We start from the raw sequence: 57,671 nt of genomic DNA on the forward strand, positions 1-57,671 counted from the left end.
GATTTTAGATTTTAGATTTTAGATTTTAGATTTTAGATTTTAGATTTTAGATTTTAGATTTTAGATTTTAGATTTTAGATTTTAGATTTTAGATTTTAGATTTTAGATTTTTCCAAAAAAAAATCGCTGCGCTCTTTTTTTTTGGAATTTGGGATTTCAAAAATTGGAATTTAATTAATAATTATACCATAAAATGCACATTCAACCTATACAAAACAAGTACGAAAATGAAATCGTAGATTTGATTTTAAACATTCAGCAAAAAGAATTTAATGTGCCCGTTACTTTAGAAGATCAGCCGGATTTATTGGACATTGAGAACTTTTACTATAAGCCGGGCGGCATTTTTCTTGGCGCTTTTATAGACGATAAATTGGTTGGTACAATTGCTTTGGTGAAATTTAATGCCGAAGCTGGAGCCATCAGAAAAATGTTTGTCAAGAAAGAATTTAGAGGAAAAGAATTTCAAATTGCCCAACAATTATTAGAGCAATTAATTGCCTACAGCAAAGAAAAAGGAATAAAAGACTTATATTTAGGAACGGTTACGCTGTTGCAGGCGGCTCTGCGTTTTTATGAAAAAAATGATTTTGTAACGATTCCAAAAGAAGCACTTCCAATCGATTTTCCGTTAATGAGACCCGATAATGTTTTCTGCCATTTAAAACTAAATCAATAGAGATGAATATAATTGACGAAATCGGCATATTAGCCATATCAACGCGATTGCAGCGTCTGAGCGAGCAATTGCGCAAAGACGGCGCTTTAATCTATAAGTCTTTCGACATTGATTTTGAACCGAAATGGTTTCCTGTAATCTATACGCTGCACATCAAAGAGATGCTAAGCGTTGTCGAAATTGCAAGTGAAATTGGCTACAGCCATCCGTCAACGATCAGTTTATTGAAGGAATTGGAAAAACAGAAATTAATCAGTTCTAAAAAAGACAAACTAGACGAACGCAAAAGGCTGATTGTTCTGACAGCAAAGGGAAAAGAGCTTGTTGTAAAAATGCAGCCTGTTTGGACAGTTATGAAAAAAACACTTAACGAAATCACCGATAACCAGAACAACCTTTTGAAAGCCATTGAAGAAACAGAACAAAAATTGGCAACTCAAGGATTTTTTCAGCGGGCTGCAGAGCTTAAAATTTAGATTTTGCCCTTTGGCTCAAGTAACAAGTTTGGAATTTGGAATTTAATTTTTGTTTTTTTAAGTTCATTTATTCTTTTCCTGTAATTTTCTTTCTGTGGTTATGCCCCCACTTTGCTAGAGAATCTATTACTTCTTTTAAAGTATGGCCGTATTCTGTTAATTGATATTCAACTGTTATCGGCTGTGTTTTTAGAACAGTTCGCGTAACTAATTGGTTTTCTTCAAGGTTTTTCAATTCTCTGCTCAGCATTTTTCCTGAAATGCCTTCGACTTCACGCAACAAATCAGAAAATCGCAAAGTATTAAAACAAAGTGATGCAATTATAGAGATTTTCCATCTTCCGTTTAAAATATACATCGCATCATGCACCGCCATAATTCGCTGATTGCATTGTTGAGGATCGTGTTTAGGTTCTTTTATCATGTCGTGTTAGTAGGTTACCTCGATGTTACAGTTACTTTTGGTAATCTGATGACAAAAATACACTTAAACTTTTTACCTTTGAATACAATTTTAATCAATTAGAAAAAAAATGGCCTTAATAGATGCACTAAAGTGGCGTTACGCTACAAAAAAAATGAACGGACAAGCTGTTCCGCAAGAAAAAGTAGATTATATTCTTGAAGCGGCAAAATTGGCTCCTTCATCTTCAGGATTACAGCCTTACAAGGTTTTTGTAATCACAAACAAAGAATTAAAAGAAAAACTTAGAGCAGTAAGTTTTGACCAAAGTCAAGTTACAGATGCTTCTCACGTTTTGGTTTGGGCTGCTTGGGACGGTTACAGTTTAGAAAAAATTTCTGCTGTATTTGACCGAACAATTGCAGAAAGAGGAATTCCTGCTGATGCAATGGACGAGTACAAACAGAGACTTTGGGGAATGTACGAGCCTCTTGGACAAGAATGGCATGCTAACCATGCTGCAAAACAAGCGTATATTTCGTTTGGTGTAGCAATCGCTGCGGCTGCAGAACAGCAAGTAGATGCAACTCCGATGGAAGGTTTTATTCCTGCTGAAGTGGACAAACTTTTAGGATTGGAAGAACTTGGACTTAAAAGTGTTTTAGTTTTACCTTTAGGATACAGAGATGATTCTGGCGACTGGCTGGTAAACTTGAAAAAAGTGAGAACTCCGCACGATGAATTTATAACAGAAATCAAGTAATTTTTTTTTTTGCTTTAATGAAAATGCTTTTGAAATAGTGCAACAACACTTTTTCAGAAGCATTTTCAGTTTAAATATTTCATTTTCAAACCAATTCAAAAGAACAGAAAAAACTGATTTTTTCAGACTTATGTTATTTTTTAATATTGCTTAAAAATAGGTACGTAATGCGGATAATTAAATAATATCGTATAACTAATTTTGCTTTATCCAAAACAATTCATTCTTATTCACAACAAATTAAATTCTAAGAACTATGTCTGATTTCTTAACGCAATTTGGGGAAGACCTAAAAAAGAACGTCCCAGGTTTCATCGCAGTTTCTGTAGCTGAAATCGCTAGCGGTATGTCATACTATTCACAGTCTGCTGCTGCAGATTTTGACCCAGAATTGGCATCTGCCTACAACCTTGAAGTAGTTAAAGCAAAAATGAACGCTATTAAAGCGCTGAATTTAAATGGTCAGGTTATTGACAATATCATGATTACATTAAGTTCTCAAATTCACATTATTGATGTTTCTGACAATCAGGATTACTTTATTTACCTGGCTGTAGATTCTACAAAAGCTAATTTAGGTATGACCAAATCGATTCTAAATAAGTACAAAAAAGAAATAGTAGCTAAATTATAACACAATTTTGCCCCTTTTAAAAAGGAATATTCGCTTTTGAGTATTCCTTTTTATTTTTCTAGAAATTGCTATTCGTTTCTTTTAAAATATTTTTATATTTCGAAAAGTAAATTAAGGAATTGCACCAATGGAATTACGCGCTTATTTTGAAAAATACTCTGATGAAGCCACTTGTATTGAAGAGCTCAAAAACAAACGTTTAGAAAACGGGCTTTTGTGCAGGAAATGCGGACATAATGAGCATTCTTTCCGTCAGAATGATTTGAAATTCCAATGCCGTAAGTGCGGCAGCCGTATGAGTCTCCGTTCTGGAACTGTAATGGAAAATTCCAATCTCCCTATTCGCTACTGGATGATTTGCATCGAATTGATGACGCTTTCGCACAGAAGAATATCCATACTCAAAATTCAATATTTATTAGGTCATAAACGATACGAACCAATCTGGCTGATGGCGCAGAAAATTCGTCTGGTAATGAAAATTAGAGACGAAAAATACCGCTTAAGAGCGTATTCTGAATTTGATCCTGAATTTCTACAGAAAATCGACAAGCTGACTTTGGAAAAGAAAACCAAAACTAAACATGAAAGCTGATTTAAGAGCACATATCGAGAAAAATATCCCTTTAACTGACGACGAATTTGCTTTTGTCATCTCACATTTCAGCACCAAAAAATTCAAAAAACATCAATTTCTTATACAGAAAGACGAAGCCGTACCGTATTCTTATTTTATAATTAGCGGTCTCGTAAAATTAGTTTTTACTGATGAATCGGGAAAAGAACATATTGTTTCTTTTGCTATGGAAGACTGGTGGGAAAGTGATTTTTATGCTTATTACACGCAAACAAAGGCCACTATGTCTCTTGAATGTCTTGAAGATACCGAAGTACTTTGCTGCACACTCGAAGATTATAAAAAGCTATGCGATGGTTTGCAAAAAATGGAACGTTTTTTTCTAGAGAAAGCTACTTTTGGTTTTTTAGGTTCGCAGCGCCGTATTATTTCCTGGCTCACTTCAAACTCAAAAGAACGATACGAACAGCTTCTAAAACAATATCCGACACTTTTTCAGCGGGTATCCAAAAGTCAAATTGCCTCTTATTTAGGAGTATCGCGCGAAACACTGAGCCGGCTTTCTTCTTGATGTGATATAGATCACTTTTTATTTGTGAGGAATGTCAACGGCTTAAATCGGCGATAAGTCTGAATTTTGTCTTTATAATTTTAAACAATATAAAGATGGAAAAAAGAGTGATAAATCCGTGGAAATGGCAAGACGAACGCAGTTACGCACAGGCAGTTGAAGTAAAAAATCCAGAAGGAACCTTATATGTATCTGGACAAACGGCTATAAGCGCTGATGGAATTTCGAGCAATGAGAACATGGAATCTCAAATTATTCAAACCCTAAAAAATTTAGAACAAGTTATTACAGAAGCAGGATATGAGTGCAACGGAATCGTGCGTTTAAATATTTACACCACTTCTACAGCAGAACTCTGGCCTCATTTTAACATTCTACAAGACTGGATCAACAAACATAATATTGCTCAGGCTACGACATTGCTGGAAGTAAAAAGCCTTTTCGAAACCTTAAAAGTAGAATTGGAAGCAACCGTTGTAAAATAATTTGGGTTAAAATAAAAAATGCTGTACGGCTATCCTTTTGTACAGCATTTTTTATAAAATTTTCAATTTTGAAATTCCAAATTCCAAATCTGAAATTCCAAATTCCAAATTTTTAATCTCCCCTATTTTAAGGACTTAAGAGTAAAACTTAGGACTTAGAACTAACTACTTCTTCTTATTCTTTTTAGCTTTAGATCTTTTTGCTTTCTTTTTTGCGATTTTTTTCGCTTTCGCTTTATCTTTCGCTTTTTTCGCTTTTGCTTTCTTTTTTGCTTGCGCTTTTTGTTTTGCTTTTTTCGCTTTCTCTTTCTTTTTATCTTTTGCTTTTGCTTTTTTCTTAGCTACTTTTTTCTTTTTCTCTTCTTTTTCTTTTTCTTTCATTTTTTTATTCTTTTTAGATTTCGATTTTTCTTGGTTCTCCTCAGCTGTTTGTTCTTCAGTTTCAGATACTGTCTCCTCTCCTGCTTCAGTTTCTACAGTCTCTTCAGCGATTTCTTCTGTTGCCACTTCTTTTACTGTTGCTTTTCTTGGAGCTCTTTTAGGTTTTGATTTAGATTCTGAATTTTCAGTTTCAGCCGATTCTGTTTCAGAAGCTGGAACGTCTTGCTGTACGTTTTCTTCGTTAGAAATAACTGGAACAGCCTCTACCTCCTGATCGATTTCATTAGTAAGCACTTCTTTTGCCATTATTCTGTTAATTTTAAGAAATTGATTAAATTTATTTTGGATTAAACTAATTTTTAATGTTATTAAATCATTAAATTAACATCAAAAAATAATAAACAAATATAGACCTAAAAAGCTATTCGCCAATGTTAAGTTTTTCATTGTTAACAAAAACAGCTTTTATTTAGCTAAAAATCAAACACTTATCCAATGTTAAGTTTTTCGTTGCGATTTTTTTGATTTTTGAAACGTCTTTACAGCCATTTTAAAGCAGCACAGATTTTACATAAACGACTAACTAATTGCATAATTTCGCTTTAAATTTGATAAAATGATCAACGATTTAGAATATCAGACCATAAAGCCCAGCAAAAACCTTTCGGATTTTGTAGATAGTTTTTGGTGTATGGAGAATAAATCGGATCAAACATTAGAAACAATCGGTCTTCCCGACGGGCGAATCGATCTGTCGCTGATAAAAACTGCCGAAACTTCTTTTCAAATCAGACTTTTGGGGCTAGGAACACAGCAATACGAAAAAGGAACAATTCCGGCTAATAGTAAAACCTTTACCATTAGCTTTAAACTTCCTGCTGTAGAATATATTTTTCATGAAAGCATTGCCGAAATTTTAAATTCTGGGAAATTATTAGAAAATGACTTTGGGAATTTTAATGAAACCGATTTGAAAGATTTCGAATTGTTTAGCGAAAAAGCTGCTGCAAAAATTCATTCCTTATTACTAAAGGAAGTCGATAATCGGAAACAAAAACTCTTTCGACTTATTTACGAAAGCAATGGCGCAATGTCCGTAAAAGAATTATCGGAGCAATCGAATTGGAGCAGCCGCCAGATCAATCGCTATTTCAATCAGTATTTTGGACTTTCGCTGAAGGCGTATTGTTCTATTCTTCGTTTCCGAACTTCTTTGGAACATATTGCAAAAGGCAAACTTTTTCCAGAAGAGAATTTTTCAGATCAAACGCATTTCATTAAAGAAATCAAGAAAATATCAGGTTCGGTTCCTAAAACGCTTTTTCAAAATAAAAACGACCGATTTATACTATTATCTGCTCTTTCGTCTCAATAATTTTGCAACATAGATTTTAAACACAAAACTATGTTACTAGAAAATAAACACGTTGCCATTGTTGGCGGCGGAATGGGCGGTTTACTATTAGCCCGCCTTTTGCAACTTCAAAATATAAAGGTAAAAGTATACGAAAGAGACCTCAACGCAGACGTTCGCGTACAAGGTTCGCCTTTAGATTTACACGAAGATTCGGGTTTACTTGCTATCAGTAAAGCCGATTTATTAGATGAATTCTATAAAAATGTCCGTCCGAATGCCAGTAAAGCTCGAATTGTAGATCAAAATTTTGAATTGAAATTTGATGAGCATGCTATTCTTGTAACTTCTTCTCAAGAAATTTCAAATCCAAATTCTGATTTCCTTCAAGACATTTCAAAACCTCGTCCAGAGATAGACCGTTTTAATCTTCGAGCTGTTTTACTGAATTCGCTTTTGCCCGAAACCATCGTTTGGGACAGCCATTTTCTTTCTATGGAAAAAGAAAATGAAGGCTGGCGGTTATTCTTTAACAATGAAAAAAGCGTTTATGCCGATTTGGTTATTGGTGCAGACGGGGCAAATTCTAAAATTCGTCCTTATATAAGTAATCAAAAACCAGTTTATTCTGGTATTACTATGATTGAAGGCACCATTTATAATGCCAAAGAAAATGCTCCAAAACTTTTTGAATTTTCGAAAGGCGGAAAAGTTTTGGCTTTTGGAAACGAACAAACTATTATGTACGGCACCAAAGGAGACGGTTCGCTCCTATTTCTGCTCAGCAGTAAAATACCCGAAAACTGGATTTCAGAAAACAATCTGGATTTTAAAGACAATGCTCAAATTTTCGACTGGTTTAAAAAAGTGTATCAAGATTGGAGTCCAGAATGGCATGAACTTTTTGTGAGCAATGAACTGTTTTTTATACCGCGTCCGCAATATTATTTTCCCCAAAACCAAACTTGGGAAACACAGGAAAACATAACTATCATTGGAGATGCCGCACACCGCATGCCTCCTTTTGCTGGAAAAGGCGCTAATTTGGCTATGCTTGACGCTCTTGAACTTTCAGACTTTTTGACCAACAATGAATTTTTGGATTTGAAAACAGCTCTTTCTCATTTTGAAAAGCGCATGCTGAAACGAGCTGCAGTGGCATTAGAAAACACCTTAAAAAATGGCGAACAGCTTCATACCGACAATGCTTTGGAAAAACTGCTTTCTATCTTTGATAAAACAGCCAAATCTTAATCTTTTTTATTTCAATTACTTACATAATTTATTTAAATTTACAAGAACCCGAAAAATGTTATTTAGTAATTATACACCACGGTAAGTTTCACTAAACCATTCCAACCATGAGGCATTTTCTATTCTTATTATTGTTTACAGGTTTTGTTTATTCTTCTTTCGGACAAAAAATAGCTGATTCTACTTCGAAAAAAACAAAAGACAAGAAAATTGAACTGAGAGTAATGCCTTATCTGAGTTACAACAGAAATCTCGATTTTATGTTTGGCGCCATACCAATGATGATGTATAGGGTTAATGAAGCAGATACTCTTTCGCCAAAATCATTATCAGGAATGTCGGCCATTTATACCACAAATAAATCGTATGCTTTGGCGCTTTTTAATAAATGGTATTTGAATGAAGACAAATGGCGTTTGAAGTTTTTCTTTTTTACCGGAAATCAGAATTCGCAGTTTTATGTCGATGATATCGATCAGCCTGATTTTTATGATTACGGAACCAAAACTACTGTATTGGGAATTGGAGGCCAGCGAAAAATCGTAGGAAAGTTCTATGGCGGACTTTCTTATACTTATGCGCATTATAATACAGTTTATGAAGATAATATTTCACCTTCTTCAATTTCGCACAGCAATGCATTAGTTTTCAATTTATTGTACGACACTAGAGATGCTGTTTATTATCCTACTAAAGGTTACAAAATTAGATTGGACTGGTCTACGTATCCGAAATTTCTAGATAATCAACTGGCATCGAATAGAATTTCTTTCCAAGCGAATAAATACATCCAAAATCGCGAAGGCAAAGATGTAATTGCGGTCCGTTTTTATGGCAAGTTTGGTCTTGGAAATGTCGCTTTTGAACAGCAAAGCACCATTGGCGGAACAGATATTCGCGGTTATTCAGAAGGAAAATACCGTGGTTCGGGATTAATGGACATTCAGGGTGAGTACCGCTACAATTTCGCCAAAAAAATGGGCTTGGTTGGATTTTTTGGAATTGCAACCATTTACGGTTCTGATACTCCAAGCTTTGACTGGAAAATGTATCCCGGCGGAGGTGTTGGGTATCGGTACAATCCTTTTAAAAAATCAAAATTTAATGTTGGCCTAGACGGTGCAGTCGGTAAAGGAGATTGGGGAATTTATTTCAGAATCGGCGAAGCATTTTAAATTTCAGAAAGCATAAAAAAGCTCTAAATCAAAAATTTAGAGCTTTTTTGTTTTAAAAATCTCTTTTCGAATGTTGCATATACGTCTTTTTTGTTTCATTTTATAATATGCAACATCGAAAAAAATATTCCATAGCCATCTTTCTTTAAATTTGAGTATCCCCAAACTTTGACTAAAACCTTTAATTGCAAAATGCTTAAAACAATTTATTAATTTAAGGTGGTTAGAAATTTCCTGTGCTGCCTTTTCATTCCCAATTGCTTATGGCACATTTTTACTTTTCCTGGAGAATTTATACTTTATCTAAAAAACTGGCTTTTACTGCATTATTCATTTTTCTTGCTGCTTTTCAAGCAAATGCACAAAACTGTACAGTAAATGCTGGAGTTCTGAATGTAACCCTTTGCGAAACAGACGCTTTGGTTTTAACAGGAAACACACCTTCTCCGATAATTGGAACGGTTTTATGGACACAGATTTCTGGACCAGCGGTGGTTATCAACTCACCAAATAGTCCTTCTACAACCGTATCAGGCTACACCGGCGGAAATACTTATATATTTAGATATAGCGCGACTTGTGGAGATGGCATTGTATCGTATCAGGATAAAGTGGTAAATGTAAAGCCTATAACGATGGCTAATGCTGGAGTAAATATTGCCAGTTGCCCAAACAGTTCGGGGACTTTAACCATATCTGCAAATGCGCCTCAAAATACTGGAGAAACGGCACATTGGGAAATTGTAGGCGCTAATGACGCGGGAGTTGTGATCAATTTTCCGAATTTGCCAACCTCAACCATCACACTTCCAGCAGTAAGATGCGGCGTGTCTACACTTCAATGGGTTATTGAAGGCCCAGAATTTGCACCAGGACAGCGCTGTAGAACAACATCTCAAATTACGGTTACCAATTACGGAGGGGTTAAACCCGTAAATGCAGGTCCCGATCAAACATTGAGCAATTGTTATACTACAACTCAAACTGCTAACCTTACTGCAACTTATGGAGGCTGTGGCTTAAACGGACAATCGGGCCAATGGACATTTGTAAGCGGGCCAAGCACTCCGACAATTAGCAATTCTAATTCTAACAACACACAAGTTTCTAATCTTACACAAGGTACTTATACTTTTAGATGGACCGTTACTGGACCATGTGCTGCTGGCAATGATACTGTAAATATCATAGTTCCCGCGGCAACCCAAGATGTAACAACACTTCCTGGCGGTGATGAAGTGATCAATTTTTGCGACAATACTATTACACAAGCAACTCTTGTAGCGCAAACGCCATTATACGCTGGAGAAACCGTTCAATGGACTCAAGTTTCTGGAGGTGCTGGAGCTGTGATTGTTTCTCCTACTAATCCTACTACCTTGATAACCAATATTTCCAGTACTGGAGCTCCTTACAGATTTCGCTATACTTTAACCAATAGTAATACAGGTTGTATTTTTAGCAAAGATTACATTATACAATATAATGGTCCTACGCGAACCATTAGTGCCAATAATGGCGATGATATCGTAGGAAGCTGTAACGCGACTGTTTTTACTATTCCGCTTACGGTAACGGGTGCTGGGATTAATCAATATAGAATTGTGAGCGGGCCAGATAGTTCTCCTCTTGGGCCTTTTCCAACTGCTTTGCAAACCATAGGAAATTCGGTTACACTTACGCTAACCGCTTCTGGAGATTATACAGTAGAATTTATAAGAAGCGAAAATGGCTCATTAAACGTAGGTTGCGATTACGGATTTGACACTTTAAATATATTAGTTTCGGGAGATCCGACGCCATCTAATGCGGGTACAGATGTAAGTCTTCCTTGCGGAGATACGACTACTATACTTTCTGGAGTCAGCACTGAAGAAGGAATGCACTTTTGGAGTCAGCTTTCTGGTCCAAATCAGGCAGTTATTGCAGATAATTTTGCTATAGACACCCCTGTTTCTGGCCTTATTCCTGGAACCTATGTTTTTCAATATATAACAAAAGGTGGCGGAGCGACTTGCGGTTTTTCTGTTTCGACAGTTACCGTTTATGTATCGGAAACCTCATTAAGCCCAACAGATGCTGGTACAGATCAAGTAGTTTGTATAAACTCGCAGGTACCGCTTTCCGCCACTCCTCCGCAAAGCGGTGAACAAGGAGAATGGAGCCAAGTTTCGGGTCCAAATACCATTACTTTTTCTGATATTCATGATCCAAATGCGGTTGCCACCGGTTTCAGCACAGGAGCCTCATCTTATGAATTGCAATGGACCATTTCGTATCTTCATCCAGGACCTTCCTGTAGCCTTTCGGTTTCAGACACTGTAACCGTTCTTACCAATACAAGCACAGCACCATCCAACGCAGATGCAGGACCAGATACCTGTTATTCTTCTGGTGTAAATTCATTTAACTTGGCTGGAAACACACCGACTTTGCTAGAAACTGGAGAATGGACGGTAACACCTTCTGCTGGAGTTATTATCGCAGACAACACTGATCCGAATACTTTGGTTACTGTTCCTGGAAACGGTACTTATGTATTTACTTGGACTTTAAACCCTTTAATACGAAACTGTTTAGCAAGTTCAAGCAGTGTTTCGGTAACTATTGCAGATACTCCTCCTACTGCCGATGCAGGTCCAGATCAAGAAACTTGCGGTGATACCATTAATATGGCAGCCACAAGCAGCGGTGGTGGTATTGGTACTTGGACAAGAATTTCTGGTGTAGGACAATACACCATTAGCGATATACATGATCCTAATGCGGTATTTACCTTTAGTTATAGCGGTTATTACATTTTTAGATGGACAGTAGATGCTAACGTCTGCGGTCAGGCATTTGATGATATTGAACTTACAGTCGGAATTCCGCCGAAACCAGCAGTAGCAGGACCCGACCAAAACGTATGTAATAGTACCAGCGTTACAATGGCTGGAAACTCTTACGATAGTTTTTTCGAATTAGGACAATGGTCTGTGCTTACTGGTGCGCCAAATCAGCCGACTATTGTTGATCCTTCAAATCCAAATACCGTGATTAACGGATTGGTTGCTGGAACGTACACCTTTAGATGGACCATCACAGCCAAAAGTATCTTTTTATGCGATGGAAGTTTTGACGACGTAACTGTTGTTGTAACCCCTACAGCCAATGCAGGAGCTGACCAATCTTATTGTGATGTAACTAGTATTCAGCTTGTTGCCAATGAAAATTCTACAGGAACATGGACCCTTACCAGTACAACTGGAAATACTGGCGATGTTCTCATTACACAGTCTCCTTCTAACAGTTATATTGCCAATGCAACTGTTGTTCCGGGTAATGATTATGTTTTTACTTATACTACAACTACAACAACTTTTCCAGATGGAAGCAATTGTCCAGGATCTACAGATTCTGTAAATGTTACCATTTTTGATGGCCCAAGCCTTGATCCAAACGCAGGACCAGATCAAACTTTATGTATTAATGATGTGGGCGGCACTGCTACAATGAGCGGAAATGTGCCTAATCCAGACGTGACTTTATTTGAATGGCGATTTGTTTATCAGCCTCCTGGAAGCGTAGCCGTAATTACTACTCCATCTGCCCCGCTAACAACGGTTACAAACCTGACTGTTCCTGGTCTTTATATTTTAGAATGGGTATTTGAAAGCAATAATTGCCGTTCCCTTTCCGATATTGTCAGAATAGAAATGAATGCTCCGCCAAGCACAGCCGACGCAGGTCCCGACGATGCTGTAGCTTGTCAGACGACATACAAAACTGCTGCAGTTCCTCCTGCAGTTGGTATCGGAACTTGGACATTCGCTTCACAACCTTCTGGAGCCAATGCTGTAATCGACAATCCAAATAGTCCTGTAACTACTTTGTCAAATGTAGATGTTTTAGGCACTTATGTATTAACATGGACTGTGACCAATGGACCTTTTACCAGTCCATCATTATGCCAGCCATCATCTGATACAGTTTCTATAACATTTACCGATATCCCGCCATCAATTGCAAATGCAGGGCCTGATCAGGAATTATGCAATGTGACTACTACCACTATGGCTGCTGAAATCGTAACTTCAGGAAATGGCGCATGGACGCAGGTTTCAGGCCCCAATACCGCTATCATCGGGTCTCCAGATGAAGAAAATTCGCCTATGCTTGGCCTTATTCCCGGAACGTATGAATTTCTCTGGACAGTTACCAGTACAAATAGCTGTATATCTGAAGACTCTGTTTTAGTTACCATATATGCTCCTCCATCTACTGCAAATGCAGGACCAAATCAAGTTGTGCCTCAATTTACAGCAGTTAATATGAATGCCGTAACACCAAGTGTAGGTACGGGAACTTGGACACAAATTTCTGGGCCTAGTACTGTGGGATTTGCTGACAATACTTCGCCAACTACCGCTATTGCAGGAACTGTTTCAGGAACCTACGTTTTAGAATGGACTGTAACAAATGGTAATTGTGCTGTCTCATCAGATACTATGACACTTGTTATATTGTCTGTTGCCGATTTAGAATTAACTAAATCCGTTACGCCAGTTACAGGAAGTGCCGGGGATGTTGTAACATTTAGCCTTCAGGTTTACAATAACAACTCATTGGGAGGAACCGTAAATGCCACAGGTGTTGCGGTTCGAGATTATATTCCGACCGGTTATACCATTGTACCAGGATCTGCCAATTTTGCTGGACAGTATAATGCTGGAGACAATACGATAACTTGGAGCAATCTTACAGTTCCAAACGGCGGAACAAGAAATCTAACTTATAAGGCTACGATTCGATCAACAGGTTCTTATACCAATGTAGCCGAAGTTATCGCTTCAGACCAATATGATCCAGATAGTACTCCCAATAATCAAATTGCAACTGAAGATGATCAGGACGATGCAACAGTTATATTAGATGTAGCCGATTTATCGCTTCAAAAAACCGTATCTCCATCTACAGTAAGCATTGGCGATAATGTAATCTTCACAATTCGAGTGACAAACAGCGGACCAAATAATGCTTCAGGAATTACGGTTTCTGAACAATTGCCTTCTGGGTATACGTATGTCAGCGACAATGGCGGAGGCAAGTACAATCGAACAACGGGTGTATGGACAATAGGCAATTTAAATAACGGAAACTCGATAGCGCTTCAGATTACGGCTAAAGTAAATGTATCTACAGCTGCCAATTATGTCAATACTTCTGAAATCAGAACAGCCAACCAGATCGATCCTGATAGTACACCTGGAAATGGGCTTCCTGAAGATGATATGAGCAGCGCAACGGTCAATCTGAAACTTGCCGATTTAGAACTTACAAAATCAGTTTTACCATTGTCTGCAAAAGCTGGTGATGTAGTCGATTTTACACTTAATTTACGCAATAATGGTCCTGGAAACGCAACTGGAGTAGCCATTCAGGATATTATCCCAGTTGGATATACGCTGCTGCCTGGTTCCGTTTCAAACGGAGGAACCTATCAAGTCGCAAATGCCGCAGTAGACTGGAAAAACCTTTCTTTGGCTAATGGAGCAAACTTAAATCTTACTTTTAAAGCCACTGTAAACCCTACAGGAAGTTATCTCAATACCGCTCAAGTTACCGCAAGTGATTTATTAGATCCAGATTCAACACCAAATAATGATGACGGCGACCAAAGCGAAGATGATGAATCTAATGCGCAGATTACTTTTATTGGCCCTTCTGCCGATTTATCTTTAACAAAAAGTGTAGTGGGCGGCAATACTTCACCTGTAATAGGAAGCGAAATTGCTTTTGAACTGATTGTTAGAAACGACGGTCCAAACAATGTCTCCTTGGCAGAAATTACAGACTTACTGCCTTCAGGCTATCAGTTTATTAATTACAGCTCAACAGATGGTATTTATGACAATACTACAGGAATATGGAAAGTAAGTCCGCTGAATAATGGAGCCTCTGCCTCTCTTATTCTTATTGTAAAAGTCCTGCCGACTGGCGATTATTTCAACATTGCACAGGTTTCTGCAAGTGATCTTCCAGATCCAGATTCGACGCCAAATAATGATGACGGAGATCAAAGCGAAGATGATGAAGACAACGCAACAATTACCCCAACCCAGCCGTCTGCCGATTTATCTGTAACAAAAACAGTTGATAATCCGACGCCGTTGGTTGGTTCTACTGTTGTCTTTAAAATAATTGCTACAAATGATGGCCCACAAGATACTGCAAACGTCACCGTAACAGATTTACTGCCTTCTGGATATACTTTGAGCAGTTTTAATGCAACTAGCGGCACTTATGATAGTACAACTGGGGTATGGTCTTTGGATATTTTGCGTCATACAGAATCTGAAACTTTACAGTTAATAGCAACTGTAAATGCCACCGGAAATTACACAAACACTGCCGAAGTAACCAGCAGTGACACGCCAGACCCTGATTCTACTCCAAACAACGGAGTAACGACAGAAGATGATTATGCTGAGGCTAGCACCACTCCTATTCCGCTTTCATCCGATTTATCATTAACTAAAACAGTCAATAACACAACTCCATTAGTTGGTTCTAGAGTTACTTTTGAAATTGCCGTAACCAACAATGGCCCTCAAAATAATCCTGGAGTTCTGGTAACAGATTTATTGCCTTCAGGATACACGTACAGCGAATATAATGCTTCAACTGGAATTTATAATCCTGTTACTGGGGTATGGAATATCGGTATTATCCCTAATGGAAAAACGGAAGCTCTTCAAATAATAGCAACCGTAAACGCAACAGGGGATTATTTAAATATAGCTGAAATAACAGCAGCCGATCTTCCTGACCCAAATTCTACACCAAACAACGGAGTGACGACAGAAGACGATTATGCTACCGCAGCTGTAACGCCAGTTCCGCTTTCATCCGATTTATCATTGACTAAAAAAGTAGACAATCCAACTCCGTTTGTAGGTTCTCAGGTAACTTTCGAAATTGTTATCACCAATAACGGGCCACAAGACAATACAAATGTTGAATTAACAGATTTACTGCCTTCAGGATATACCTACAACAGTTTTACGATTTCAACAGGAACTTACGACCCTGTAACTGGAGTTTGGTCACTGGCTAATATTGTTAATCAAAAATCTGAAACTTTACAGCTTACAGCAACTGTAAATGCGACAGGAGATTATTTGAATATTGCCGAAATAACAGCCGCTGATCTTACTGACCCGAATTCTACTCCAAACAACGGCGTTCCCACCGAAGATGATTATGCAACTGCTATAACAGCGCCAACATTGCAATATGCCGATTTATCTTTAACCAAAACCGTTAATAATGCAACACCGATTGTGGGTTCTGTAGTTACTTTTGAAGTTGTGGTAACTAATAATGGCCCGCAAGATACAGCTGGAGTAACCGTAACCGATTTACTGCCATCTGGATATACCTACTCCAACTTTACGATTTCAACTGGAACATACAATCCTACGACAGGAATTTGGACTGTAGGGAATTTAGAAAATGGAAAATCAGAAACACTTCAAATTCTAGCAACGGTAAACACAACTGGAGATTATCTGAATGTCGCAGAAGTGACCGCCAGCAATCTTCCTGATCCGAATTCTACTCCAAATAACGGAATTACGACAGAGAATGATTACGCATCGGTTTCAACCACTCCAACAGCACAATCTTCAGATCTTTCTTTAACAAAAACAGTAAACAATGCAACTCCTTTAGTTGGATCGATTGTTAATTTTGAAATTGTAGTTACAAATAATGGCCCAAATGACAACACTGGACTTGCGGTAACCGATTTACTGCCGTCTGGATATACTTTTTCATCATTTACCACTTCAAAAGGAACTTATGATCCCGTAACCGGAGTATGGACAATAGGCAATTTATTAAATGCAAATTCAGAAACTTTACAGATTTCAGCAATTGTAAATGCTTCTGGAGATTATTTGAATACTGCCGAAGTTACAGCAGCCGATCTTCCTGATCCGAATTCCACTCCAAATAACGGAGTTACGACAGAGAATGATTATGCATCAGCAACTACAGTTCCAAACCAATTATCTGCCGATTTGGCTTTAACAAAAACCGTTAATAATCCAACCCCTTTAACCGGTTCTACTGTTGTTTTTGAAATTATAGTTGAAAATTACGGCCCTCAAAATACAACTGGTGTAACCGTAACAGATTTACTGCCTTCTGGATATACTTTTAGCAGCTACAATACTTCAAAAGGCAGTTACAACCCAGCAACTGGAGTTTGGAATATCGGTTCATTTGCTAATGGCGATAACCACGTATTGCAAATTACAGCAGTAGTAAATCCGACAGGAAACTATGAAAATATTGCTGAAGTAACGTCTAGCGCTCTGCCAGATCCAAATTCTACAACAGGTAATGGAATTAGTGGTGAAAATGATTATGATACGGCAACAACCAATCCTTTAGTTCAATCTGCTGATTTATCATTGACTAAAACAGTAAATAAACCTACTCCTTTAATTGGAACACCGGTAACTTTCGAAATTATCATTAAAAATGATGGTCCAGAAAATACTGCTGGCGTAGAAGTTACAGATCTTCTTCCAAATGGCTACACTTTTAGCAGTTTCTCAGCTACAAAAGGAACTTACAACAGTACAACTGGTAAATGGACAATTGGTTCGTTAATAAGCGGCGATTCTCAAACCTTACAATTGACGGCTATTGTAAACGGAACTGGAAATTATCTCAATATTGCAGAAGTAACCGCAAGTACACTTCCTGATCCTGATTCGACTCCTAACAATGGAATAACAACCGAAGATGATTATGCTTCTGTATCGACAGTTCCAGTTGCTTCTCAAGCCGATTTATCTCTAACGAAAGAATTAGTTGGCGGTAATCTTAGTCCGATTTTTGGCGCCACAGTAACATTTGAAATTACAGTTAAAAATGATGGCCCACAAAATGCAACAGGAGTGCAAGTACTGGATTTACTGCCAAGTGGTTATGATTATTTGGTTTACAGCTCAACCGCTGGAAATTACGCCAATACGTCGGGAATATGGAATATTGGCACTATTCTAGCCGGAGATTCTGAAACTTTATTGGTATCAGCAATTGTAAATCCAGCAGGAAATTATCAAAATATAGCAGAAGTATATTCTTCAGACCAATCTGATCCAGATAGTACGCCAAACAACGGAATTGCAGGCGAAGACGATATGGATTCTGAAACACTCACTCCTGTTATGGCTGTTGCCGATCTTTCTTTAGAAAAAGAAGTCGTTAATAATATATTGACACCAGATGTAGGCGCTCCAATATCATTCTCTATTACGGTACGAAATTCGGGTCCGAGCGCTGCCACAGGCGTAACGATCAAAGATGTTTTGCCTCCAGGATATGATTATATATTCTATAATGCTACTTCTGGAAGTTATAATCAAATTACGGGCGAATGGACTCCGGGAATTATTCTTCCTGGAAACAGTCACACATTATTGTTAAATGTATTTGTAAAAACGCCTACAGGTGCTGCAAACGAATATTTAAACATTGCAGAAATTATGACATCTGATCAGCATGATCCAGACAGTACACCTGGAAATGGTATATCGTCAGAAGACGATTATGACAGTATTGCTGTGACACCAGTAATTGTTCAGGCAGATTTATCTATCGAAAAAAAGACACTCAGCGGAAATACATCTTTTGATGTTGGCGCCAACATTATATTCGAAGTAACCGTTAGCAATGATGGGCCAGGAAATGCCAGCGGCGTTATGGTAAAAGACCTGCTTCCAAAAGGATTTACCTATCTTACCTATACGGCAACAAGCGGTATTTACAACTTTGTTACCGGAAACTGGAACACAGGAATTGTAAACGCTGGCGCTACACAGACATTGCAAGTATATGTTCGTGTCAATCCGCCTTCTGGTCAAAGCGGAGAATACACCAATGTTACAGAAATCACCGCCAGTAACCTGCCCGATCCAGATTCGACACCAAACAACGGTGTCACTACAGAAGATGATTATGACAGTCTTACTATAAATGTTAACGTAGCCGATTTAAGCCTCAACAAAACAGTCAATAATCAGAATGCAAATGTTGGCGAAACTGTTAATTTCACTCTTCAAATTGGCAATGAAGGCCCTGCAGAAGCAACTGGTGTAAGTATTGAAGATGTAATGCCTGTTGGCTACAAAAACATTTCGAACATCAGCAATGGCGGTATTTTAAGTCTGAGCAGCATCAAATGGACTGGCTTAACTGTTCCTATTGGCGGTATCACACTGACCTACTCAGCAGTTGTCGGAGATCCTCACGGACTGCAACATACCGATTATGTAAACATCGCGCAAGTTACCGCGAGCAATCAGTTTGATCCTGATTCAACGCCAAATAACGATAAAGGAGATCAGAGTGAAGACGATGAAGATTCGGAATTCATCAATATTCCATCAACTGATGTAGCCATAAATAAAACTGTCGATAAAACAGATGTGCCGATGAACAGTGAAGTCACTTTTACCATTACGGCAGATAATTTAGGCAGTCTCGCAGCGACAAATGTTGAAGTTCAAGATGTGCTTCCAAAAGGCTATTCATTTGTAGGCGCAACCGTTACATCAGGAAGCTACAATGCATCAAAAGGAATTTGGTCCATACCTTCTATTAATCCTGGCAGCGGACAAACCTTGACCTTGATTGTAAAAGTGGTTGATTTTAATGACTATGTAAATACCGCTACTTTAACCAAACTGGATCAGATCGATACCAATTCTAGCAACAATCAAGACAGCGCCAGCGTAAAAGCAGACTGCTTTAAGATTTATAATGAATTTTCACCAAACGATGACGGACAAAACGATACGTTCTACATTGACTGTATCGAACGCTATCCAGACAATCAGCTCGAAATATTCAACCGCTGGGGTAATTTGGTTTACTATAAAAAAGGATACGACAATACGTGGGACGGAAAAGCAGATGGCTCTGCTAAAACACTCCCTGAAGGCACCTATTTCTATATTCTCGATTTAGGCGACGGTTCTAAAAAAACCTCTGGATGGCTTTATCTAAAATAAAACAGCAGGGCACTACAAATTAAGAAATAGGATTAACCAAAATTCAAATTGGCTATGATTAAAAATATAAAAAAGGTTTTCGCCATCATCACATTGCTTTCGGTTTCTGGAGCAATGGCGCAGCAAGATCCGCAGTACACGCAGTATATGTATAATACCATGACCGTAAACTCAGCCTATGCAGGTTCATTAGGCCATTTAACCGTTACCGGACTTATAAGAACGCAGTGGGTTGGAATTGAAGGCGCGCCAGACACGCAGAGCTTTTCATTAGACACTCCAGTCGCCAAAAATCTGGGGTTAGGAATTTCGATCGTTAATGAAGAAATTGGTCCATCAGAAGAACAATATCTCGATGCCAACTTCTCTTATACGATTCAATCGGGAGAAACGCACAAACTTTCTTTTGGTATTAAAGGAGGCGGACGCGTCATCAATATTGACTGGACAAAAGGAAGTTACAGAGACCCAGATGCCGAGTTTAGAGAAAATATAACCAATAAATTTCTTCCTGTTGTTGGTGCTGGATTGTACTGGCATGGAGAAAGAGATTATATCGGACTTTCGGTTCCTAACTTCATGACTAGAGAACGCTATACCTATGATGATATTAGCGATGATCTTGTGAATCAAAGAATACATGTTTATCTGATTGGAGGAATTGTTTTTGATCTTTCGGCGCATACCAAATTCAAACCAGCGGTTTTATTTAAATATGTTTCCGGAGCGCCAATAATTGCCGATTTCTCAGCAAATTTCATGTTTAATAATGCTTTTACGCTTGGTGCTTCTTATCGAACTTCAGACTCGGTAAGTGCTTTGGCAGGAATACAGATTTCGCCCATGTTTATGGTTGGATATTCTTATGATTACACCACGACACAGCTGAATAACTACAACAACGGAACCCACGAAATCGTGCTTCGTTTTGAATTGGTTAACCGCAAAAAAGGACTAAAATCACCAAGATTCTTTTAATACGACCGTCTATGAAAAGAAGAATTACTATACTCGTACTGCTCATCATTCAGATGGCATTTTCGCAGACCAAAAATAAGGCCGCAGATGCGTTGTTTGACAAAATGTACTATGTCGAAGCAGCAAAATCTTATGAAATGTCTATAAACAGTGGCGACAACTCCAGAGAAATACTGCAGCGTATTGGCGACGCGCACTATTTTAATACGCAAATGCGAAGAGCCAGCAATTGGTACGGAAAATTGATTGCTGAATATCCGAATGAAGTGGCTCCAGAATATCTATTTCGTTACGCCCAATCATTGCAGGGAATTCAAAATTATGAATTGGCAAAAAAATGGATGAAAGCTTTTGCCGCTAAACAAAAAACTACCGATGTTCGAGCGCAGAATTATTCGCTTAAAAATGTGACTATAGAAGATATTGAGAACATTAAACCGTCATTTGTACTGGAAAATCTTGAAATCAATTCGGCATATTCTGATTTTGGCCCCATGTTTTACAAAGGAGATTTGGTCTACTCCACAACAATCGATTCTTCGTATGTGAAAACGAGTAAATACGGTTGGAATGATCAGCCTTATCTCAACATGCAATTGGGAAAAATTAGCGAAACGCAGTCTAATGTTACTTTTAAAGAAAAATTCGGAAAAGAAATTACGACACAGTATCACGAGGCCTGCGTGGCATTTTCGCCTGACGAAAAAACAATTTATTTTACCAGAAACAATTATAACGGCAAATTAAAACGCGATAGCAAAGGAATTAATAACCTCAAAATTTTCTCTGCTACAGCGGTAGAAAACGGCAATGGAACTGTTTCGTGGAAAGACGTGAAAGAACTTCCTTTTAACAGCGACAATTATTCAGTTGGGCAGCCTACAGTAAGCAAAGACGGCAAAAAACTATATTTTGTATCTGATATGCCCGGAACTATTGGTTCGACCGATATTTTTGTAGTGGACATTCTAGGCAATAATCAATTTTCTAATCCGAGAAATTTGGGCGAAAAAGTCAATACAACCGGACGTGAAATGTTTCCGTACATTACCGATCAAGCCTTGTATTTTGCCTCTGACGGTTTTTTAGGCCTGGGCGGACTTGATGTTTTTGAAAGCCGTATAGCAGATGGCAATTTTGATTCTCCTTCCAATCTTGGAGCGCCTTTAAACAGCAATCTTGACGATTTTGCTTTTATTGTAAATGAAGAAACCAATCGCGGTTTTGTCTGTTCGAATAGGAAAACAGGAAAAGGCGACGATGATATTTATTCGTTTGAGCGTTTTTGCAACCAGTCGATCAATGGTTATGTTTTTGATGCCATTTCCAACAGTAAAATTGCAGGCGCTATAGTGATTCTTAAAGACCAAAATGGCGAAAAAATAGCAGAAACGGTTTCGCAGATTGACGGAAAATATCAATTCGGCAGCACTTTAAATTGCAATTCGACTTATACAATTGAAGTTTCAAAAGACAATTTCAACAGCAATAATAAGTCCGTTATAATGCCAAATTACTCTGGAATAACAGAAGTTCCGATTGGTTTAGATCCCGCCTTGATTGTTCGTGAAAACGGACTTTTAAAAATAAAAATAGGAATTATTTTCTTTGATTTAGACAAATATGATATTCGTTATGATGCTGCAATAGAATTAAATAAGGTAGTTCTCTTAATGCATCAGTATAACTCCGTAGTCATTAAAATAGAATCACATACCGATTCCCGAGCCGACGATCAATACAACTTAGAACTCTCTGACCGAAGAGCCAAAGCAACGAGAGATTATCTAATTTCTCAAGGCGTAGCACCAGAACGAATTGAAAGCGCCATTGGTTATGGCGAAACCCAATTAATCAATAACTGCTCCAACGGAGTTCCCTGTACAGAAGCACAGCATCAAATCAACCGCCGAAGCGAATTCATCATCACCAAAATGTAAAAAAGCGTCCTAGATAATTCTAGGACGCTTTTTTCTTTTATCTAAATCTTGCAGAAGTCTTGCTTCTTGCCTCTATTTTCTATTCTCTTGCCTCTCACCTTGTCTCTATTATCTACTGAAGCTTCACGCACATCCATTCCCCTTTCATAATCAGCCTATCTTCATCAAAAGCTTCACCCGACTGCTTGATTATTTTTTCGCTTGTGCGAATGTTTTTCACGACAAATTTCACCAGTTTATTAAACTCCACACCACCAAAAAACTCCACATTATCCATACTTACTAACCCAAAAACGCCGTCTGCAATTCCTAAAAGTTTAATTCCGGCACCGCCACACTGCGCCATTGCTTCGATTAAAATAGTTCCAGGCACAAAATTAAAATCTGGAAAACTGCCCTGAAGCCAGGCATCTTTTTCTGTAAATGTCTTTAAACCAATGATTGATTCCGTTGTATAAGAAATAATTTCATCAACAAAGAGAAACGGAGCCCTATGCGGAATTAAATCTTCTATTTTTTTAGTCATGTTTCTGTAATTTGCAACAATGTACGAATCTGACCCGAAATAAGCAACGTTTTAAATTATATCTCTGTTAAATACTTATTTCGTTTCTGTATTGCTTAAATTAAAAAAGAGACACCGAAGCATCTCTTTTCAAGTTACCAAACTCTAAAATCACAAGTTTCACTCTTTTAGCAAGACAAAACTTTTAGCATTCGCTTTGATTTTATTTCCTTCAAAATCAATGTCAATGATTCCTGCTTTTCTCGGCGAAACCCCACTATTGCTGTAATGCGTGTGCAGGACATATTTCATTTTTCCATTTTTATCATAAAAAACATCTCCGTGCCCAATTCCGTTTATTCCAACATCCTTACGGCTGATTATCGGACTATCAACAGCTTTTTCCCAAGGCCCATACGGACTTTTAGCCATTGCATAGCCAACAGCATAGTCGGGATTTCTAAAATCGTTTGCCGAATAAATCATATAATACAAATCGTTGTGTTTCAAAACCGTTGGCCCTTCTGTTACTGGCCAAGGTACATTTTGCGTATTCTCCCAAGGAAGAACTCCAGAAATGCATTCCTTAAGCGTTTCTTCTTTAATTCCAGACAAATCATCTTTTAATTCCGCGACGAAAATTCGGTTCCCATTAGTCAAACGCACGTGATAAAGGTATTTTTTGCCATCCTGATCAACAAAAACGAAAGGATCGATCTGTTTGCCCGAATTAAACATTGGAGCCTTAGAATCGTTTTTAAATGGCCCCAACGGACTATCACTACTTGCAATCGCGATATTTTCGTCAGCCGTATAAATAATTTGATATTTTCCGTTGAATTTAAAAATCTGAGGCGCCCAAAAACCTTTCGTTCCAAAAGCATCTCCTTTTTTTAAAGCCAAACCATTTTGCGCTCCGACAGGACCTTTCCATTTTTTTAAATCTGTCGAAGTGTAAACTTGAAACCCTTCTCCGTTAGGAAAATTTCCAGTTGTGGTTCCATACAAATAATAAACTCCATTTTCATAAAAAATGGTCGGATCCGCCAACAAGATTGAGCTGTCTTTTGAAGCCGTTTTTTTGTCATTTTCTTTCTCTTGCGAACAGCAAACAAAGAAAAACAGCAGACTTATAATGCTAAAATATTTTTTCATTTTAAGTTAATTTTTTAATTTAATTAAAATCATTTTAATTGCTAACAATTAAACAGTTAAATTTTCAATATAGATAAAAACTATAGCGATTTTTTTACACCTTTCAGTTAATTTTTGCTCGTAATTACAGCAGAAATTGTTTTATGAAATTCGGAAAACTATTTCCGTATTCTCTTTGATAAAAATCTGATTTTGTTTCTTCAAAAATTGACAATCTGCACGCTCCTATTCTTTTATTTTTTTTGCGATCCTAAAAGGCAATTTATTTCTACAATTACATTTGCGGATTCACTTTGCGTGAGACGCACTGCGGTGCGCCTCTACATAACCTTCAATAAACAAAAATCTTTGCGGAAACCACTGCAGTACGCCTCGACATTGTCTTTGCGACCTTCATTAAACAAAAAACTTTGCGAATCTTTGCGTAATCCTTAGCGAACTCTGTGGTAAAATTAATCGCTGCGTTAGACGCACTACAGTGCGCCTCTACATCGAAACAGAAAACTTATACAAAGAAACCGTATGATATTTCGCTCCTGGTTTCAAAACAATCGAAGCAAATTTCGGCTGATTTGGAGCATCTGGAAAGTGCTGCGTTTCTAAAGCAAAAGCAGTTCTAAAATCATCCTTAGCACCTGATTTAAAGATATTTTTACTCTGCATGAAATTTCCACTATAAAACTGTATTCCAGGTTCTTCTGTGTAAATATCTAAAGTAATACCTGAAATATCGCCTTTTATCGTTGCGGCATGAACAAAACCGTCTTTTTTAACCGTATTCAGTACATAATTATGATCATAACCTTTACCAAATTTCAACTGTTCGTCTTTCGTTTCGATTCTTTCTCCAATGGTATGTTTTGATGTAAAATCAAACGGAGTATTTTTTACCGCTTTTAATTCTCCCGTCGGAATCAAACCTTCGTCAACTGGCGTAAATTGATCTCCGTAAATCTGTAATTCGTGATTTAAAATTGTTCCGCTTCCTTCTCCATTCAAATTGAAAAAAGCGTGATTCGTCAGGTTTACAATGGTAGTTTTATCTGTTGTCGCTTCATATTCCATTTTTACGGTTTTGTCCTCTGTAAGCGTATACGTCACTTTTACATTCAGGTTTCCGGGGAAACCTTGTTCCCCATCTGGAGAAACATAAGTAAAAACCAAAGTCTTTCCATCTGTCTTTTCTGCATTCCAAACTACGTCTTGAAAGCCTTTTACACCACCATGCAAAGCATTTTTACCATTGTTTAGCGGAATCTGATATTGCTTTCCTTCCAATGTAAATTTCCCTAATGCAACTCTGTTGCCTACTCTTCCAATTGTGGCGCCAAAATAAGGTTCGGTGGAGTTTTTAAAACCTTTTACGCTATTCATTCCGACTACTACATCGGTTTGTTTTCCGTTTTTATCAGCAATCCATAAACCTACTAATCGCCCGCCATAATTGGTAAAAGCAGCTTTTATGCCTTTATTTTCGATCCAATACAAACTGACTTTTTTGCCATCGATAATCGTATCAAAATTTTTAGCATCTAAAACCGTTTTTATCGAATCTGATTTGATTTCAACAGTTTCTTTTGAAATTTCATTTTCTTTTTTGCCGTCTTTACAGCTAAACTGAAAAACTGTCAGCAACAAAACTGCAGCTATTTGGATATTTTTCATTTTTTATGTCATTGTGAGGAGAAGCAATCCTCTGATTAATTAATTTGAAGGAATTGCCAATGGAGTTCCTTCACTTACTGGTTCGCCCAAAACAGGAAATCCGTTGGCATCCCAGCTGATTTTCTGCATTCTCGGCGATCTTTTATTTCCACAGCCCTCTCCCGGATTTGAATTGGCGTGATACAAAATCCAATCTTCTTTTCCGTCAGGCGATTTAAAAAACGAATTATGGCCTGGAGCATACACTTTGTTTTTTTCTGATTGTTTAAAGATCGGTTCTGGCGCTTTTACCCATGCTTTTGGATCTAATAAATTATCATCGCCAATAAACGATAATAAGCCTAAAGCATAGAAATCTGTCCAACAGCCACTAGCAGAAAAGACAATAAAGATTTTACCGTTTCTTTCTAAAAACTGAGGCCCTTCATTTACATTAACCTGAGGCGGATTTACCTCATCGTGCAATGCTCCGTATGTTTCCCAATCGTGTGTCGGCGCAGAAATCATAACACGATCGCCATCAATCTCAAGCGGATTTTTCATTTTAGCAATGTAAATGTTCTGCTGTCCGTTGGTATCTCCTTCCCAGCCTGCCCAAATCATGTACAATTGCTTTTTGTATTCGAATACATTTCCATCAATGGCCCATTTATCAGTTTTAGCCGCTATTTTTCCTTTAAATTCAAAATTGCCTTTAAACGGATCAGATGATTTATTTTCTAAAACATACATGCGGTGGTTGTTGTTATCGCCATTATCTGCAGCAAAATAGCAATACCATTTTCCGTTGATGATATGAAATTCCGGCGCCCAAATCTCAGCGGAATAATTGGTGTTCTTTGGCGGAGTCCAAATGACTTTGCTTTCTGCATTTTTGATATCCGAAAGGTCTTTTGTTTTCCACAAAGTCAATTTATTGCCAAGCGTATTGGTGTAGTAATAATAGCCTTTGTAATATGTGCTGTAAGGATCTGCTCCTGATGGCAAAATTGGATTTGTGAAGGTTTTCTGCTGCGCAAAACCTATCGTTGTGAGCAGTAAGAGAATTAGGTGTTTTTTCATTTTGATATTTTTTGGCTTGATTTCTTTAACACATAGAAACATAGCTTTTCTTTATCTGCAAAAGGCGTTTCACTTGTTAAAATTAACATAGCGTTGCGACCAACCTTTGCGGTAAGCTTTGTCAAAGTTTAAAACTTTGACAAAGCTGTCAATTGTATAATCGCTAATCTTGCGTACCCAAGGTTGAAACCTTGGGCTATGTTCTCAAAGCTATGTGTTAGAAACTAGTTTCTTTCTACACTCTTTTTTCAAGCTTTAAAAATCTATGTTTCTATGTGTTTAATTTTCTCCCGCAGATTTGGCAGATTTAGCCGATAAAAAAATCTGCATGATTTGCTAAATCTGTGAGAGAAAAAAGATCATTTTTAATTCAAAGCATTTATAACCTCAGTATTAATCTTGTTCACGGCTTTAAAATCCATTTTATCGACTTTTCTATCGTAGGTCATAAAACCGTTTACTTCACCTTCCACATCTGTTGTCTGAGTGTAGACTGCAGCCGAGAATCCTGTTTTAACGTATTTTCGAAGCATTTCCGCGTACTTTATGTATTCGGTGGTAACTTCATTCGCATTTTTAAATTTGATGTAACCCCAGTTATCATTTGCTCTCCACAAATGTCCTTCCAACGGAAGACCGATTCCGCCATATTCTCCCAAAACAGTTACTCGTCTCGCATCATACAGATACATTTCTGGTCCTGGGTAATTGTGCAGGTCTAAAATATCGCCAGTTTGGAAGTGGTTTCCACCGCTTGCAGAATTTGTTAATCGGCTTGGATCGTGGTTTTTAGTCCATTCTGTGATTTCAACTGTTTTAAATTGTCCCCAAGCTTCATTAAACGGAACCCAAACTACGATACTTGGATAAGAATACAGATGATCCATAATCTCCTTCCATTCTTTTCTATAAATTTCTTCTGATTTTGGCGAACGCTGCAATTCTGTTCCGTCGAAATACTTTCTATTTTGCCAAATCGGCTGATCGTCTCCGCTTGGCATATCTTGCCAAACCAGAATCCCCAACTGATCGCAATGTGTGTACCAGCGCTCCGGCTCTACTTTTACATGTTTGCGAATCATATTAAAACCTAATTCTTTCGTTTTAACGATATCGTATTTTAAAGCTTCATCAGTTGGCGCAGTATACAATCCGTCTGGCCACCAGCCTTGATCTAAAGGCCCGAATTGGAAATAATCTTTGTTATTCAGCTGCATTCTCATAATACCGTTTTCATCTCTTTTAGTCGAAATCTTACGCATTGCGAAGTAACTTTTTACCTCATCAACGATTTTGTTTTTGCTGATTAAGCGAATTTTAGTCTGATATAAAAAAGGATTCTCAGGCGACCATAATTTTGGCGTGTTCAAAACAATATCATTACTTTCACCTATAACAGCTTTTTGTTTTGCGATTTCTTTTCCGCTATCCAAAACTGCTATTTCTACCAAATCACCTTTTTCTGCTCCTGAAACAGCTGCTTTTATGCTAATGGTGTTTTGATCAATATTGGGAGTATTGTGTAATGAAACAATATTCTTAGCATTTACAGGTTCGATCCAAACCGTCTGCCAAATTCCTGTAACTGGAGTGTACCAGATTCCTTCCGGATTTTTAACTTGTTTTCCTCTCGGCTGAGGCCCATCGTTTGAAGGATCCCAAACTTTCACAACCAATTTCTGATTGCTTCCTTTTTTGATAAATGGCGTAATATCAAACGAAAAAGGCGTATATCCGCCAGTATGCGAACCGACTTTTACATCATTGATAAAAACTTCTGTTTTCCAATCTACAGCACCAAAATGCAACAGAATGTTTTTTCCATTCCAACCTGATTCAATCGAAAAATGGGTTTCATACCAAAGTTCATTTTTAGCCCCTACTTCTTTCATTACGCCAGACAAACTGGATTCTGCCGCAAACGGAACTAAAATTTGTCCGTCGTATTTTGAAGGTGCTGCTTTTCCAGCTTCTTGAATGCTGTAATTCCACAATCCATTCAGGTTTTTCCATTGGCTTCGCTCCATAATCGGACGCGGATATTCTTGCAACACTTTCGCAGGATTAACCTCCGAAGCCCATTTCGTTTTTATTTTATCACCTTGCGGTTTCCATTGCGCATTGGATACAAAAACAGAAAACAAGGCTACAAATAGTATATTTTTTCTTTTCATCTTTTTATTTTTTCTAAACCATATAAGTTATATAAGTTCATTTTAGTTTATGCTGTAGCTTGAAACTGTGGCAAGAGCATATAAGTTTTCATTTGTCACGCCAACTAAAAAACTTTAATATGAACTTACATGACTTATATGGTAAATATTTTTTTTAAAACCATGTAAGTTATATAAGTTCATTTTAGCTTGAGCTGCTGTTTGAAACTATGCCAAGAGCATATAAGTTCTTATTTATCATGCCATTAAAAAACTTTAATATGAACTTATATGACTTATATGGTTTAAATATTTCTGCGCTATTTTCTAATCTAAAATGAATTACCGGGCTCATCTCCACATAAGCCCGATAATTACAGAACTAAACTAACTTAACTAACCAATTTTTTTGAGTTATGAATTATGAGTTATAAATTGTTAGTTGGTTTTTAACCATCGCGACAAAACACTTATAACTCATAACTCATAATTCATAACTTATAATTTCTTCGTAAGTCCAAATTTCTTGACCAAACTATCGTATTCTTTTTTAGAGATTGTAATCATACAGCCGTGACGTACTTTTTCTGGGAGACTGTATTTGTCCCAATCGGAGAAAAAAGTGTAGCCTGAGGCTTGATACCAAGGTCCGTTTAGGTTATCTGCGATCGATAGACCATACGAAACTCCTGGATATTGTTCGTAATACATGTACCATATTTTATCATCTGGAGAAGGAATCAGCATTGGCGCTTCTCTGAAGTTTGGACTGATAGATTGCTGGGGCAAAGAATAAGGTCCTAAAAGGGATTTCGATTTGGCAATTCGGATGGTTTTTCCAGTTGTCCAATACAGAGTTGGGTAGGTTTCGTCTTTAATCACGGCGTAGTAGGAATCGCCAACTTTGCGAATAAAAACATCAATGGTTCCCATATCCCAATCGAATAAGCGTTTTGGAGTTCCTTCGAACGTTTTTAAATCTTTAGACAAAACATACAACGTTCGCTGGCTAGCCCAATAGCGCTCGCCATCTTCTTTAGTTCCTTCTAAATGCGGTGTATGCCATGTCATAATGAATTTTCCCGATGGTTCATCATAATATAGTTTTGGAGCGCCAATTCGCTGTAAAGCATTTGCATAATCTGGCGTGCTTTTTAAATCTGGCGTGTAATCCGAATGTTTTTTCCACGTAATCAAATCATCAGAAACCCAGATATTAATAGCTTTCGCATCGTCTCCTGTGTTTCCAGCGATGTAATATTTTCCGTCTGGACCTTTACAAATATCAGGATGACCTTTGTATTCTTCAAAAACGCGTTTTCCGCTGTTTAGATTTTCCCAATGCAATCCGTCCAGACTTACCGAATAATACAATCTGCCATAATCGCTGTGCGTCATGTGCGCAAACAAATAGGCTTCGTTTTTAGCTTTTTCATTTCCCTTCACCTGCCCCGGCGGATCTGGCTGCTGGGCATTCGCAGAAAAACCAACTAAAATTGTTGCTAGAAAAAATATGTTTTTTAATGTTTTCATAAGCTTGTTTTTTTTTAATGTGCCAATTAGTCAATTTGATAATTGCCACATTATCTAATTGTTTTTATCTTTTTTTCAAACATAGCCCAAGGCTTCAACCTTGGGAAACGTATTGTAAATCACGTTATGTTTACGTTGCGTACCCAAGGTTGAAACCTTGGGCTATGTTTTATATAGCTTGAGAAAAAAAAATCCATTTAATCATTTTATCCCGATACCCATCGGGAGTGGCTAAATAATTTTCTAATTGGCACATTTTCTCATTATCAAATTATCAAATTGCCACATTTTCTAATTATTTCTTCGGATTAGCTTCAGAAGTCATTTTCTTAATCAAATCGGTTTCTGCTTTTATGTATGGCGTTCCGTCTGTATGAAGCACTTCGTGAAACCATACTTTTGGCTCTGCAGTATAGGTTTTAGTCCAACTGTCCCAAGCGTATTTAGTTTGTGTTTTTCCGTCAACAAATCCCCAGTTGATCATACCAACATTGTATTTTCTGGCGATTGGCAAGAATCCTTCAAAAGTGCTTCCGTTTGGTCTTGCCATATATTCTGTACAGATTAATGGCTTTCCGTAACGCTGTAATTGTTTGATAACTCTTTCAAAATCCTGTGGCTTGTCATAGTTATGAAAAGAAACAATATCAGATTGCTCGATCTGCATTTTATGCATTGGTTTCATTTTAGCTTCATCGCTCCAATCACCAACCCAAACGCCAGAAGTTAATGGCTGTGACGGATTGCTTTCTCTCGCCCAAGCAAAAACATCTTTTAAAAGAGGCAGAACCAAATCCGCTTTGTTTTTAATTTCTACTTTTTCGTAGGATGGTCCCGTCATATTATCTGGTTCATTCCAAACATCCCAACCTAAAATACGGTTATCGTCTTTGAATTTTGCTACGGTTTCTTTTACATATTTTTCTAAACGAGGATATTGTGTTTTATCCTGTAATGCTTTTTGTCCCGGACTCTGCATCCAGCCTGAGTTATGTGTATGCGGTTTTGGTGCACGCTGTTTTCCTAAAGCAGGAAACGGATCCCAACAAGAATCAAACAATACAAAAAGCGTTTTAATGTGGTGTTTATCTGCAATTCCTAAAAAAGTGTCCATTCTTTTGTAAAGACCTTCAGCATCTTGCTCATGCAGTAAATCGTGCAAATACACACGCATTACATTCATACCCAAATTTTCTGCCCAGCCCAATTCCTGATCGATTCTTTTTGGGTCAAAAGTATCTTCCTGCCACATCTCTAACTGATTTATAGCTGTGCTAGGAGAATAATTTGCCCCTACTAACCAAGGCTGTTCTGCATACCATTTATTGGCCTGATCTTTTGTCCAGATTTCTCTTTTTTCTACAGAAGTAGTTTCGCTTTTCTTTTCTTCGGGATTACTTTTTTTGTTGTTGCAACTAAGCAATGCGAGCCCTGCCAACACAAGTGTCAGATACAATTTTACTTTTCTCATTATAGGTTTATTATTTTAGAACATATGTTCTTTGGTGATTAAAGGAATCGGAATTTGGTGATTTTCCGATTCCTTAATAAATAGCTTTTAATTTGCTGAGTGTTTTTTTTTGTTTAACACATAGAATCATAGTTTTTCTTTGTCTGTAAAAAGGCGTTTCACTTTGTTTTAATTCACATAGATTTCTGTGTGTTGAATTCACATAGTTTAGCTATGTGTGAAAAGCGAGCTTTTTTCTAATTCCTTATAACAGTAAAATAAAATCTATGTTTCTATGTGTTTAAATTTTCACACTCTCAGATTATTAATATCCAGAATTCTGTTCTAGATTTGGATTATTATCTACATCGCTTTGCGGAATTGGCATTCTATGATTTTTACCAACTGTGAAGTTTTTAAAATCGGAATCACGAAGTGCAATTTTATCCACTGAAGCTTGAGTGTCTAAATCTCCCCAACGTTTCAAATCTTCCCAGCGAACACTTTCTCCTGCTAATTCTAAAACTCTTTCCATTTTCAGGCGTTCTAAGAATTTATCGTGATCGTTTCCAATTTCAGGATGTGTCGTCGCTAATGTATTCATGTTTACACGAGCTCTCACCATATCTACATATTGGTACGCCGCAGCTGTATTTCCAGTTTCGTTTAAAACTTCTGCGTAGCGCAATAAAATATCAGCATAACGAACCAGTCTGTAGTTTACCTGACTGTAGTAATCTTCATTGTTTCTGTAATAATCGCGGCTTCCTTTTCTAAACCAAGCTTCGTCATTGTTCCATTCCCAGTTTCTATCGTAGGTTTTGTCGCCAAAGTCGGCCAATAATTGCGGATAATATAAAGTCCATCTTAAACGGATATCCAGATTGCCGTCTTTATTTTTTTCTTCTTTAAAAGCATTTACCAACCACAAACGTGCTTGTCCATCTGACCATCCAATTCCTCTTGGTGCAAAAAATTGAGAACGGTTGCTGGAAACTGCGGCATTTTGCGCTTCGTCAGTCCCTCCTTTTCTTTGGTCTCCAAATTGGATTTCAAAAACAGATTCTCCGTTATTCTCATTTACATCTGTAAAGTTGTCTCTGTAATTAGAAACTAAAGAATATTTAGCTCCCGCTCCAGTAATTAAGTATTCTAAAGCCGTTTTTGCTTCTGGCCATTTGCGTTGCTGCATATATGTTTTTGCAAGAAAAGCTTTTGCGGCACCTTTATCTGGTCTTCCCAACTGGTCTGAGGTCCAATCTCTTGGCAAATCCTCAAAAGCTTCGTTCAAATCTTTTTCAACTTGAGCCCAGATTTCAGCTACTTTTTTCTGCTGAGGCAAATCTGCTGGCGTAGACGGATCTAAAACCAACGGAACATCTTCCCAAATCACCGCTGCATAGTAATAATGTAAGGCTCTGAAAAATTTAGCCTGCGCTATCACTTTCTTTTTGTCCTCTTCATTTTGAAAAGTAATATTTGGAACATTGGCTAAAACCTGATTACATCTAAAAATAGCCTTATAAGTATCTCTCCACGTTACGGCATTTCCTTCCCAAAAATTATAATTGATGTAATTGAATCTAGTCCAATCTGCCAATTCTGTCCACGGACTTACGCTATAACCTTCATCTGAAGTAAGATCTAAACGGAAATACATCCATCGTGCCCACAATCCATCTTTATAAAACATGGCATAAATGGAGTTTACACCGGCTTGCGCATCACTTTCCGTTTTCCAATATTGGTCAACTGTGATATCATTTGGGCTGTTCAGATCCAATTCGTTTTCACAAGCTGTAAAAACAAGACCTAGAAAAGCGGCTGTTATTATGATTATTTTTTTCATTACGCTGTTTTTTTAATTAAAAGCTAAATTCTACACCAAAAGAATACGTCTTAAGATTCGGGAAAGAACCATTGTCAACACCTCTTTCAAAAATTCTGTTATCGCCGGTATTGCTAAACTCAGGATCCAAGCCTTTGTATTTAGTAATCGTAATAACATTTTGTGCAGATAAGGTTAATCTTGCTCTTGTGATTCCTGATTTTTCTAAAACACTGCTCGGCAAGTTATATCCAAAACCGATGTATTTTAGTCTAATGAAATTGCCACTTTCTAAGAAACGGTCACTGTCTCCTCTTGAATTTAAAGTAGAACCTTTTGTTACTCTAGGAAAATCGGTATTTGGATTCTCTGGTGTCCAAGGCTGAATGCCTTTTCTGTAGTTACTGTTATCATCAAAACGATCTACAACACTTCTAAATCCGTTGTAAACTGTAGCGCCGTTGGCAGCAATCCAGTTCATAGAGAAATCAAAACCTTTATATTCAGCTCCCGCGTTTAAACCCATTTCAAATTCTGGCCACGGACTTCCCACAATTGTTTTGTCTTCGTTTGTAATTTGTCCGTCTCCATTATTGTCTTTAAAACGAATGTCTCCAGGAACCGCATTTGGCATAATTACTTTTCCTTCAGCATTTTTGTAGTCGTTAATTTCCTGCTGATTTTGGAATAATCCATCAGTTTGCAATACATACCACATACCTACCGGGCTTCCGCTGCGAGTCATTGTATTTCCAATAATGTTTTCGTTTTGACCGTTTCCTAAAGAAACCAGTTTGTTGTTTACTTTTGTGAAGTTTACAGAAGCATTAAAAGAAAAATCATTGATTTTTTTGCTGTAAGCCAATTCCAATTCAAAACCTTTATTTTCTACCGTTGCAGCGTTCGAAATTGGGTTTCCGCCGTCATTTCCTGTAGTCAATAAAATTGGGAAACCGAATAATACATCTTCTGTACGTGCAATAAAGTAATCTGCAGTAAGACGTAAATCATTATTCAAAACACCTAAATCCAATCCGATATTCGTTTGTTTTAGTTTTTCCCAACGCAATTGCGAGTTTGATAATTTAACCTGCGCTGCAGAAGGATATAAAGTCTGGTCTTTTCCTAAAACAATTTGTCCGAAATTATTAATGAAGCTTTTAGATTCGTATTCTCTAATATTTCCAGAACCCAATTCTCCATAACTTGCTCTAATTTTTAAATCTTTAATGAATTCTGATTTAAAGAATGATTCATTGCTGATTCTCCATCCCGCAGAAAGAGAAGGGAAATTGCCCCATTTATTGCCATCGCTGAATTTTGACGAACCGTCGCGTCTGATAACAGCATTAAACAAATAACGATTGTCGTAATTGTACTCTAACCTTCCTAAATAAGACGTTAAAGCCGCTTCGTTGATGAAACCTCCAACAACTGGCGAATCTCCTTGATTTAAAACTTCATAATATTCGCCTGTTCCAGAATTCATCGGAAGGTTTCTTTTTGTTCCGTAAATTTGGTCGTAATTGTCTTTTTGATACGTTTGACCAACTAAAAGCGTAATATCATGTTTTCCAAATTCTTTTTTGAAAGTCAGCGTGTTTTCAAACAACAAAGTTTCTGACCTTCCTTTGTTTTGATCTGTCTGAGAAGGATCTTGCGGCTGGTTTAAAGTCCAGCTTCCTTTTTTCCTCATGTATTTATAAGAATCGAAACTGGTTTCATAACCAAAATTGAAACGGTATTTCAGCCAAGGCACAAATTTTAATTCTGACCAGATATTTCCTCTAATTCTGAAGTTTTCATTATTTACATTAGAAAAATCAGCCAATGCCAAAGGGTTTGTTCCAAAAGTATCGGCAACTCCCTGTTTTCCATATCCGTATCCACCTGGATTAGCTGGATCGTAAAGCGGAATTGTTGGCGTCATTCTATAAACATCAATAATTGGATTTCCAGACATTTCATCTGTTTTCGAATTGCTGATCGCCAAGTTTTCTCCAATACTAAAAATCCCTTTTGTACCGCTAGAATTGACACGGAATGAAATTCTGTCAAAATCAGTTCCGATTACAGTTCCTTCATTTCCAAAATAATTTCCAGACATAAAGAAACTCGAATTCTCACTTCCTCCAGAAAAACTCGCATTATAATCCTGAATCATTCCTGTTTGAAAAACCGCATCCTGCCAGTCCGTATCTACTGCCATATTCAAGTTTTGTCTCGTAAATCCAGCATTATCGTATGCCATATTGTTGTATTTCGCAAACTCTTCAGTTCCCATTAAGTCATAGCGAGGCATAACGGTAAAACTGCTTTTTGCAGACACTTCAACTTGAAGCGGTCCTTTTTTACCTTTTTTAGTTGTAATGATAATTACACCATTTGCCGCTCTAGAACCATAGATTGCCGCTGCAGAAGCATCTTTTAAAACCTGAATCGATTCGATATCATTCGGGTTAAAATCTCTATTTGCAGAAGTCACTAAACCGTCTATTACGTATAACGGATTTGTATTTTGAAGATTCTTAAGACCACGAATCTCAACATTCGCTTCTTGTCCTGGGCGTCCGCCTCCGCGAACTTTAACTCCCGTCACTAAACCTTGAAGTCCGTCTGCTACTGTGGTTACTTGTCTCTTCTGAATTTCGTCAGGTTTAACTAAAGCAACGGCTCCCGTAAGGTCTTTTTTCTGTTGCGATCCATAACCTACAACAACTATTTCCTCCAGTTTCATGGCGTCTTCTGCCATGGTAACATTTACAGATGTTCGGTTATTAATAGCAACTTCTACTGTTTTATAGCCTTGCGAACTAAAAACTAAGGTCTGGCTCCCACTGGCTGTAATTTTATAGCTCCCGTCAAAATCGGTAACAGCACCATTCTGGGATCCTTTTATTAAAACATTCGCAAAAGGAACTGCCTGTCCATCTGCGGTAGTCACTTTTCCCGTAACAGTTATTTGTTGGGCAAAAGCGGACTGCAGTAATAAACTAAAGAAAACCAAGAGGTAATATCTCTTCGTTAAAAAGTGAGTGAACTTTGTTTTCATTGATTTTTGCATTTTAGATAGTTTTATTTCTTTTTGTGGTTTGGTTAAATGAAATATTGAATTATTTAATCGTCCGGAACGCGGACAAAAAAAGAACTAATATTCTTTAGTTGTAATAAATTGTTCATTTTGTTTCAAAATTAGTAATGGTTGATTTTTTCAAACTTAATTTTATTGATAGTATATTTTTATACTTAAAATTTTATCAATATCTCTTATTTGAAAATTCAAAGTAGACGCTTTTTATTCAAAATAAAATGCTTCATTTGTGTCAATATCTCTCTCAAATGATTCAAATTGTATTAAAAATAGCCCAATTTCATTCAGCTGCAACATTTTGTAGAATATTGAGACGATTTGCAGAAAATTAGATTTTAGCCTAAAAAAAACAACTATGCGTAAATTCTTTCTTTTTTTATGTGCCAGCATTTTTTCGATACAATTTTCGAATGCGCAAGACTACTATTTTAAACATTATCAGGTTGAAGAAGGACTTTCTAACAACACCGTTTTGACCTCCATACAAGATAATGACGGTTTTATGTGGTTTGGAACCAAAGATGGACTGAACCGTTTTGATGGCTATCGATTTAAAACATATAGAAATAATGGAGATCCCGTTCATAGTTTAGGAAGCAATTATATACAATCGTTACATGAACATAACGGCACTATTTGGGTCGGAACCGATAAAGGCTTGTATCATTATGATAAAAAATTGGATCGTTTTACCATTTTGAATGAAGCCATAAACGATCGTATCAACGACATCAATCACGACCAGAAAGACAACATTTGGTTTGTTTCGGGCAACATTTTGTATAAGTATGCACCAAAAAAGAAAGAAACGACCACTTTTAACCCGAACAAATATTTTGTCACCACTTCGATTACCAAAGATTATAAAGGAGAAATTTGGGTTTCTTCTCTCAATAAAATCTATCATTATTCGGAAGAAAACTTTTCTTTTGAAAATATTCCGCTAAATCCGCCTTCAGATAAAATCAATTTTAGAATTACGGTAATTTATGCTGTAGATCAGGAAAATATTGTGATCGGAACGCAAGATCACGGCGTGCTCCTATATAATAGAAAAAACAAAACCACGTCTGAACTGCAATTTGGAATAAAAGAGCCTGTTTTTGTACGCCAGTTTAGAAAAAAAGGAAATGACGAACTTTGGATTGCGAGCGAATCTGGCGTTTATGTTTATAATTTAAAAACTAAAACCGCTGTAAATCTTAAAAAGAATTACAACGATCCCTACGCCATTTCAGACAATGCGGCCTACTCGATTACGATTGACAAAGAAAACGGAATCTGGATTGGAACTTATTTTGGCGGTGTCAATTACCATCAGAAACAATACACACAGTTTAAAAAGTATTTCCCAAAGAACAATCAAAACTCCATTAGCGGAAGCGCAGTCAGAGAAATACATAAAGACGATTACGGCGATTTATGGATCGGAACAGAAGATGCAGGTTTGAATCGTTTTAATCCGAAAACGCAGAAATTTACGTCTTACAATGTTTCGTATTACAACATTCATGCTTTAATGCCCAGAAAAGACAAAATCTGGGTCGGAACTTTTGAACATGGCTTGGATGTTTTAGATCGAAATTCGGGTGCTGTTCTCAAACATTATAGCGCCAACGATGGCAAAAGCGGACTGCACAGCAATTTTATTTTTTCTTTTTACGAAATGAAAAATGGCGACCTGATTGTAGTGACCACTTTTGGTTTGTATCGTTATAATGAACAGGCGGATAATTTTGAAATACTGAAATTCTTTCCAGAAACGTATCATTACACCAATGTGAGGGAAGACAGCGACGGAAATCTTTGGGCTGGAAGTTACCGCGACGGATTGCTTTTTTATAATCCGAAAACCAAGAAAAAAGAGGTTTTTACGTATGATTATAAAAATCCGAAAGGCATTAGCAATAATACTATAAACGCCATTTTTGAAGACTCGTCACGAAATTTATGGATTGCGACTGAAAACGGCTTGAATCTCGTTGACCGAAAAACGCATACTTTTACCAAATTCACGACCAAAAACGGAATGCCAAGCAATGTTTTCTATTCTATTTTAGAAGACGATGCCAAAAATCTGTGGCTGACGACTTCTAAAGGTTTGGTAAAATTTGGTCCCGATCATAAATCGATCAAGATTTTTACCACTGCAAATGGTTTATTGAGCGATCAGTTCAATTACAATTCGGCTTTTAAAGATGCAAACGGCGATATGTATTTTGGAAATCTGAACGGAATGATCAGTTTTAATCCGAAGCATTTCAGTAAAAACAAATACACGCCTTTTATTTACATCACCAATCTTCAGATCAACAATAAAGATATTGAGGTAAATAGCCCAGAATCGCCTATTACGCAGTCTATTTCTTTTTTGGACGAATTGGAATTGAACAACAGCCAGTCGTCTTTTAATCTCGAATTTGCGTCTTTAAATTATACTGCGCCAGAATTGACAGAATATTGGTTTCAGCTGGAAAATGTAAATAGCGATTGGGTTTATTTAGGAAGAAACAACAAAGTTTTCTTTACCGAACTAGCGCCAGGCGATTATGTTTTTAAAGTAAAATCGCTAAATAGCTTTGGGGTTTGGAGTAAAGAAGTAAAACTCAAAATTAGAATCCTTCCGCCATGGTACGCGAGCACTTATGCTTATTTGCTCTATTTTATATTGATTTGCGCTGGTTTTTATTACATCATCCGTTATTCTCAAAATCTAACTCAGATTAAAAACAACCGCAAAATCAAGCATTTGAATGACGAAAAAGAAAAAGAAATCTATCAGGCAAAAATTGACTTCTTTACAAATGTAGCGCACGAAATTAGAACTCCTCTGACTTTGATTAAAGGTCCGTTGGAAAAGCTTTTGGGAATGAAATACGAATCGGAAGAAGTGCCACAGCATCTTTCGATCATGAAAAAAAATACTTCGCGTTTATTGAAATTGGTAAACGAATTGCTGGATTTCAGAAAATCCGAAATTGGCGGTTTGAAATTAACTTTCGTCGAAGCGAATATTTCTTCGATGGTTCGAAATTTCCATTTGAGATTCAGCCAGTTAATTGAAGAACGCAAACTGGAATTTGATCTGGAATTGGGCGAAAAAGACATTCACGCTTTTGTGGACAAAGAAGCTTTCAAGAAGATTTTGAGCAATTTGATTAATAATGCGATTAAATATTCGAACAAAAAAGTATCTATTTCTTTGTTTAGAGACGAAAAGAAACTGACTCTGATCGTAAAAAACGACGGAAATGTGATTCCAATTCATTTAAAAGATAAAATTTTTGAGCCATTTTTTAGAGTCGATGACAGCAGTACGGCTTCTGGAACAGGAATCGGACTTTCGCTGGCGCATTCACTCGCACAATTGCATAACGGAAGTTTGAATTTAGTCGAAGATCCGAATTTTAATATTTTCGAATTAATCTTGCCCTTGCATCAGGAGGAAGAATTTATGCTTTACGCCGATGCTGAAAAAGAACAAACGGAAAACGAAAAGCCAAAAGAGCCGGTTGAAATTAAAAACGAAAAAGCACAGATTTTAGTCGTTGAAGACAATGAAGATCTTTTGCAGTTTATTACAACCGAATTGGCGGGAACGTATGCTATTTTAAAAGCAGAAAATGGCGAAGAAGCACTGAAAATCATACATAACGAAAACATTCAGCTTGTAATCTCAGATGTTACAATGCCAATTATGGACGGAATTGAAATGTGTAAAAAAATCAAAACCAATCTCGAAACGAGCCATATTCCTGTCATTTTATTGACGGCTAAAAACTCTCTAAAATCGCAAATCGACGGACTTGAAGTAGGTGCCGATGCTTATGTTGCAAAACCTTTTTCAATGGATTATCTAAAAGTACAAGCCAATAATCTGATTGAAAACCGAAGACAGATTATGAATTATTATGCCAGTTCTCCGCTTTCGCACATTAAAAGCATTGCGCACAATAAAACAGACGAAAAGTTCTTGAAAAAACTCGACGACGAAATTCTTAAAAACATTACCGATCAGGATTTAAGTGTAGAATCGCTTGCCGAAATCATGAATATGAGCCGTTCGACTTTATATCGAAAAATTAAAGACATTACAAATTTAAGTCCGAACGAATTAATCAATATCGTACGCCTTAAACGTGCTGCAGAATTGCTGTTAAACGAAAACTTTAAAATGTATGAAATCGCAGAAATGGTAGGCTATAAATCGCAAACCAGCTTCGGCCGAAACTTCCAAAAACATTTTAATATGTCGCCAACGGATTATATCAATGCAAATCGCTGATGTAATGATAATTAGTGAATTCAAATCATAAAATAACTTGAAGTTGAAAAATAATTTCCCAACGCCCCACATAGTCTGGTTTTATAGCGTTGTAAAAAAGCTGTGCCGTTCCGCAGTAAAACTTTTTACTTTGCCCCAGCTTGAACGTTTTTCCGGCTCCACCTCCCACCGGCACCAGCCATCGCTGATCCGAAGGCGCTAGCCAATCGGCTTCGATTGTGCTATTGGCAGATGCAAACCACCCTTTCGAAAAATTATAATATCCCATATACTGGACACTAAAAAGATCTACTTTGTTGGCGCCCGTTCCTCCCAATGACCAATAATTCTGAACAACAGCACCGCCAGAAATTTTATCTCCAGCATAATATAGTAATAATGATGGCCCTAAACTTACGGTATTCGAACCCAAATTGGCATCTGTACGAGTCGGAATTTGAATTGCTGGCCCTGCACCATAAACAAATTTACCTTTCTTTTCTACAGGAGTGAAAAATCCGTTAAAAAGAATATTTCCTAAACCAAATGCAGATTCGCCTGCGGGTTCTAATTTTGGGATGTATTGAAGCGGAATAATAGTATATGTCATTAACTTGACATGTTCAGAAACTTTAAATGGCCAAACAGGCTGAATACTATACGATTGTGCCGTTCCGCCCTCGCCTGTGTCTGGAATTAAAACACTTTGAAGGAAAAAACTCCTAAGTCCTTCAACAGGATTTTGACGTTTTTTATTCATTTCTTCTACAGTCAGTTCTTGATTATCATCAGACTGTGCATTTGCAAAATGAAAGCTAAAAAAGAAAACAAGGCATAAACAATAATTTCTCATAATGTAGGACTTGAAATAACAATCTCAAATTTACCAAATAAGAAAATCCCGAAGTTGCCAATGATGTTTCAAATTATAATTTGAAACATCATTTTTACTAAATTGGAATCATTTTATTCCTAACAGCTGATACAATTCGTCTTTTTTATTAAGAGCTGCCGAAATAGTTTTTCCGTCAGTCAGTTCGACCATATTTCCGTTTAAGCTTCTGACCGCTTCGAGATTTAGAATAAAAGAACGCTGAACGCGAAAGAACATTGGGAGTTTCAATACTTCTTCCATAGACTTTAAAGTTCCGAGAGTTGTGTACGAAGCGCCATTAATGACAAATTTTAGATAATCGCCCTGCGCTTCTACATACAGAATTTCGTTTAGGAGAATCTTAATTAATTTTCCTTCCGATTTTATAAAAATACGATCCGAATTGATTTGATGGACAGAAGTTGTTTTCTTTAACGAAAGATATTCTTTGGCGCGATTGACTGCCTTGAGAAAACGATCAAAACGAACGGGTTTTAAAAGATAATCTGCAGCTCCGGTTTCAAAACCTTCCAAAGCAAAATTACGGTGAGCGGTTATAAAAATAATGACAGGAGAATTGGTAAGCGATTGCGCCAGTTCTAAACCATTAAATTTAGGCATTTCGATGTCGCTGAAAATAATATCAATTTCATTTTCCTGCAAGAATAACAAAGCTTTTGAGGCTTCTCCAAACGAAGCTTTCAATTCCAAAAATGGGATTTCAGCAATAAAAGATTCAATAATATCTCTTGCAATTGGTTCGTCGTCAACGACAATGCATTTTAACTTTTCCATTATTATCTTAAAACTATTTTTAAATCGACTTTAAACGAATTTTCAAGTCTTTTAATTTCTAATTCATATTGATTCGGATATAATAATTCTAGGCGTTTTCGGGCGTTCTCTACTCCTATTCCACCAAAATTCGAATCATTTGTCTTGTCTTCCAAATCGTTTTCCAAACTAAACCAAAAAGTATTGTTTTCAATTTTGATATCTAGTTTTATAAAGGCATTTTTGCTTTTTAAACCATATTTAAAAGCATTTTCTATAAAAGTAAAAGTCAAAAGCGGCGCAATAAAAAGTCCTGCGGTCTGCTCTTCCATAATAACTTGAATATCTGTCTCATCATCATAACGCATTTTTTCTAAAGCGATATAATTTTTAATGAAATCCAATTCTTTCTCCAAACGTACAATTTCAGTATTCGATTCGTAGAGCGTATAACTCATGATATCCGAAAGATTCAAGATTACTTCTGGAGCTAGATTGTCTTTTCGAACCGTCAATCCGTACAAATTATTCAATGTATTAAACAAAAAATGCGGATTTAACTGTGCTTTCAAAAAGTCCTTCTCAATTTGAATGTTCTGAATTTCTAAAGCCGTTTTTTCTCTTTCGATTTGAAATTTCTTGTTATACAGTTTTGTGATTTCAACTAAAATTTTAGCAAAGCAAAAAGGTGAAAGCAACGAAATAATGATAATCGTCTGCGAAAGCATTCTTTTGGGAGAAACTGCTTCTAGAAACGTCTGTTGCGCACTCATTTTAATAACGCCTTTTAATTCTCCGAAAGTAATTTCGAGACCTAAAGCGTAATAAACCAATGAAATAAAGTACGTTGCAGCCATCCAAACGAAAATCGAAATTGGAAAAACAAGCAGTAATAGGATTATGATTCTGCTCTTACTTCCTGCAAATATCTTTTGCAATAAAAGATAAAACAGCATATAAAATACGATCATGTTGACCAATGCCATTCTTATCGTTAGCAAAACGGCATCAAAATATAGGAGTTTATAACCGATTACATAACTCAAAAAAAGCAGTATTGAAAACGCTGACCACATGAAAACGTGCAGTAAAATTCGATTTCTTTTGGTAAAAAAGTGATCAAAATTCAGCGAAGCGATTTTATCTAAAAAATATCCTGAAGTCGTTGCGGTATTTGGCATTTAGTTGAGTGATAAAGCAGTTTCAAATATAACTTTAATTTGGCAAGTTTTATAGAATTCTGATAACAGCATTGATCAAATTAATGGTGTTATGCCCCAGAATAGAATAAATAAGATTTCCAGAAAACATTCTTAAAACTCCGACGCTAAATGAGGAGATTAAAGTCAGATAAACCATCGTCATGATATCGAATTTTAAATGCAGATCTTGATCTAAAACAGCTCCGTGAGAAACGCCAAATAAAACCGTTACAATTACAAACGCCCAGCCAAATTGTACACCACGGTAGCTCCATTTTGGTGCAAAAGCTTTATCTAAAAGCCATAAAGAGATTCCTCTAAAAAGGATTTCTTCTGTTAATCCCGGCATAGTGGCTTGAAAAAGAAAGGTTTCTAAATGAAATGGTGCGCCTTTTGGAAATAAAATCAGTTTGAAAATAATATCGAAAAAAGTAAATCCGAAGAAAATCAATAATCCGAATTTTAAATTGCTTTTGGAATTGGTTTGAGATGTAAATCCGATTTTGATTCTTTCTTCTTTAGAAACGGAAAAAATGATAATGAGCCCTAAAAATAAACTCAAAAATTTTCCAATCCAATTGAACTTTAAATCAAGATCAATCAATTGTTTTCCTGAGGCCTGCAAAAACACATCGGCCAAAAAGTATAAAATGAAAAATCCTAAATATTTCAGATTTGTTTTTTCTGATTTGAAATAAGCAGCAACAATTAGCGGAGCAATTAATAAAATCCACAGAAGAGGCGTAAATAGTGACATAATTTTGATTTTAAAGTTTTAATTTGAATCAAAAGTATATCTACAATATATCATTTTAAAGTCCAGTCGGTAGAACTCGTGCTTTTGTCTGTGAAAGTGTTGTTTTATCCGATAAGTATAATTAGTTAATGTGGCAATTTGCCAATTAGAAAATTAGATAATGGAATGATTGGTTAACTAAAGAAAGAAAAAATCTTCTAACTTTAATTCAGTGATTCCATCAATCAAAACTGTTTTGGAGTCAAATAATTAATTGACAGTGACAGTTCTTTTTGGAATTGAGGTGCATTCAGATCCATCTACTTTAACCGTTACTTCAGCTGTAGCTGTGTACTCCCCAGCAGCGGCATACGTATGGGTGACCGCAGCTCCTGTTCCAGTAGTTCCATCTCCAAAATTCCATTTTACAGAAGTCAACGTTCCTGTCCCAGAATATTCAACGGAATAGTTCATTAATTTTGGATTAGCAGCATCAGTAGAATTATGCAATTTAATATAAACTGATTCCGCAAAGCAATTTATAATTACCTCGTCATCATGCTTGCTGCAAGAGTAATTTATGAACAATGCAACTGTAAACATTAAAAACATTCCAATCTTTTTCATAAGGAAGAAATTTTAGCATTTATAATCTTAAAATTACTTCAAAAAATCAATTCAACAAAGTGAAAAAAGGAAATTCTTATCAAATCAGTTCATAATTTCACATAATCAAATTAGTTATCTAATTAACTAATTATCAAATTGACACATTGGCACATTACCAAGCATATTTCAAAATCAATCTCGCATTAAAAGGTGTTCCTGCTGTAAAATGAATTTCTTCAACAGGATCGGTTTCGTTTGCCAGTCTAGATTCGGTTAAGAATTGGGTTTCTTTCCATTTTGTATTGAAAATGTTGTCGATGTTTACACCAATTGAAACTTTCTTAATCTGATAATTCACAGAAAAATCGGTTATGCAATAGCCTTTGGCAACAACCGAATTGTCTTCGTTTGCAGGTCTGTCGCCTAAGAAACGAGTTCTCAAACTACCCGAAAAACCTTTTAAATCTTTAACCGAAAGTCCGCTCATTAAAGTGTTTTTCGGAGCAAGAGGTAAATAGTCTTCGCCTTTTGGTTCGTCAATTGCTCTAGCGTGCGTATATGTATAATCGGTGTTCCAAAATAGCCAGTTGGTCAATTGATATCTAAAACCAAAATCAAATCCTTTTCTTTCTGTTTTACCGCTTGGTTCTACTACCGCTTCATCTCCAACGTAAACAAATTCCTGCGCTAAATATAAATACCAAAGAGCCGAATTGATAATCATTCTTGGAAACGGTTTCCAATTAATGCCTAAATCTGCGCCATAGGTTTCTGGAAGAATTTTTTCTCCCTTTTGAGCCACAACTACGCGCGTATCATTGCTATGAAATCCTTTCCCTAACTTTAAGAAATATTGCAGTTTATCATTTTGCGTATATAAAAAGTTCAATTTCGGGCTCACAATCGCTTTTGTCTGTGTCTGATTGGCATAAGTTTCTAACAATTGATCTTCGTATCCAAATTTGAAATAATCCAAACGCAAGCCTGAATTGATAAGCCATTTGCCTGATGTAAAATCAAAACTTGTATAAGTAAAAAGATTGGTTTGGTTCACATTTCCTAAACTCAAATACTCTAAAACCGTTTTTCTGTTTAGCGTATGCGATAATTCTACATCTTTATTATTATCGTTTCGCAAACCTGCGCCAAGTTTAAAACGCCATTTATCGTTCAGTTTCTGGTCGTATTCTGATTGAAAACCAACAATAGTTCTGTTTTCTTTCTGCTTAATCTGATCTCCATTAACAGGATCGTTTAAGAAAAAAGTAAAGTTTGAGTACAGTTCAAAATCATATTTGCTTAAATAAGCACTGCTTTTTATATGCGTGTTTTCATCAATTCTAGCGTCATACTGCAAATTGAAGTTGGTTCTGTCTGTATTTCCGCCTTCATTAGAATCAATCGCTCCGTAATGCGAAATCGTTCCATCATTTACAGCACGATCTGGAATTTGTCCGCTGGCATCCCATTGGCTTTTAAAATGAGAAACCGATAACGCCAAACGGTCTCCATTGTCCATTTTAGCACTATATTTTCCAAATAAATTAATTCGGTTAAAGTTCTGAGGCGCATCAAAATAACCATCAGTCATCATATATTCTCCCGCAAAATAAGCCGATTGGTTTTCTTTATTCAACAAATTAAACATCGCAACAGTTCGGAAAGTATCAAATTGTCCGCCTTCGAAAGAAATAGAACTGTTTTGCAATGCATTTTTGGTATTAAAACCAACATATCCAGCAGTTGTAAAATCTCCTTTGTCGGCAAAATAAGCTCCTTTATCAAAATCAATATTATCAACGGTTTCAGGAATTACAAAATGCAGATCAGAATAACCTTGTCCGTGTGCGTGAGACACCATATTTACTGGCATTCCGTCTACGGTAATATTTATATCCGTTCCGTGGTCGCAATCAAAACCTCTTAAGAAAATCTGTTCTGCTTTTCCTCCACCCGCGTGCTGACCTATAAAAAGTCCAGGAATTTTTCTCAATAAGTCCTGAGAATTCGAAATCGGTTGAATTTCCAAATCAATTTTAGAAATGGTATTCAAGTATTTTAGATTGTTGCTAATCTTAACTTCTTCTAACAAAAATGGTTTTTCGTATATGGAAATTGTCAGAAAATCAAAAGAAGCCAGTTTTATCTTTTGAGCTGCAAATCCTTTTTTAGTGATTTCTAAACTGTCATTAACCTGCACTCCTTCTAATGTAAATTTTCCGTCTCCATCGGTATGTGCGTGTGTTTTTGAAGTTAAATCACGAATTAATACTTCTGAGACAGATTTTCCGTCTGCGTCATTAACAATACCGTTTACAGATTGCGCTTGAGTAGAAAAAGAAAGAACAAAAAGAATAAGTGCGAATACAGATTTCATTGCTATTTTGATAACCGATTGAATAATTTGAGCGCAAACATAGCATAAAAAAGTATTTTTTCCTGTTAATTTTACAAAATCTTTATTTTTAGTAGAGTTACTTCTCTTTCGGATTATAAAGCATCGCAGTGCACAAACAGTTTTTTCTATCCTTACTTAATAAAATTGGACAATTGATACAGCTTTTGCAGTTTTCCCAAAATTGCTCATCTTTAGGCAACTCAGCATACGTAACGGGTTCAAAACCGAGTTCATGATTCATTTTCATAACGGCAAGACCTGTCGTAAGACTAAATATCAAAGCATTTGGATATTTTTCACGGCTAAGTTCAAAAATCTTTCTTTTGATTTTTTTAGCCAAACCTGTGTGTCTAAACTCAGGCGCAACAATTAATCCTGAATTAGAAACATAACGACCGTTTTCCCACGACGATATAAAAGCAAAACCCGCCCATTTGCCGTCTGGCGCAAAAGCAATAACGGCTTCGCCTTCTTTCATCTTTTTTTCCAAAAGTTCAGGCGGACGTCCAGAAATTCCTGTTCCGCGGGCTGCTGCAGACAATAGCGTTTCTTTACAGATTTCATTTATATAAAAAACATGTTCGACGCTAGTTTCCTCAATAATAAAATCATGAGTTTCTGTACTCTTTTCATCAGAAGGAAAAACGACTGTTTCCATTCTAAGCTGAGCGGTTTTCATAGTAAAAGCTAAACTATTTTAGCAATTATCATAATCGTAATAAAAAGTACGGTGGTAAATACCATTAAATTGACAAACCGATCTTTATTACGTCTGGATTTGTTTGATAAATAAGTCTTACTGATTTCTTTGCTTCTTATGTTATTCGTTTTCATATTGCTTATATTTTTTATGTTAACCGTAAAAAACAAAAGGCATGCCAGAGCAATATATTATTCGTAAAAACCTTATTATGAAGCAAATAAACAAATCATATTTAAATTCATTTTATAAAAGCTTATCAAAATGATAAGATCGTCTATCAGAATGAAAGGAATGAAAACAAAAAAGCTCTAAATCGAAATTTAGAGCTTTCTATAATTATATCATTGACCGTAAATTAGTCCCATTGATTGTTTTTAGAAACGGCATATTTACCAGCTCCAGTAAAAAACAAAGCAAGAGCGCCAAAAAAGTACAATCCTAATAATTCTAAAGCATAACCTCCGTGGTCGCTAATAGCGAAAATCTCTTGAGAGTGTGCCGTTGCAACTGCTACTACACAAGTGATAGCCAAAAGAACCGCAGCAATTCTAGTTCTGAATCCTAATAAAATAGCAATTGGTGCTAGAACTTCTCCAATATAAACCGCATATCCAAATGCGCCCATGTTTTCTACTAAGAACGAAATTCCGTGAATCAGTTTAGAAACACCGTGAAAAAGCATTAATCCGCCAGTGCTGATGCGCAATAGCAATAATCCGAGGTCTGTGTTTTTTGAAATCATAAATAATTTTGTTTAGGTTAAAAAAATGAAATACAAATTTGGCTTGTAAGCCGACTAAAATACAAAATTTTCTTATGTAACAACAATATTATTTAAATCAATTCCAAATAACCTTTCTACAGCTATCACAGACTGGTTTTATGCTTAAAATTTTATCGCAATTTTCCCAATGGTTTTTCCAGATTCCAGAAGTTCGTGCGCTTTTTTCAAGTTTTCGGCTGTAAGTCCGTTTAATGTTGTATTTAAAGTGGTTTTTAGAATACCATCATCCAATAAATCGGCTACGATATTTAGAATATTATGCTGTTCGATCATGTCTTCTGTCTGATACATCGAGCGTGTGTACATCAATTCCCAAGAAAAAGAAACACTTTTACTTTTCAGTTTGGTTAACGCAACAGGATCGCTGCTTCCTGTAATTGATGCAATATGTCCTTGAGGCTTTATCAATTCTACCATAATATCCCAATAGGCGTTGGTGTCTACAAAATCCAGAATAAAGTCAACATGCTCAAAACCAGCTTCTCGAACTGACGAAATTAGGTCTTTATGATCGACTACAAAATCTGCTCCTTGCGCTTTGCACCAATCAATTGTTTCTGGGCGCGACGCGGTTGCAATTACCGTTAAACCCGCAATTTTCTTGGCCAATTGAATGGCAATCGAACCTACTCCACCAGCTCCGCCAATAATTAAAATTGATTTTCCTTTGTCTTTATCGGCACTAATTCTAATTCTGTCAAATAAAATCTCCCAAGCCGTTAAAGCAGTTAGCGGAATTACAGCTGACTCTTCAATGCTTAATGACTTTGGTTTTCTGCCGACAATTCTTTCGTCAATAATCTGGTATTCTGCATTGCTTCCTTGTTTTGTAATGTCTCCCGCATAATAAACAGGATCGCCTACTTCAAACAAAGTAACGTCCTGTCCGACAGCCTGCACAATGCCAACAGCGTCCCAACCAATGATTTTAGGCGTTTCTAAAACGGTATCTTTTGCACTATTCTGTCGAATCTTAAAATCGACTGGATTTACCGAAATCGCATCAATTTTAACTAATAAATCGTGTGGTCCTGGAATTGGTTTTACGGTTTCAAATTCGATAAAACTTTCTGGGTTCTCTATGGGTAATGAGGTTTTAAATCCTATTGCTTTCATTTTCTTTTTTAATGTTTAAATTAAAATTATACTACAAATATAAGCGTAGTTAAAATCTCTTGATTGGTATATATTGAGTGTATATTGGTAGATATTCGGCAGATGCTTTTGTTTCACGCAGATTTTGCTGATTGGAGCAGATTTAAATAATATTTTTTATTTGCCACAGATTAGATTGATTAAAAAGGATTATCAATTAGAAAAAATCTGCTTGATCTGCCAAATCTGCGAGAGAATAAAAAAATCTTTATTAAATCTGCTCTTTTCTGTTTAATCTGCGTGAAAAATATTTAAAGTAAATTTGCTAAAAAACACTTCAAAATGAATATCAGAAAAGCAGAAAAAACAGACGCAGTATATATCGCTCCTATATTATTATTGGCGATGGAAGATATCATCTACAAATTTATTGCGAAGGAAGATTACGCTTGCGCGAAAGATTTTCTGCAATACTTTATTGAGAGGGAAAACAACCAATATTCGTATGAAAACTGTTTTGTTGCGGAGGAAAATAACGAAATTATTGGCGCGGTCAATATTTATAACGGAGGAGACATTGAGAAATTACGAAATCCGATTATTGAGTACGTGAGAAAACATTATAATCCAGAGTTCGATCCAGAGTTTGAAACGCGTGAAGGAGAATATTATATCGATTCATTGGGCGTAAATCCGAAATATCAAGGAAAAGGAATTGGTTCTCAATTATTGCAATTTTTAATTGATAAATACGTTCATAAAAATAAAGAGGTTTTAGGACTATTGGTTGAAGAAGACAATCCGAGTGCTAAAAAACTCTACTTAAAACTTGGTTTTAAAGTAGTTGGAAACAAAACCTTGGTCAAAAAAAACCTCGAACACCTCCAAATAAAAAATTAATTATAGAATGAAAAATATCACAATACTAGAAGCAGGTTTAATTTTAAGAATAGTTTTAGGAATCACAATGTTATCGGCCGTAGCAGACCGATTTGGAGTTTGGGGCGCACCGGGATCTAACGCCGTTGCTTGGGGAAATTGGGAAAATTTTGTAATCTACACACAATCTCTTAATCCATGGGCAAACAAATCCACAGCAGAAATTCTAGGCGGAATCGCTACTTTCTTCGAAGTTTTACTAAGCTTGTTATTGTTATTTGGTTTTAAAACGCGTCTTGCCGCTATTGGAACTACATTTTTAATGTGCGCTTTTGCATTTGCCATGTCAGTTTCTGTTTCGGTAAAAGCTCCTCTAGACTATTCGGTTTGGACAAGCGCCGCAGCTGCTTTACTGCTTGCTAATATTGGAAAAACCTCTTTTGCGGTTGATAATAGAATATAGGCTTAGTGGTCGGTGTTCAGTTTTTTAGTATTCAGTCGTATGTGCTAACTTCGAGTTCTCGAATCCAAGATAATCTGAACACTAAAAAACTGACCACTGAACACTAAAAATTACTTTTTCATTTCTTTTCGAAAATAAATTCGTTCTGAAAATTGATCTTCAGCACTTTCCGCCCAATCAAATTCTTTGTAATCTAATGATCGTAATTTTTCGATTAAGCCAGTATCTGCGGGGAAAGCTTTCACCCAAACTAAATCATGTTTTCGCTGAGAAGCAATTTCTTCTGCTCTTTTAATAAGCGCTGTTAAATCTTCTTCATCAAAATAAATAATCTCACTTAGATTGATTGCTTTTGATGCGCCAAGGTTTTCATTTAGTATTCTCGATGAATCCAGCTTTAAATACGCTTGCGGAGTTTCACCAAGATATGCCATCAGAATTTCGATCGAAAAATCATTCTGAATTCGGAACAATTCTTTTTGAGACAAATGCTTTTCGATATATTTTTCTCCTAAATCCTTTCCAAATAAATTGGTATAAAACTGAACGGCTTTGTCTTCCATCCAAAAGACATTATCGTTAATGATGACAACAAATTTTGCAATTTTACTCATTTCTTTTCTTTAATAATAAAAAGCAAAATTGAAGAGATTCGCAATCTAAAAAAAGAGCGATACGGCTTAAATTTTGTGCAAAATGTCCGTTGCTATTTAGTCTATCTGTTTTTTTCGATATTCTAAAGGCGAAATGCCTTCTGAGTTTTTGAAAAATCTTCCAAAAATAGATTGATCAGAAAAATGAAGCATATCGCTAATCTGATTGATTGACATATTTTTATTCTGCAGTAAAACTTTGGCTTCCAAAATTACCATCTCGTTAATCCAGTCACTTGCCGTTTTGCCACTGTACTTTTTTACGACTTCAGACAAATACTTCCTACTTACATTTAATTGTTTAGCGTAATGCTGTACCGTTCTAAAATTCAGAAAGTCTTTAAAAAGAAGTGCTTTAAACTTTTCAAATAAAGGATTTTGCAATTCTGAAGAACCTTTTTCTTTTTGGATTGCATCAATCTCATAAATTAAAATGTAAAGATAACTTCTCAAAATAGCCGACTGATGTTTAGACTGCTTTTCTGATACTTCTTGAATTAAACTAAAAATGCGTTCCAATTTACTTTCATCTGTTTTGGTAAGCTCAGAGAAGTGGCTAGAACTGTTTTCGAAGAAATCATATTGAGTTAAAAAAAACACATTCGCCTGATTTTCTAGAAAGAATTGCGGTTTAAAAAATAGAATATCGATTAAAATTTCTTCTTCATTTTTAGAAAAACTTCTAATAACCGATGGTCCTAAAGTGATAATGGCTGGAGCTTGAACAACTTTTTTTTCAAGTCCCGTATGCATCACTATACTTCCTTTTCTTAGAAACTCAATCGCATAACTTTCTGCACGATACGGTTCGCTAATATAAGGATGCTCACTCGTCTGAATATAGAAATATTCCTTCTGATCGGCATGAGAAAACAAACTCTTATGATGCGTTAAGGAATAAGTCAGGATTTGATTCTTCATTTTTTAACCATTGAATTTTCAAATATAAACACTTTTTGAGTGTTCAGTGTACAGTTTTTTAGTAGTCAGTAAATACAAACTTTGTCAAAGTTTGAAACTTTGACAAAGCTTCTAGTTCTAGAGTCCAAGATAAACTGTACACTAAAGAACTGACCACTGACCACTAAAAATAATTTTTAAGCTTTTATTAAGCCCCTAATTTTTCTTAGAACAGATATGTATTCGTAAATTAGCAATTACAAAAACATCTCTTAAATGACAATACTTACCTTTACACTGATTATGATTCTCGGTGCCTTTTTAGCAGGCTTTATTGGTTCATTATCAGGCTTAGGAGGCGGTATCATTATTATTCCGCTTCTTACTATTCTTCTCGGTGTCGATATTCATTATGCTATCGGAGCCGCTTTGGTCTCTGTTATCGCCACTTCTTCAGGTTCTGCCGCTGCTTATGTAAAAGAAGGAATTACCAATATGCGAATGGGAATTTTTCTCGAAATCGCTACTACAATCGGAGCGGTTTGTGGCGCTTTACTTTCTACAATCGCCCCTACTTCTTTTATCGCTGTTTTATTCGGTTTAACTTTGATTTTTTCGGCTATTAATTCGCTTCGAAAAAAAGAAGAACATATTGTTTTAGAATCGAGTCCGCTGGCTAAAAAATTAAAATTAGAAGGAACTTATCCAACGCACGACGGCGAAGTTGTAAAATACGGAACTAAAAATGTAATTGGCGGTTTTAGTATGATGGGCGTTGCCGGAATGATGTCTGGTTTACTCGGAATTGGTTCTGGTGCTTTTAAAGTTATTGCAATGGACAATATTATGAGAGTTCCGTTTAAAGTGTCGACCACAACCAGTAATTTCATGATGGGTGTTACGGCAATGGCGAGTTCTGTAATTTATATTCAGAAAGGATATATCGAACCAGGAATCTGTATGCCAGTTGTTATTGGCGTTTTGTTCGGAGCAATGGCTGGAGCTAAAATTTTAGTACGAACAAATCCGAAGAAATTGAGAATATTCTTTGCCTGCCTGATTTTTGTTTTGGCAATTAACATGATTTATAACGGACTAAATGGAAAAATCTAATATGGTACAGGAAGAAAAATTTGGAGAAAAAGATTTTCAAACCATTATCGGAAACTTACTCCGTTATGGCGTTTGGATTTCATTATCAGTGGCTTTTATTGGCGGAATTGTCTATTTGCTTCATAACGGAAACCAGATTGAAGATTATTCTGTCTTTAAAGAAAACGACCGAAATATATTTGAAGTTATCGCCGCAATCTACAACGGAGCAATTCAAGGAAATGGCGAATCTTTAATTTTTACAGGAATTATTTTCTTGTTTTTAACGCCTGTTTTAAGGGTTTTACTTTCGCTTTTCTCGTTTTTATTAGAGAAAGATTATCTATATGTCTGCATTACTTTAATTGTAATAATGATTATCATTATCAGTATTTCATTCGGATTCTCGCATTAGTGATTTTAGATTGAAGATTTTAGATTTTAGATTGAAAATTTGGAATTTGGAATTTGGAATTTGAGATTAACGAATTGCAGTTTTTAACATATAGAAACATAGATTTAAATTTCTGAAAAAGTAAATTAAAAAAAATCTAGATTTTAACACATAGCTATGTGCATTCAAATAAGTGAAACGCCTTTTTTACGCACCAACAATTCTATGATTCTATGCGTTGAAAAATAATTATATAGCAGTAAATTTTAGATTTTTGGGATTTGGAATTTGAGATTTAGGATTTGGGATTTGAGATTTGAGATTTGAGATTAACGAATTGCAATTTTTAACACATAGAAACATAGATTTAGATTTCTAAAAGAGTAAATTTTAAAAAATCTAGATTTTAACACATAGCTATGTGCATTCAAATAAGTGAAACGCCTTTTTTCGCATCAAGAATCCTATGATTCTATGTGTTGAAAAATAATTATATATTAGATAAATTTAGATTTTTGGAATTTGGAATTTAGAAATTGGGATTTATAAAATTGAAAATTTTATGGAAATAGGAATAGACAGTTTTGCTTCGGCAATGTACGGCGATAACAACACTTTGAGCAGTGTTGATGCCATGGAGCAGTTATTGCAGCGAATTGAATTTGCAGATCAGGCTGGTCTTGATGTTTTCGGAATTGGGGAACATCATAAAAAAGAATTTTTAGATTCTGCTACGGCTGTCATCTTGAGTGCGGCGGCGGCAAGAACCAAAAATATCCGGCTCGCAAGTGCTGTTTCGGTTTTGAGTGCTGCAGATCCTGTTCGCGTATATCAGAGTTTTGCGACTTTAGATTTGATTTCTAAAGGAAGAGCCGAAATCGTAGCGGGACGTGGTTCTGCAATAGAAGCTTATCCCCTTTTCGGATATAATCTTCGAGATTATGATGCGCTTTTCAGCGAAAAATTAGAATTGCTGCTTAAAATTCGAGACAATGAATTCATAACTTGGGAAGGGAAATTTCGTCCAGCTTTAGACAATCAGCCGGTTTATCCGAGAGCTTTACAGGAAAAAATGCCGATTTGGCTTGGAGTCGGCGGAACACCAGAATCTTTTATTAGAGCAGGTTCTCTTGGACTTCCGTTAATGGTGGCTGTTATTGGCGGACAAACGCATCGCTTTAAACCTTTAGTCGATTTATATCGTGAAGCTGGGAGAGCGGCAGGTTTTTCGCCTGACGAATTAAAAGTAGGTTTGCATTCTCCAGGCTATGTAGGAACTTCAACAGAAAGTGCCGTTGCCGATTATTATCCAGGTTATGCCGAATTATGGACTAAATTAGGATACGAAAGAGGCTGGCCTCCTGTTACCAAAGGTAAATTTGACGGCTTAATTGATGATCTAGGCGTTTTAATCGTAGGAAGTCCAGAACGTGCAGCAGATAAAATCTTGCGTCATAGTGAAGCTCTTGGAGGCGTCGACCGTTTTACTTTCCAAATGGATAACGCTGGATTGACGCATTCTCAACTAATGACCGCCATAGAATTGATTGGCACAAAATTGATTCCGTTGATTAATTCTTAAAGGTTCAAAGGGACAGAGGGACAAAGGCGCAGAGGTTTTCCATTTAGGGAGTAGAGAACTTTGTCACTTTGTCACTTTGAACCTAAAAAAAAAAGCCTCTGAATTAACAGAAGCTTTTTGAAGCGATTTGTAATTTTTCAACGAAAACAAACCATATTAGAATTTGTAAGATACGCCAACTCTGAAGTTTGTTCCTGGTTCTGCTTGCCAGTAGTAAGCACTTAACCAAGAGTAGTAAGAACCGCTGTATAAGTATTTGTCTAAAATATTAAATACGTTTGCTGTAACTTTTACTTTACCAATTTCATAAGATAAACCTCCGTCAAGTCTGAAGTAAGAAGGCAATCTTTGAAGACCTTCGCTCCAAGTATCTGTTTGGCGTCCGTCAAGGAAAGTTCCACCAATAGAAGCTCCAAAACCTTTAATTTTTCCAGATTGCACTGTATAGTTTAACCATGCATTTGCAACATGTTTAGAATATCCAGGAACGATATCCCCTTCATTAATTCCTGTTGCAGCAGATACTGCAGGATCAACTTTATTTACAATAGATTCTGTAAATGCGTAGTTAGCAATAAGATTCATTCCGTCAAAAAGTTTTCCTCTTAAATCAAGCTCGATTCCTTGTGCTCTTTTTTCTCCCAAAACAACGCTATATTGTTCTCCCGGAGTATTTGCAGGATCAGATGTTAACTCGTTTTTCTTTAAAATGCTGTAAGCTGCTAAAGTAGTGCTCCAAGATCCGTCAAACCAGTCTTTTTTAATACCAAATTCAACATTATTTCCAGTAAGCGGTTTTACTTTATCGCCGTTTTTAATAATTCCAGCCTGTGGCGTAAAAGCTTGATCGTACAATCCGTAAATTGCTGTACTTTCGTTAATAGAGAAACTTAAACCAACACGAGGAGTAACATGGCTGTCTGAAATTGGATCTCCACCCCAGCTTGCTTGGCTCAACCAAGTGTAACGAGCAGCAAGAGTTAATCTCAATTTGTTTTCGAAGAAACCTAATTCATCCTGAATATATCCAGCTGCATATTCTGAACTCATTAAACCTCCTGCATTTTTTGCTCTAATAGAAAGTG

Annotated in this window: 41 protein-coding genes and 1 pseudogene (1 of these 42 running past the window's edge); 19 read left to right on the forward strand and 23 right to left on the reverse strand. The window is 36.5% G+C overall.

What is annotated here, in order from left to right; translation table 11 throughout:
- The first annotated feature begins 193 nt into the window (after nucleotides 1–193).
- Together AC3E9W_RS20425 and AC3E9W_RS20430 are read left to right on the forward strand one after the other, a co-directional pair.
- Entirely contained in the window at nucleotides 194–679 is a 486-nt protein-coding gene (locus AC3E9W_RS20425) for a GNAT family N-acetyltransferase (protein WP_488769808.1), read from the forward strand.
- A gap of 2 nt (nucleotides 680–681) precedes the next feature.
- Entirely contained in the window at nucleotides 682–1,155 is a 474-nt protein-coding gene (locus tag AC3E9W_RS20430; protein ID WP_488769809.1) for a MarR family winged helix-turn-helix transcriptional regulator, read from the forward strand.
- 67 nt (nucleotides 1,156–1,222) lie between these two features.
- Here AC3E9W_RS20430 and AC3E9W_RS20435 read toward each other — a convergent pair whose 3' ends face one another.
- Nucleotides 1,223–1,579, reverse strand: a complete 357-nt coding sequence (locus AC3E9W_RS20435; protein WP_306160175.1) for a winged helix-turn-helix transcriptional regulator — start codon at nucleotides 1,577–1,579, stop codon at nucleotides 1,223–1,225.
- A 109-nt stretch (nucleotides 1,580–1,688) separates the two neighbouring features.
- On the opposite strand from AC3E9W_RS20435, the gene AC3E9W_RS20440 reads away from it, so the two are divergent.
- The 5 genes and pseudogenes from AC3E9W_RS20440 (at nucleotide 1,689) to AC3E9W_RS20460 (ending at nucleotide 4,588) form a co-directional block, all read left to right on the forward strand.
- A complete protein-coding gene (locus tag AC3E9W_RS20440) occupies nucleotides 1,689–2,321 on the forward strand; it encodes a nitroreductase family protein (RefSeq protein ID WP_488769810.1) in 633 nt (210 codons plus the stop codon).
- Nucleotides 2,322–2,577: 256 nt separating this feature from the next.
- On the forward strand, nucleotides 2,578–2,955 hold the full coding sequence (locus AC3E9W_RS20445) for a hypothetical protein (protein ID WP_306160171.1): 378 nt from the start codon (nucleotides 2,578–2,580) through the stop codon (nucleotides 2,953–2,955).
- 127 nt (nucleotides 2,956–3,082) lie between these two features.
- Nucleotides 3,083–3,541, forward strand: a pseudogene (locus AC3E9W_RS20450) (transposase); the annotation flags it as partial.
- Entirely contained in the window at nucleotides 3,540–4,103 is a 564-nt protein-coding gene (locus AC3E9W_RS20455; protein WP_456897506.1) for a Crp/Fnr family transcriptional regulator, read from the forward strand. The pseudogene AC3E9W_RS20450 and the gene AC3E9W_RS20455, both read left to right, overlap by 2 nt.
- 95 nt (nucleotides 4,104–4,198) lie before the next feature.
- Complete coding sequence (locus tag AC3E9W_RS20460; RefSeq protein WP_488769811.1) at nucleotides 4,199–4,588, forward strand: RidA family protein; 390 nt, start codon at nucleotides 4,199–4,201, stop codon at nucleotides 4,586–4,588.
- A gap of 165 nt (nucleotides 4,589–4,753) precedes the next feature.
- On the opposite strand, the gene AC3E9W_RS20465 is transcribed toward AC3E9W_RS20460, so the two are convergent.
- Complete coding sequence (locus tag AC3E9W_RS20465; protein ID WP_488769812.1) at nucleotides 4,754–5,275, reverse strand: hypothetical protein; 522 nt, start codon at nucleotides 5,273–5,275, stop codon at nucleotides 4,754–4,756.
- A gap of 310 nt (nucleotides 5,276–5,585) precedes the next feature.
- Between AC3E9W_RS20465 and AC3E9W_RS20470 the strand changes: the two genes are divergently transcribed.
- The 6 genes from AC3E9W_RS20470 (at nucleotide 5,586) to AC3E9W_RS20495 (ending at nucleotide 22,742) form a co-directional block, all read left to right on the forward strand.
- Nucleotides 5,586–6,344 (forward strand): DUF6597 domain-containing transcriptional factor, encoded by a 759-nt coding sequence (locus tag AC3E9W_RS20470; protein ID WP_488769813.1) that lies wholly within the window; start codon nucleotides 5,586–5,588, stop codon nucleotides 6,342–6,344.
- Between the two features lie 30 nt (nucleotides 6,345–6,374).
- Nucleotides 6,375–7,577 carry an FAD-dependent oxidoreductase gene (locus AC3E9W_RS20475; RefSeq protein WP_488769814.1) on the forward strand — a complete coding sequence of 401 codons (1,203 nt, stop codon included), beginning with the start codon at nucleotides 6,375–6,377 and terminating at the stop codon, nucleotides 7,575–7,577.
- Between the two features lie 107 nt (nucleotides 7,578–7,684).
- The gene (locus AC3E9W_RS20480) at nucleotides 7,685–8,752 is read left to right on the forward strand and encodes a BamA/TamA family outer membrane protein (protein ID WP_488769815.1); all 1,068 of its coding nucleotides are present in this window, start codon (nucleotides 7,685–7,687) and stop codon (nucleotides 8,750–8,752) included.
- Nucleotides 8,753–9,015: 263 nt separating this feature from the next.
- The gene (locus AC3E9W_RS20485; protein ID WP_488769816.1) at nucleotides 9,016–19,824 is read left to right on the forward strand and encodes a PKD domain-containing protein; all 10,809 of its coding nucleotides are present in this window, start codon (nucleotides 9,016–9,018) and stop codon (nucleotides 19,822–19,824) included.
- Nucleotides 19,825–19,878: 54 nt separating this feature from the next.
- Nucleotides 19,879–20,802, forward strand: a complete 924-nt coding sequence (locus AC3E9W_RS20490) for a PorP/SprF family type IX secretion system membrane protein (RefSeq protein WP_306160156.1) — start codon at nucleotides 19,879–19,881, stop codon at nucleotides 20,800–20,802.
- Nucleotides 20,803–20,813: 11 nt separating this feature from the next.
- Nucleotides 20,814–22,742, forward strand: a complete 1,929-nt coding sequence (locus AC3E9W_RS20495) for an OmpA family protein (protein ID WP_488769817.1) — start codon at nucleotides 20,814–20,816, stop codon at nucleotides 22,740–22,742.
- A gap of 112 nt (nucleotides 22,743–22,854) precedes the next feature.
- Here the strand turns inward: AC3E9W_RS20495 and AC3E9W_RS20500 are convergent, their stop codons facing one another.
- The 9 genes from AC3E9W_RS20500 to AC3E9W_RS20540 form a co-directional block, all read right to left on the reverse strand.
- Nucleotides 22,855–23,268 carry a 3-hydroxyacyl-ACP dehydratase FabZ family protein gene (locus AC3E9W_RS20500; protein WP_306160152.1) on the reverse strand — a complete coding sequence of 138 codons (414 nt, stop codon included), beginning with the start codon at nucleotides 23,266–23,268 and terminating at the stop codon, nucleotides 22,855–22,857.
- 159 nt (nucleotides 23,269–23,427) lie between these two features.
- Nucleotides 23,428–24,402 (reverse strand): glycoside hydrolase family 43 protein, encoded by a 975-nt coding sequence (locus AC3E9W_RS20505; protein ID WP_488769818.1) that lies wholly within the window; start codon nucleotides 24,400–24,402, stop codon nucleotides 23,428–23,430.
- A gap of 486 nt (nucleotides 24,403–24,888) precedes the next feature.
- Nucleotides 24,889–26,067, reverse strand: a complete 1,179-nt coding sequence (locus tag AC3E9W_RS20510) for an aldose epimerase family protein (protein ID WP_488769819.1) — start codon at nucleotides 26,065–26,067, stop codon at nucleotides 24,889–24,891.
- Nucleotides 26,068–26,106: 39 nt separating this feature from the next.
- Nucleotides 26,107–27,129 carry a glycoside hydrolase family 43 protein gene (locus AC3E9W_RS20515; protein WP_488769820.1) on the reverse strand — a complete coding sequence of 341 codons (1,023 nt, stop codon included), beginning with the start codon at nucleotides 27,127–27,129 and terminating at the stop codon, nucleotides 26,107–26,109.
- Between the two features lie 365 nt (nucleotides 27,130–27,494).
- Entirely contained in the window at nucleotides 27,495–29,303 is a 1,809-nt protein-coding gene (locus tag AC3E9W_RS20520) for a glycoside hydrolase family 2 protein (RefSeq protein ID WP_488769821.1), read from the reverse strand.
- Nucleotides 29,304–29,780: 477 nt separating this feature from the next.
- Nucleotides 29,781–30,815 carry a glycoside hydrolase family 43 protein gene (locus AC3E9W_RS20525; protein ID WP_488769822.1) on the reverse strand — a complete coding sequence of 345 codons (1,035 nt, stop codon included), beginning with the start codon at nucleotides 30,813–30,815 and terminating at the stop codon, nucleotides 29,781–29,783.
- A gap of 295 nt (nucleotides 30,816–31,110) precedes the next feature.
- The gene (locus AC3E9W_RS20530) at nucleotides 31,111–32,286 is read right to left on the reverse strand and encodes a cellulase family glycosylhydrolase (RefSeq protein WP_488769823.1); all 1,176 of its coding nucleotides are present in this window, start codon (nucleotides 32,284–32,286) and stop codon (nucleotides 31,111–31,113) included.
- A 304-nt stretch (nucleotides 32,287–32,590) separates the two neighbouring features.
- A complete protein-coding gene (locus AC3E9W_RS20535) occupies nucleotides 32,591–34,114 on the reverse strand; it encodes a RagB/SusD family nutrient uptake outer membrane protein (RefSeq protein WP_488769824.1) in 1,524 nt (507 codons plus the stop codon).
- Nucleotides 34,115–34,130: 16 nt separating this feature from the next.
- Nucleotides 34,131–37,145 carry a SusC/RagA family TonB-linked outer membrane protein gene (locus AC3E9W_RS20540; protein ID WP_488769825.1) on the reverse strand — a complete coding sequence of 1,005 codons (3,015 nt, stop codon included), beginning with the start codon at nucleotides 37,143–37,145 and terminating at the stop codon, nucleotides 34,131–34,133.
- Nucleotides 37,146–37,539: 394 nt separating this feature from the next.
- Here AC3E9W_RS20540 and AC3E9W_RS20545 point away from each other — a divergent pair, with 394 nt between their 5' ends.
- Complete coding sequence (locus AC3E9W_RS20545; protein WP_488769826.1) at nucleotides 37,540–41,469, forward strand: hybrid sensor histidine kinase/response regulator transcription factor; 3,930 nt, start codon at nucleotides 37,540–37,542, stop codon at nucleotides 41,467–41,469.
- A 25-nt stretch (nucleotides 41,470–41,494) separates the two neighbouring features.
- Here AC3E9W_RS20545 and AC3E9W_RS20550 read toward each other — a convergent pair whose 3' ends face one another.
- The 9 genes from AC3E9W_RS20550 to AC3E9W_RS20590 form a co-directional block, all read right to left on the reverse strand.
- The gene (locus AC3E9W_RS20550; protein ID WP_306160130.1) at nucleotides 41,495–42,301 is read right to left on the reverse strand and encodes a hypothetical protein; all 807 of its coding nucleotides are present in this window, start codon (nucleotides 42,299–42,301) and stop codon (nucleotides 41,495–41,497) included.
- Between the two features lie 108 nt (nucleotides 42,302–42,409).
- A complete protein-coding gene (locus AC3E9W_RS20555; RefSeq protein WP_488769827.1) occupies nucleotides 42,410–43,117 on the reverse strand; it encodes a LytR/AlgR family response regulator transcription factor in 708 nt (235 codons plus the stop codon).
- A 2-nt stretch (nucleotides 43,118–43,119) separates the two neighbouring features.
- Nucleotides 43,120–44,277 (reverse strand): sensor histidine kinase, encoded by a 1,158-nt coding sequence (locus AC3E9W_RS20560; RefSeq protein WP_488769828.1) that lies wholly within the window; start codon nucleotides 44,275–44,277, stop codon nucleotides 43,120–43,122.
- 49 nt (nucleotides 44,278–44,326) lie between these two features.
- A complete protein-coding gene (locus AC3E9W_RS20565; protein WP_488769829.1) occupies nucleotides 44,327–45,055 on the reverse strand; it encodes a CPBP family glutamic-type intramembrane protease in 729 nt (242 codons plus the stop codon).
- 249 nt (nucleotides 45,056–45,304) lie between these two features.
- Nucleotides 45,305–45,661 (reverse strand): PKD domain-containing protein, encoded by a 357-nt coding sequence (locus AC3E9W_RS20570; RefSeq protein WP_488769830.1) that lies wholly within the window; start codon nucleotides 45,659–45,661, stop codon nucleotides 45,305–45,307.
- Nucleotides 45,662–45,815: 154 nt separating this feature from the next.
- Nucleotides 45,816–48,020 (reverse strand): TonB-dependent receptor, encoded by a 2,205-nt coding sequence (locus AC3E9W_RS20575; RefSeq protein ID WP_488769831.1) that lies wholly within the window; start codon nucleotides 48,018–48,020, stop codon nucleotides 45,816–45,818.
- A 97-nt stretch (nucleotides 48,021–48,117) separates the two neighbouring features.
- The gene (locus AC3E9W_RS20580) at nucleotides 48,118–48,699 is read right to left on the reverse strand and encodes a GNAT family N-acetyltransferase (protein WP_488769832.1); all 582 of its coding nucleotides are present in this window, start codon (nucleotides 48,697–48,699) and stop codon (nucleotides 48,118–48,120) included.
- Nucleotides 48,700–49,099: 400 nt separating this feature from the next.
- Nucleotides 49,100–49,486, reverse strand: a complete 387-nt coding sequence (locus AC3E9W_RS20585; RefSeq protein WP_488769833.1) for a DoxX family protein — start codon at nucleotides 49,484–49,486, stop codon at nucleotides 49,100–49,102.
- Between the two features lie 144 nt (nucleotides 49,487–49,630).
- Nucleotides 49,631–50,644, reverse strand: a complete 1,014-nt coding sequence (locus AC3E9W_RS20590) for a zinc-binding alcohol dehydrogenase family protein (RefSeq protein ID WP_488769834.1) — start codon at nucleotides 50,642–50,644, stop codon at nucleotides 49,631–49,633.
- A 321-nt stretch (nucleotides 50,645–50,965) separates the two neighbouring features.
- Here AC3E9W_RS20590 and AC3E9W_RS20595 point away from each other — a divergent pair, with 321 nt between their 5' ends.
- Nucleotides 50,966–51,523: a GNAT family N-acetyltransferase gene (locus tag AC3E9W_RS20595; protein WP_488769835.1), complete on the forward strand. Its 558-nt coding sequence runs from the start codon at nucleotides 50,966–50,968 to the stop codon at nucleotides 51,521–51,523.
- 7 nt (nucleotides 51,524–51,530) lie between these two features.
- The gene (locus tag AC3E9W_RS20600; protein WP_306160110.1) at nucleotides 51,531–51,965 is read left to right on the forward strand and encodes a DoxX family membrane protein; all 435 of its coding nucleotides are present in this window, start codon (nucleotides 51,531–51,533) and stop codon (nucleotides 51,963–51,965) included.
- A 110-nt stretch (nucleotides 51,966–52,075) separates the two neighbouring features.
- On the opposite strand, the gene AC3E9W_RS20605 is transcribed toward AC3E9W_RS20600, so the two are convergent.
- Nucleotides 52,076–52,579 carry a hypothetical protein gene (locus AC3E9W_RS20605; RefSeq protein WP_488769836.1) on the reverse strand — a complete coding sequence of 168 codons (504 nt, stop codon included), beginning with the start codon at nucleotides 52,577–52,579 and terminating at the stop codon, nucleotides 52,076–52,078.
- A gap of 96 nt (nucleotides 52,580–52,675) precedes the next feature.
- Nucleotides 52,676–53,539 carry a helix-turn-helix domain-containing protein gene (locus AC3E9W_RS20610; RefSeq protein ID WP_488769837.1) on the reverse strand — a complete coding sequence of 288 codons (864 nt, stop codon included), beginning with the start codon at nucleotides 53,537–53,539 and terminating at the stop codon, nucleotides 52,676–52,678.
- A gap of 255 nt (nucleotides 53,540–53,794) precedes the next feature.
- Between AC3E9W_RS20610 and AC3E9W_RS20615 the strand changes: the two genes are divergently transcribed.
- The 3 genes from AC3E9W_RS20615 to AC3E9W_RS20625 all read left to right on the forward strand — a co-directional run bounded on the left by AC3E9W_RS20615 (nucleotide 53,795) and on the right by AC3E9W_RS20625 (nucleotide 56,586).
- Nucleotides 53,795–54,631 carry a sulfite exporter TauE/SafE family protein gene (locus tag AC3E9W_RS20615; RefSeq protein WP_306160104.1) on the forward strand — a complete coding sequence of 279 codons (837 nt, stop codon included), beginning with the start codon at nucleotides 53,795–53,797 and terminating at the stop codon, nucleotides 54,629–54,631.
- Nucleotides 54,618–55,025, forward strand: a complete 408-nt coding sequence (locus AC3E9W_RS20620) for a DUF1634 domain-containing protein (protein WP_488769838.1) — start codon at nucleotides 54,618–54,620, stop codon at nucleotides 55,023–55,025. Before AC3E9W_RS20615 ends, AC3E9W_RS20620 begins: the two co-directional genes overlap by 14 nt.
- A gap of 541 nt (nucleotides 55,026–55,566) precedes the next feature.
- Nucleotides 55,567–56,586: an LLM class flavin-dependent oxidoreductase gene (locus AC3E9W_RS20625; protein WP_488769839.1), complete on the forward strand. Its 1,020-nt coding sequence runs from the start codon at nucleotides 55,567–55,569 to the stop codon at nucleotides 56,584–56,586.
- Nucleotides 56,587–56,742: 156 nt separating this feature from the next.
- Here AC3E9W_RS20625 and AC3E9W_RS20630 read toward each other — a convergent pair whose 3' ends face one another.
- Nucleotides 56,743–57,671, reverse strand: partial view of a TonB-dependent receptor gene (locus AC3E9W_RS20630; RefSeq protein ID WP_306160098.1) — the 3' portion only. 1,522 nt of this gene lie beyond the right edge of the window; 929 of the gene's 2,451 nt are visible here — the last part of the coding sequence; its start codon lies beyond the right edge, outside the window; its stop codon occupies nucleotides 56,743–56,745.

This window comes from Flavobacterium sp. 38 (assembly GCF_057799715.1).

Bases quoted from the DNA above. Each gene is read 5' to 3' on its own strand.
- AC3E9W_RS20425 (WP_488769808.1), top strand. From the start codon at position 194: ATGCACATTCAACCTATACAAAACAAGTACGAAAATGAAATCGTAGAT.
- AC3E9W_RS20430 (WP_488769809.1), top strand. From the start codon at position 682: ATGAATATAATTGACGAAATCGGCATATTAGCCATATCAACGCGATTG.
- AC3E9W_RS20435 (WP_306160175.1), bottom strand. From the start codon at position 1,579: ATGATAAAAGAACCTAAACACGATCCTCAACAATGCAATCAGCGAATT.
- AC3E9W_RS20440 (WP_488769810.1), top strand. From the start codon at position 1,689: ATGGCCTTAATAGATGCACTAAAGTGGCGTTACGCTACAAAAAAAATG.
- AC3E9W_RS20445 (WP_306160171.1), top strand. From the start codon at position 2,578: ATGTCTGATTTCTTAACGCAATTTGGGGAAGACCTAAAAAAGAACGTC.
- AC3E9W_RS20455 (WP_456897506.1), top strand. From the start codon at position 3,540: ATGAAAGCTGATTTAAGAGCACATATCGAGAAAAATATCCCTTTAACT.
- AC3E9W_RS20460 (WP_488769811.1), top strand. From the start codon at position 4,199: ATGGAAAAAAGAGTGATAAATCCGTGGAAATGGCAAGACGAACGCAGT.
- AC3E9W_RS20465 (WP_488769812.1), bottom strand. From the start codon at position 5,275: ATGGCAAAAGAAGTGCTTACTAATGAAATCGATCAGGAGGTAGAGGCT.
- AC3E9W_RS20470 (WP_488769813.1), top strand. From the start codon at position 5,586: ATGATCAACGATTTAGAATATCAGACCATAAAGCCCAGCAAAAACCTT.
- AC3E9W_RS20475 (WP_488769814.1), top strand. From the start codon at position 6,375: ATGTTACTAGAAAATAAACACGTTGCCATTGTTGGCGGCGGAATGGGC.
- AC3E9W_RS20480 (WP_488769815.1), top strand. From the start codon at position 7,685: ATGAGGCATTTTCTATTCTTATTATTGTTTACAGGTTTTGTTTATTCT.
- AC3E9W_RS20485 (WP_488769816.1), top strand. From the start codon at position 9,016: ATGGCACATTTTTACTTTTCCTGGAGAATTTATACTTTATCTAAAAAA.
- AC3E9W_RS20490 (WP_306160156.1), top strand. From the start codon at position 19,879: ATGATTAAAAATATAAAAAAGGTTTTCGCCATCATCACATTGCTTTCG.
- AC3E9W_RS20495 (WP_488769817.1), top strand. From the start codon at position 20,814: ATGAAAAGAAGAATTACTATACTCGTACTGCTCATCATTCAGATGGCA.
- AC3E9W_RS20500 (WP_306160152.1), bottom strand. From the start codon at position 23,268: ATGACTAAAAAAATAGAAGATTTAATTCCGCATAGGGCTCCGTTTCTC.
- AC3E9W_RS20505 (WP_488769818.1), bottom strand. From the start codon at position 24,402: ATGAAAAAATATTTTAGCATTATAAGTCTGCTGTTTTTCTTTGTTTGC.
- AC3E9W_RS20510 (WP_488769819.1), bottom strand. From the start codon at position 26,067: ATGAAAAATATCCAAATAGCTGCAGTTTTGTTGCTGACAGTTTTTCAG.
- AC3E9W_RS20515 (WP_488769820.1), bottom strand. From the start codon at position 27,129: ATGAAAAAACACCTAATTCTCTTACTGCTCACAACGATAGGTTTTGCG.
- AC3E9W_RS20520 (WP_488769821.1), bottom strand. From the start codon at position 29,303: ATGAAAAGAAAAAATATACTATTTGTAGCCTTGTTTTCTGTTTTTGTA.
- AC3E9W_RS20525 (WP_488769822.1), bottom strand. From the start codon at position 30,815: ATGAAAACATTAAAAAACATATTTTTTCTAGCAACAATTTTAGTTGGT.
- AC3E9W_RS20530 (WP_488769823.1), bottom strand. From the start codon at position 32,286: ATGAGAAAAGTAAAATTGTATCTGACACTTGTGTTGGCAGGGCTCGCA.
- AC3E9W_RS20535 (WP_488769824.1), bottom strand. From the start codon at position 34,114: ATGAAAAAAATAATCATAATAACAGCCGCTTTTCTAGGTCTTGTTTTT.
- AC3E9W_RS20540 (WP_488769825.1), bottom strand. From the start codon at position 37,145: ATGAAAACAAAGTTCACTCACTTTTTAACGAAGAGATATTACCTCTTG.
- AC3E9W_RS20545 (WP_488769826.1), top strand. From the start codon at position 37,540: ATGCGTAAATTCTTTCTTTTTTTATGTGCCAGCATTTTTTCGATACAA.
- AC3E9W_RS20550 (WP_306160130.1), bottom strand. From the start codon at position 42,301: ATGAGAAATTATTGTTTATGCCTTGTTTTCTTTTTTAGCTTTCATTTT.
- AC3E9W_RS20555 (WP_488769827.1), bottom strand. From the start codon at position 43,117: ATGGAAAAGTTAAAATGCATTGTCGTTGACGACGAACCAATTGCAAGA.
- AC3E9W_RS20560 (WP_488769828.1), bottom strand. From the start codon at position 44,277: ATGCCAAATACCGCAACGACTTCAGGATATTTTTTAGATAAAATCGCT.
- AC3E9W_RS20565 (WP_488769829.1), bottom strand. From the start codon at position 45,055: ATGTCACTATTTACGCCTCTTCTGTGGATTTTATTAATTGCTCCGCTA.
- AC3E9W_RS20570 (WP_488769830.1), bottom strand. From the start codon at position 45,661: ATGAAAAAGATTGGAATGTTTTTAATGTTTACAGTTGCATTGTTCATA.
- AC3E9W_RS20575 (WP_488769831.1), bottom strand. From the start codon at position 48,020: ATGAAATCTGTATTCGCACTTATTCTTTTTGTTCTTTCTTTTTCTACT.
- AC3E9W_RS20580 (WP_488769832.1), bottom strand. From the start codon at position 48,699: ATGGAAACAGTCGTTTTTCCTTCTGATGAAAAGAGTACAGAAACTCAT.
- AC3E9W_RS20585 (WP_488769833.1), bottom strand. From the start codon at position 49,486: ATGATTTCAAAAAACACAGACCTCGGATTATTGCTATTGCGCATCAGC.
- AC3E9W_RS20590 (WP_488769834.1), bottom strand. From the start codon at position 50,644: ATGAAAGCAATAGGATTTAAAACCTCATTACCCATAGAGAACCCAGAA.
- AC3E9W_RS20595 (WP_488769835.1), top strand. From the start codon at position 50,966: ATGAATATCAGAAAAGCAGAAAAAACAGACGCAGTATATATCGCTCCT.
- AC3E9W_RS20600 (WP_306160110.1), top strand. From the start codon at position 51,531: ATGAAAAATATCACAATACTAGAAGCAGGTTTAATTTTAAGAATAGTT.
- AC3E9W_RS20605 (WP_488769836.1), bottom strand. From the start codon at position 52,579: ATGAGTAAAATTGCAAAATTTGTTGTCATCATTAACGATAATGTCTTT.
- AC3E9W_RS20610 (WP_488769837.1), bottom strand. From the start codon at position 53,539: ATGAAGAATCAAATCCTGACTTATTCCTTAACGCATCATAAGAGTTTG.
- AC3E9W_RS20615 (WP_306160104.1), top strand. From the start codon at position 53,795: ATGACAATACTTACCTTTACACTGATTATGATTCTCGGTGCCTTTTTA.
- AC3E9W_RS20620 (WP_488769838.1), top strand. From the start codon at position 54,618: ATGGAAAAATCTAATATGGTACAGGAAGAAAAATTTGGAGAAAAAGAT.
- AC3E9W_RS20625 (WP_488769839.1), top strand. From the start codon at position 55,567: ATGGAAATAGGAATAGACAGTTTTGCTTCGGCAATGTACGGCGATAAC.